The 57671-nt window shown below is 64.9% G+C and carries 43 protein-coding genes, 2 other RNA genes and 1 pseudogene (2 of these 46 running past the window's edge); 26 read left to right on the top strand and 20 right to left on the bottom strand.

Annotated features, from left to right (window positions below; all coding sequences use genetic code 11):
- The 4 genes from ACCQ06_RS13680 to aptA form a co-directional block, all read right to left on the bottom strand.
- Positions 1–2705: the 5' portion of a CHASE domain-containing hybrid sensor histidine kinase/response regulator gene (locus tag ACCQ06_RS13680; protein WP_228323786.1), read on the bottom strand. It extends 1390 nt beyond the left edge of the window; only the first 2705 of its 4095 coding nucleotides appear in the window; it begins with the start codon at positions 2703–2705; its stop codon lies beyond the left edge, outside the window.
- Between the two features lie 151 nt (positions 2706–2856).
- A complete protein-coding gene (locus ACCQ06_RS13675) occupies positions 2857–4161 on the bottom strand; it encodes a DUF445 domain-containing protein (RefSeq protein ID WP_228323787.1) in 1305 nt (434 codons plus the stop codon).
- A gap of 236 nt (positions 4162–4397) precedes the next feature.
- A complete protein-coding gene (locus ACCQ06_RS13670; protein WP_316686405.1) occupies positions 4398–5252 on the bottom strand; it encodes a plasmid replication/partition related protein in 855 nt (284 codons plus the stop codon).
- A gap of 241 nt (positions 5253–5493) precedes the next feature.
- Positions 5494–6846, bottom strand: coding sequence for an omega-aminotransferase AptA (gene aptA / locus ACCQ06_RS13665; protein ID WP_316686403.1), 1353 nt, complete (start codon positions 6844–6846; stop codon positions 5494–5496).
- Positions 6847–7225: 379 nt separating this feature from the next.
- On the opposite strand from aptA, the gene ACCQ06_RS13660 reads away from it, so the two are divergent.
- From ACCQ06_RS13660 to ACCQ06_RS13640, 5 genes are all read left to right on the top strand, one after another.
- Positions 7226–8905, top strand: a complete 1680-nt coding sequence (locus ACCQ06_RS13660) for an OFA family MFS transporter (RefSeq protein WP_316686401.1) — start codon at positions 7226–7228, stop codon at positions 8903–8905.
- A 6-nt stretch (positions 8906–8911) separates the two neighbouring features.
- Positions 8912–9757, top strand: coding sequence for a formate dehydrogenase accessory sulfurtransferase FdhD (gene fdhD, locus ACCQ06_RS13655; protein ID WP_316686399.1), 846 nt, complete (start codon positions 8912–8914; stop codon positions 9755–9757).
- On the top strand, positions 9754–12102 hold the full coding sequence (locus ACCQ06_RS13650) for an FdhF/YdeP family oxidoreductase (protein ID WP_316686397.1): 2349 nt from the start codon (positions 9754–9756) through the stop codon (positions 12100–12102). The genes fdhD and ACCQ06_RS13650 overlap by 4 nt, the downstream gene beginning before the upstream one ends.
- Entirely contained in the window at positions 12092–12370 is a 279-nt protein-coding gene (locus ACCQ06_RS13645; protein ID WP_170068683.1) for a hypothetical protein, read from the top strand. The genes ACCQ06_RS13650 and ACCQ06_RS13645 overlap by 11 nt, the downstream gene beginning before the upstream one ends.
- Before the next feature lie 763 nt (positions 12371–13133).
- Positions 13134–14414, top strand: coding sequence for an MFS transporter (locus ACCQ06_RS13640; RefSeq protein WP_104617628.1), 1281 nt, complete (start codon positions 13134–13136; stop codon positions 14412–14414).
- 161 nt (positions 14415–14575) lie between these two features.
- On the opposite strand, the gene ACCQ06_RS13635 is transcribed toward ACCQ06_RS13640, so the two are convergent.
- The 3 genes from ACCQ06_RS13635 to ACCQ06_RS13625 all read right to left on the bottom strand — a co-directional run bounded on the left by ACCQ06_RS13635 (position 14576) and on the right by ACCQ06_RS13625 (position 18670).
- A complete protein-coding gene (locus ACCQ06_RS13635) occupies positions 14576–15874 on the bottom strand; it encodes a diguanylate cyclase (RefSeq protein WP_170068760.1) in 1299 nt (432 codons plus the stop codon).
- Positions 15875–15974: 100 nt separating this feature from the next.
- Entirely contained in the window at positions 15975–17291 is a 1317-nt protein-coding gene (locus ACCQ06_RS13630; RefSeq protein WP_316686395.1) for an NAD(P)/FAD-dependent oxidoreductase, read from the bottom strand.
- Positions 17291–18670 carry a glutamine synthetase family protein gene (locus ACCQ06_RS13625; RefSeq protein WP_316686393.1) on the bottom strand — a complete coding sequence of 460 codons (1380 nt, stop codon included), beginning with the start codon at positions 18668–18670 and terminating at the stop codon, positions 17291–17293. Before ACCQ06_RS13625 ends, ACCQ06_RS13630 begins: the two co-directional genes overlap by 1 nt.
- A gap of 147 nt (positions 18671–18817) precedes the next feature.
- Here ACCQ06_RS13625 and ACCQ06_RS13620 point away from each other — a divergent pair, with 147 nt between their 5' ends.
- From ACCQ06_RS13620 to ACCQ06_RS13590, 7 genes are all read left to right on the top strand, one after another.
- Positions 18818–19573 carry a gamma-glutamyl-gamma-aminobutyrate hydrolase family protein gene (locus ACCQ06_RS13620; RefSeq protein ID WP_372364372.1) on the top strand — a complete coding sequence of 252 codons (756 nt, stop codon included), beginning with the start codon at positions 18818–18820 and terminating at the stop codon, positions 19571–19573.
- 6 nt (positions 19574–19579) lie between these two features.
- Complete coding sequence (locus ACCQ06_RS13615) at positions 19580–20965, top strand: glutamine synthetase family protein (protein WP_104617624.1); 1386 nt, start codon at positions 19580–19582, stop codon at positions 20963–20965.
- Positions 20966–21770: 805 nt separating this feature from the next.
- Positions 21771–23138, top strand: a complete 1368-nt coding sequence (locus ACCQ06_RS13610; protein ID WP_316686388.1) for an aspartate aminotransferase family protein — start codon at positions 21771–21773, stop codon at positions 23136–23138.
- A gap of 218 nt (positions 23139–23356) precedes the next feature.
- Entirely contained in the window at positions 23357–24472 is a 1116-nt protein-coding gene (locus tag ACCQ06_RS13605) for a polyamine ABC transporter substrate-binding protein (RefSeq protein WP_316686386.1), read from the top strand.
- Positions 24473–24798: 326 nt separating this feature from the next.
- Entirely contained in the window at positions 24799–25986 is a 1188-nt protein-coding gene (locus ACCQ06_RS13600; protein WP_228323800.1) for an HlyD family secretion protein, read from the top strand.
- The gene (locus tag ACCQ06_RS13595; RefSeq protein ID WP_228323801.1) at positions 25983–27569 is read left to right on the top strand and encodes an MDR family MFS transporter; all 1587 of its coding nucleotides are present in this window, start codon (positions 25983–25985) and stop codon (positions 27567–27569) included. The genes ACCQ06_RS13600 and ACCQ06_RS13595 overlap by 4 nt, the downstream gene beginning before the upstream one ends.
- A gap of 4 nt (positions 27570–27573) precedes the next feature.
- Positions 27574–29064, top strand: a complete 1491-nt coding sequence (locus ACCQ06_RS13590; protein WP_228323888.1) for an efflux transporter outer membrane subunit — start codon at positions 27574–27576, stop codon at positions 29062–29064.
- A 291-nt stretch (positions 29065–29355) separates the two neighbouring features.
- Here ACCQ06_RS13590 and ACCQ06_RS13585 read toward each other — a convergent pair.
- Positions 29356–29434: non-coding RNA, sX9 sRNA (locus ACCQ06_RS13585), on the bottom strand.
- Between the two features lie 304 nt (positions 29435–29738).
- Between ACCQ06_RS13585 and ACCQ06_RS13580 the strand changes: the two genes are divergently transcribed.
- The 4 genes from ACCQ06_RS13580 (at position 29739) to ACCQ06_RS13565 (ending at position 34294) form a co-directional block, all read left to right on the top strand.
- Complete coding sequence (locus tag ACCQ06_RS13580; protein ID WP_316686383.1) at positions 29739–30869, top strand: ABC transporter ATP-binding protein; 1131 nt, start codon at positions 29739–29741, stop codon at positions 30867–30869.
- Positions 30866–31780 (top strand): ABC transporter permease subunit, encoded by a 915-nt coding sequence (locus tag ACCQ06_RS13575; protein WP_316686380.1) that lies wholly within the window; start codon positions 30866–30868, stop codon positions 31778–31780. Before ACCQ06_RS13580 ends, ACCQ06_RS13575 begins: the two co-directional genes overlap by 4 nt.
- A complete protein-coding gene (locus tag ACCQ06_RS13570) occupies positions 31777–32625 on the top strand; it encodes an ABC transporter permease subunit (protein ID WP_055851842.1) in 849 nt (282 codons plus the stop codon). Before ACCQ06_RS13575 ends, ACCQ06_RS13570 begins: the two co-directional genes overlap by 4 nt.
- A gap of 304 nt (positions 32626–32929) precedes the next feature.
- The gene (locus ACCQ06_RS13565) at positions 32930–34294 is read left to right on the top strand and encodes an NAD-dependent succinate-semialdehyde dehydrogenase (protein WP_228323806.1); all 1365 of its coding nucleotides are present in this window, start codon (positions 32930–32932) and stop codon (positions 34292–34294) included.
- 276 nt (positions 34295–34570) lie between these two features.
- On the opposite strand, the gene ACCQ06_RS13560 is transcribed toward ACCQ06_RS13565, so the two are convergent.
- From ACCQ06_RS13560 to ACCQ06_RS13515, 10 genes are all read right to left on the bottom strand, one after another.
- On the bottom strand, positions 34571–35572 hold the full coding sequence (locus tag ACCQ06_RS13560) for a magnesium and cobalt transport protein CorA (protein WP_228323807.1): 1002 nt from the start codon (positions 35570–35572) through the stop codon (positions 34571–34573).
- Between the two features lie 14 nt (positions 35573–35586).
- Positions 35587–36852, bottom strand: coding sequence for a lipoprotein N-acyltransferase Lnb domain-containing protein (locus ACCQ06_RS13555; protein ID WP_170068528.1), 1266 nt, complete (start codon positions 36850–36852; stop codon positions 35587–35589).
- Positions 36849–37727 carry a CorC family transporter gene (locus ACCQ06_RS13550; RefSeq protein ID WP_104614742.1) on the bottom strand — a complete coding sequence of 293 codons (879 nt, stop codon included), beginning with the start codon at positions 37725–37727 and terminating at the stop codon, positions 36849–36851. Before ACCQ06_RS13550 ends, ACCQ06_RS13555 begins: the two co-directional genes overlap by 4 nt.
- Positions 37728–37823: 96 nt before the next feature.
- Complete coding sequence (locus ACCQ06_RS13545; protein ID WP_228323808.1) at positions 37824–38342, bottom strand: hypothetical protein; 519 nt, start codon at positions 38340–38342, stop codon at positions 37824–37826.
- A complete protein-coding gene (ybeY, locus tag ACCQ06_RS13540) occupies positions 38342–38827 on the bottom strand; it encodes an rRNA maturation RNase YbeY (RefSeq protein WP_055851860.1) in 486 nt (161 codons plus the stop codon). The genes ACCQ06_RS13545 and ybeY overlap by 1 nt, the downstream gene beginning before the upstream one ends.
- A 94-nt stretch (positions 38828–38921) precedes the next feature.
- On the bottom strand, positions 38922–39479 hold the full coding sequence (locus ACCQ06_RS13535; protein WP_316686371.1) for a hypothetical protein: 558 nt from the start codon (positions 39477–39479) through the stop codon (positions 38922–38924).
- Positions 39476–40462, bottom strand: coding sequence for a PhoH family protein (locus ACCQ06_RS13530; protein ID WP_316686368.1), 987 nt, complete (start codon positions 40460–40462; stop codon positions 39476–39478). Before ACCQ06_RS13530 ends, ACCQ06_RS13535 begins: the two co-directional genes overlap by 4 nt.
- Positions 40463–41103: 641 nt before the next feature.
- A non-coding RNA gene (locus ACCQ06_RS13525) (sX9 sRNA) lies at positions 41104–41170 on the bottom strand.
- 94 nt (positions 41171–41264) lie between these two features.
- Positions 41265–42734: a tRNA (N6-isopentenyl adenosine(37)-C2)-methylthiotransferase MiaB gene (gene miaB, locus ACCQ06_RS13520; protein ID WP_228323811.1), complete on the bottom strand. Its 1470-nt coding sequence runs from the start codon at positions 42732–42734 to the stop codon at positions 41265–41267.
- 66 nt (positions 42735–42800) lie between these two features.
- A complete protein-coding gene (locus ACCQ06_RS13515) occupies positions 42801–43421 on the bottom strand; it encodes a glutathione S-transferase family protein (RefSeq protein ID WP_316686365.1) in 621 nt (206 codons plus the stop codon).
- A gap of 109 nt (positions 43422–43530) precedes the next feature.
- On the opposite strand from ACCQ06_RS13515, the gene ACCQ06_RS13510 reads away from it, so the two are divergent.
- The 8 genes from ACCQ06_RS13510 to ACCQ06_RS13475 all read left to right on the top strand — a co-directional run bounded on the left by ACCQ06_RS13510 (position 43531) and on the right by ACCQ06_RS13475 (position 50531).
- Positions 43531–44496 (top strand): helix-turn-helix transcriptional regulator, encoded by a 966-nt coding sequence (locus tag ACCQ06_RS13510; RefSeq protein ID WP_316686361.1) that lies wholly within the window; start codon positions 43531–43533, stop codon positions 44494–44496.
- A gap of 49 nt (positions 44497–44545) precedes the next feature.
- Complete coding sequence (locus ACCQ06_RS13505; RefSeq protein ID WP_104614710.1) at positions 44546–45529, top strand: lytic transglycosylase domain-containing protein; 984 nt, start codon at positions 44546–44548, stop codon at positions 45527–45529.
- A gap of 364 nt (positions 45530–45893) precedes the next feature.
- Positions 45894–46538 carry a ubiquinol-cytochrome c reductase iron-sulfur subunit gene (gene petA / locus ACCQ06_RS13500; RefSeq protein WP_104614709.1) on the top strand — a complete coding sequence of 215 codons (645 nt, stop codon included), beginning with the start codon at positions 45894–45896 and terminating at the stop codon, positions 46536–46538.
- Positions 46538–47797, top strand: a complete 1260-nt coding sequence (locus ACCQ06_RS13495; RefSeq protein ID WP_104614708.1) for a cytochrome b — start codon at positions 46538–46540, stop codon at positions 47795–47797. Before petA ends, ACCQ06_RS13495 begins: the two co-directional genes overlap by 1 nt.
- Positions 47790–48548 (top strand): cytochrome c1, encoded by a 759-nt coding sequence (locus ACCQ06_RS13490; RefSeq protein ID WP_170068527.1) that lies wholly within the window; start codon positions 47790–47792, stop codon positions 48546–48548. The genes ACCQ06_RS13495 and ACCQ06_RS13490 overlap by 8 nt, the downstream gene beginning before the upstream one ends.
- Before the next feature lie 422 nt (positions 48549–48970).
- Complete coding sequence (locus tag ACCQ06_RS13485; RefSeq protein WP_024939278.1) at positions 48971–49606, top strand: glutathione S-transferase N-terminal domain-containing protein; 636 nt, start codon at positions 48971–48973, stop codon at positions 49604–49606.
- 78 nt (positions 49607–49684) lie between these two features.
- Positions 49685–50125 carry a ClpXP protease specificity-enhancing factor gene (locus ACCQ06_RS13480; RefSeq protein ID WP_104614707.1) on the top strand — a complete coding sequence of 147 codons (441 nt, stop codon included), beginning with the start codon at positions 49685–49687 and terminating at the stop codon, positions 50123–50125.
- 31 nt (positions 50126–50156) lie between these two features.
- A complete protein-coding gene (locus tag ACCQ06_RS13475) occupies positions 50157–50531 on the top strand; it encodes a hypothetical protein (RefSeq protein ID WP_228323889.1) in 375 nt (124 codons plus the stop codon).
- A 227-nt stretch (positions 50532–50758) separates the two neighbouring features.
- Here ACCQ06_RS13475 and ACCQ06_RS13470 read toward each other — a convergent pair whose 3' ends face one another.
- Positions 50759–51139, bottom strand: a complete 381-nt coding sequence (locus ACCQ06_RS13470) for a DUF3301 domain-containing protein (RefSeq protein WP_228323890.1) — start codon at positions 51137–51139, stop codon at positions 50759–50761.
- Between the two features lie 547 nt (positions 51140–51686).
- Between ACCQ06_RS13470 and ACCQ06_RS13465 the strand changes: the two genes are divergently transcribed.
- Entirely contained in the window at positions 51687–56081 is a 4395-nt protein-coding gene (locus tag ACCQ06_RS13465; RefSeq protein ID WP_316686346.1) for a DEAD/DEAH box helicase, read from the top strand.
- Here the strand turns inward: ACCQ06_RS13465 and ACCQ06_RS13460 are convergent.
- Positions 56021–56639: pseudogene (locus ACCQ06_RS13460) on the bottom strand (DNA-3-methyladenine glycosylase). The gene ACCQ06_RS13465 and the pseudogene ACCQ06_RS13460 sit on opposite strands and share 61 nt — an antisense overlap.
- Before the next feature lie 301 nt (positions 56640–56940).
- Between ACCQ06_RS13460 and ACCQ06_RS13455 the strand changes: the two are divergent.
- On the top strand, positions 56941–57671 hold the 5' portion of the coding sequence (locus ACCQ06_RS13455; protein ID WP_228323817.1) for a methyl-accepting chemotaxis protein. 928 nt of this gene lie beyond the right edge of the window; 731 of the gene's 1659 nt are visible here — the first part of the coding sequence; its start codon is at positions 56941–56943; its stop codon lies off the right edge, out of view.

The following is a 57671-nucleotide window of genomic DNA, read 5'->3' as shown; positions in this document are numbered from 1 at the left end:
GCGGCATCGTGGTCGTCGGCGATCAGCACGCGCGGCATCGCTTCCGGCGGCAGCGCCGGCAGATCCTGCTGCGCCTTGGGTGGTGCGGCTTTTTCCAGGGTCACCACGAAATAGAACTCGCTGCCACGGCCGGGCACGCTTTCCACTTCCAGCTCGCCACCCATCAGCTCGATCAGCCGTCGGCTGATGGTCAGCCCCAGTCCGCTGCCGCCATAGCGCCGGCTGGTGGAGGTATCGGCTTGCAGAAACGGCGAGAAGATCAGGCTCTGCTTTTCCTTGGAAATGCCGATGCCGGTGTCGCGCACGGAGAACAGCAGCTTGACCTTGTTCGGATCGCCGCTGGGGAAACGCCGCACCGACAGCACAACTTCGCCCTGCTCGGTGAACTTGATCGCGTTGCCGACCAGATTGACCAGCACCTGGTTGATGCGCAGCGCATCGCCCAGTAGCCAACGGCTGTCGCGCGGCAACGGCTCGACGATCATCTCCACCGGTTTGGCGCTGAGCGAGGAGCGCATCAGGTCGGCGATGTTGTCGAACAATTGATTGAGATCGAACGGTGCGCGTTCCAGATCGATGCGTCCGGCCTCGATCTTGGAAAAGTCCAGAATGTCGTTGATGATTTCCAGCAAGGTGCGTGCGGAGCGGTCGATCTTGGTGACCATGTCCTGCGCCGCGCCGGGGAGCTCGCTGCGCTGAAGCAGATACAACATGCCCAGGATGGCGTTCATCGGGGTGCGGATTTCGTGGCTCATGTTGGCCAGGAAATCGGACTTGGACTGATTGGCGCTCTTGGCCGCATCCATCGCCAGGCGCAGCTGTTTTTCGTGCATCTTCTGCTCGGTGAGATCCACCGCGACGCCGAGGTAACCGATGACCTGATCGTTGTCGTCGCGCAGGGTGCTCAGGGTCAGCAACACCGGCAGGCGGCGACCGTCGTGACCGACATAGGTCCATTCGCTGGTGTCGCTGCGGCCCAGGCTGGTGAGCGCGGCCACCGCTTCCAGCGTGTGCGCCACCGGCACCCCGGTCTGCTCGGACAGCAGGTGCGCGCGCTCCTGCAGTTCTTCCGGTTCGACGAACTGGCTGGCCTTGCGCCGGCCGATCACGTCCTCTGCGTTATAGCCGAGCAGCTTTTCTGCGGCGCGATTGAACAGCGTGACAAAGCCGCTGGAATCGGTGGCGATGATGGCGTACCCGGCATGCGCCAGGATTGCGCGCTGCAAGACCGAGAATTTGACCAGTTCGCTGGTGCGCTCGGCCACCTGATGTTCGAGTGAGGCGTTGAGGTCGAGAATGCGTTGATGCGACCGCACCCGCTCGGAGATATCGCGGAAAAAGTGCGAGTGCCCGCTGAGCGTGCCATCCGGTTCGATGATTGGCGCCTTGCTCGCCAGCACATGCACCTGATGGCCATCGCGGTGCCGCATGCTCTGTGCGGCCGAGGCATTGGTCGGGTACGCTTCATCGGCGTGCTCGATCTGCGGCATCGCATACGGTTGCGGCGACAGCAGCAGCGTCAGGTCCTGATCGATCGCGTCCTCGGCGGTGTAACCGAACATCGCTTCTGCGGCCGGGTTCCAGTGGGTGATGCGGCCATCCGGAGTTTCGGCCACGATGGCTTCGCTGGAATGGCTGACCAGTGCGGCCAGCTCCATCTGTTTGCGCAACACCTCTTCACGGCGTAGCCCGTTGCTGAAGTACAACCCCAGCAAGGCGGCAAACAGGGTGGACGCTGTCATGACCAGGCCGCCCACCAGCCACGGCGAGGTCTGATTGAGCGAGGCCACAAAGCTGGCGGTGGGATGGGCGGTGATGACCCAGGTGCGCCCGTAAATCGGCAACAGCTGCACCACTGGCCGCCAGCGCGCGCTGTCGCCGGCTGGGTTGCCGCTGCGGTAGAAATTATGGGTCGGCTCGTTGCGATCGGACAGATCCAGCGCTACGTCGTCGCGTTCGCCCAATGCGCTTTTCACCATCTGCTCGACGCTGAAAGGCGCGTACACCCAGCCGTTGGTGGCAGCCATGCGCTGTTGCGGCGTTTGCAACGGCATGCCCTCGCGATACACCGGCAGCAACACCAGAAAGCCGCTCTCGGTGGGCACGCGATAGCCCGACAACGAGACCGGCGAGGTCATGATCGGCTCGCCGCTGCGCGCGGCCTGCAAGGCGGCGGCGCGGCGGCGCGGTTCGGATGCGATGTCCAGACCGATAGGTCGGTTGCCCGATGACTCCGGTTCGAAGTACAGCACGATATAGCGTTCGCCATCCCACGGCGCCAGCAAGCGGCGGTGGATATCCGGCGCTCCGTCGGCACGCGCGGTCTGCAAGAACGCGTCCTCGTCGGCAGGCGCGACCCGATGGATATAACCGTAGCCCAGCACGCCGGGAAACTCGCGCGCGTAATCGCGCGAGCGGCTGTACAGGGTGAAGCGTTCTCGACTGATGACTCCGCTGCCGGCACCGATCACCGCGCCGCGCGCGCCGCGCAAGCCGTGCTCGAAGGCGTACATGCGTTCGCTGATACTGCGCGCGAGAGTGCGCACGACATATTGAAAACGTTGCTCGCGCTCGAGCTCGTTATGCCGTTGCAGCCAGACCCCCGTGACGATGGCGGCAATCAAACCTGCGGTGAGGATCAGCAGTGCGCTGATAAAGGCGCGGCGCCCGTATTTCCTGCGCAGATCCCAGCGGCCATTCGGCATTTTCGTTCCTTCGCCTTGCCTGTTGCGTGCCCAGTGTCCTGGCCGACGGCAACGTCGACCGCGTGGTACCGCCTGACGATCATCCGGCTGCGTGCAGTCTCCCCAGTTGCTGCACGCTAGCCTGTTGGGCGATCAACGTCATCTCAGTGCATCAGAACGATAGCCAGATCGATAATGCGTGAAGGGCGAGGCCGATCAATCCACCGACCAAGGTCCCGTTGAAGCGAATGTATTGCAGATCGCGTCCGACACCCAATTCCAATTGTTCGACGAGGTGACGTTCGTCCCAACTTTTTACGGTCGATGCAATGTGCTCGGTGACCGATGCGCGCAGGCGCGTGGTGAGTTTGTCGGCTGCCTGCAGCATATGCTGGTTGAGTGCGTCGCGCAGTGACGGATCTTGCGACAACGCCTGGCCGAGCGATTGCATGGAGCGCTCCATGTGCGCGGCCATCGACGACTGCTCACGCGCCAGATCGTTGCGCAGCGCATCGCGGATCTCGCCCCACAGGCCCTGCACGTATTCCTGCAGCGCGGGATGTTGGATGGCACGTTGCTTGAGTTCTTCTACACGCGTGGCCATTTCCGGCTCGTCACGCAGGCGCGCGATGTAGCCTTGCAGCCACGCTTCATAGTCGAGCCTGATTGGATGCTCGGGCGTCTTGAGGATGTCCTGCAATTCTTCGATGGCCGCACGCGCCATGCGGTCGGCCAGACTGTCGCCGATCTCTTCGATCGGCTTGATCCAGTTCACCGTGCCGACCAGCTTGGGCCATTCGCGGCGCGCATACCGCACGATCAATGCAGACGCGCGCGTCTTGACCTGTTCCTGGTCCAGCCATTCGCCCAACCGCAGCAGCACTTCGTCGAGCAATTTCTGATGGCGCCCGTCGGTGGTGAGCAGCGCCATCACATCGCCGACCGTCGCGGCGGCGTTCCACTTGCGCAGGCGGTCCACCACGAAGCGCTGGATGGCGCTGCGCACGGCGGCTTCGTCCAGCAGCTCCAACGCCTGCAACATCCAGCCGCGCGCCATCTGCGCGAGCATGCGCGCCTGCTCGGGCTTGGTCAGCCATTCGCCGAGGCGGCTGGCGGGGTCGAACACGCGCAGCTTTTCCATCAACGCAGCGGGCGCAAGGAACTGGTCGCGCACGAACACCGCCAGCCCGTCGGCCAGCCGTTCCTTGCCGCGCGGCAGGATGGCGGTGTGCGGGATCGGCAGGCCCATCGGGCGGCGAAACAGCGCCACCACCGCAAACCAGTCGGCCAGTGCGCCCACGGTGGCCGCTTCGCAGAAGGCCGACACCCAGGCCCAGATGCCTTGCTCGCCCATCAGGTGACTGACGATAAACCCGGCGAACATCGCCAGCAGCAAAGCCACCGCCAACAGCTTCATGCGCTGCAGCTGGGCACGACGGGGATCGATGGGGCGGGGAGCGCTGAGACTGGGTTCCATCCGCGAAGTGTACCCAGTCGTTTGACCAGGGCATGTCCACGGCAGGTGGCGCCGTCGTGGACGGTTGTTGGTGGCCGCGTCTTCGGTACCTGTGCTCAAGCTGCGCTTGCAACGAGGCGACCAAGCGTCCATCGCCGTCGTAGGAGCGCACCCGGGCGCGACGGGCTTTATCGGGACTGCCCGTCGCGCCCAGGTGCGCTCCTACGGGATGGTAGTTAGCTAGCGGGTACGCGCGCTCAGCCGCGCAGGCGCTCCAGCTGCGCTTGCAGTGCGGTCACCTTGGACTGCAGTGCGGCGTTTTCGTTTTCCAGTTCGGTGACGCGGCGTTGCAAGGCCTTGAGGTCGCGGCGCTCGGCTTCGCCGCCTTCGACCTCGTCGGGCTTGGGCTTGCGCTTGGCGTCGCGCACACGCTTGGCGGCCTGCTTGAGTTCGGCCTTGCCGGCCTGCGCGGCGGCACGTTGTTCGTCTTCCGACAGCGTGGCCACGGCGGCCGCGGCGCTGATCGAGATCTCGCCGGCCTTCACTGCCTGTACCACTTCCGGCGCGGCCTGTTTGTGGATGCGCTCGATCATCACCACCTGGTTGCTGCTCAGGCGTGCTTCGCGTGCCAGCTCGGCGCGGCTCACCGGGGTGGAGGTTTCCTCCCACGGCGGGCTGTCGGTGTCGTCGCTCGCGGGGGCCGCGCTGTCGTCGAGGCCGGTATCGGCCTGTGCGTCATCAACCACCGGCGCCTCGGCGGCGGCATCGGCCTCGCGCTGGCTACGCTGGCGGGCGGCCAGGATCTCGCGCTTGCGCAGCGCCAGCACGCCACGCTGGAAGTCGGACACGCTGCGCCGGCCAAGGTGCTGCTCGATCATCCATAGATGCACGTCCTGCATCGACTGGAAGCGTGGGTTCTGCACAGTCTGGAACGGCAGCCCGTGCTTCTGGCAGATGCCGTAGCGGTTGTGGCCGTCCACCAGTACATCGCCCCACAACACCAAGGCATCGCGACAGCCTTCGGCCAGCAGGCTGCGCTCCAGCGCCTCGTGCTCGTCGGGTGTCAGCGGGTCGATGTAGGCCTTGAGTTCTTCTTTGACAACGATGTTCATGGGGCAACTGCGGGGGAGTGCGGGGCCGGCATTGTAGAGAGCCTGCTCCGGCTTTGCGCGCTTGACGTGGTACCCGCGCCCGTGACACGCGAGCGCCGTCGTGGAACGGCCACGCGCGCCGTCACCGGCTATCTTCAGGCGAGCGGCGCGTACGGCGGGAGCCGGCGCGGCGAGGCTCCTGTAGCGCGCGGCCAGGGCCCGCGTGCCTCTGCCTGCAACGCACCCATGCCGCCGGCCGCGCTCAGTCCACCAGGCGCAGGATGCCGGCCAGCGTCTCGACCATCTGCCCGATCTGCTCGGGGGTGACGATCAACGGTGGCGACAGCGCGATGACATCGCCGGTGACGCGCACCAGCAGTTCGCCGTCGTGGAAGCAGCGCTCGAACACCTCGTAGCCGCGTGCACCGGGGGCGCCATCGCGCGGCGCCAGTTCGATGGCGCCGATCAGGCCGACGTTGCGGATGTCGATCACGTGCGGCAGGCCGCGCAGGCTGTGCAGCGCGTCTTCCCACTGCGGGCCGAGCGTGATCGCACTGGAAAACAATCCTTCCTCGGCATAAGTGTCCAGGGTCGCAATCGCGGCCGCGCAGGCCAGCGGGTGGCCGGAGTAGGTATAGCCATGGAACAGCTCGATGGCGTTGTGCGGGCCGTGCATGAAGGCGTCATGGATCGCATCGGCCACCAGCACCGCGCCCATCGGCACGGTGCCGCTGGTCAGCCCCTTGGCGGCGGTGATGATGTCGGGCGTGACGCCGAAGCGCTGCGCGGCGAACGCCTCGCCCACGCGGCCGAAGCCGGTGATCACCTCGTCGAACACCAGGAGGATGCCGTGGCGGTCGCAGATGGCGCGCAGCCGTCGCAGGTAGCCTTCCGGCGGCAGGATCACCCCGGCCGAGCCCGACACCGGTTCGACGAATACCGCGGCGATGGTGGAGGCATCGTGCAGGGTGATCAGCCGTTCCAGGTCATCGGCCAGTTCCGCGCCGTGCGTCGGCAGCCCGCGCGAATAGGCATTGCGCTGCAGATCCAGCGTGTGGCGCAGATGGTCGGTGCCGGCCAGCAGTGGGCCGAACCACTTGCGGTTGTTGGGCAGCCCGCCGATCGACATGCCGCCGAAGCCGACCCCGTGGTACGCCTTCTCGCGGCCGATAAAGCGGGTGCGATGGCCCTCGCCGCGCAGGCGGTGGTAGGCCAGGACGATCTTCATCGCGCTATCCACCGCCTCCGAGCCGGAGTTGGTGAAGAACACATGGCCCAGGCCGGGCGGTGCGATGGCGGCCAGGCGCTGCGCCAGCACGAACGGCAGCGGTGAGCCCATCTGGAAGGTCGGGGCGAAATCCAGCGTGCCGGCTTGCGTGCGGATCGCCGCCACGATGCGTTCGCGCGCGTGTCCTGCATTGCAGCACCACAAGCCTGCGGTGCCATCCAGGATCTGCCGGCCGTCGACATCGCGGTAGTGCATGCCGGCGGCCGAGGCGAGCAGGCGAGGGCGCGCCTTGAACTGCCGGTTGGCGGTGAACGGCATCCAGAACGCGTCCAGCTGCGCCGGTGTCTGCGATGCAGGCGCTTCGTCGCGCGGAAGTGGGTCGTGCATGGCCGGCTCCGTCACGGGGGTCGCCCGACTGTACGCAGCCATCGCCTTGGTCGTCACCTTGGTCTCGGGTGGGAATGGGCGATATGCCCGAACAGGCTTGGCGGATGCCCGTCGATCTAATACATAAGAACTAGTTAATTAGTCGCAGCGCCGGCCGCTAAGCTCAGGGAACGCTTGCGTGGCGTGTGTGTGGCAATGCAATGGAACGCTGCGAGGCGTCGCCAAGCATTGCAAAGCTGCAAGGATTGCCGATGATGCGCCAGACAACCGCCGGTTGGGCCTGGTCGCCGCCGCTGCTTATATCGCAACACGCCAATCGATCGCAGCCGTCAATCTTTTTTATCGCAGTTCATCGCACTATTTTTTTGGGGAATGAGTAATGACGCAAGGGTCCACCGTGGCGACAGCCAGTGGCGCAGACGCCGGTCTGCTATCCAAGGAGCGCATCATTGCGCGTCCGGGGTTCAATCGTTGGCTGGTGCCGCCGGCTGCGCTGGCGATCCATCTGTGCATCGGCATGGCTTACGGCTTCAGCGTGTTCTGGCTGCCGCTGTCCAAGGCGCTGGGCATCACCGAAGCGATCGCCTGCCCGGCCGACATGGGCCTGTTCGCGCGCATGGTGGCGACCACTTGCGACTGGAAGATCAGCGAGCTGCAGTGGATGTACACCCTGTTCTTCGTGCTGCTGGGCTGCTCGGCGGCTATTTGGGGCGGTTGGCTGGAACGTGCCGGCCCGCGCAAGGCCGGCGTGGTCTCGGCGCTGTGCTGGTGCGGCGGCCTTGTGATCTCGGCGGCAGGTATCCACTTCCATCAGATCTGGATGCTCTGGCTGGGCTCGGGCGTGATCGGCGGTATCGGTCTGGGGTTGGGCTACATTTCGCCGGTGTCGACCCTGATCAAATGGTTCCCGGACCGTCGCGGCATGGCGACCGGCATGGCGATCATGGGCTTTGGCGGCGGCGCGATGATCGGCAGCCCGCTGGCCGATGCACTGATGCGCCACTTCGCTACCCCCACCTCGGTGGGCGTAATGGAAACCTTCCTGGTGATGGCTGCGCTGTATTTCGTCTTCATGATGGCCGGCGCCTTCGGATATCGCGTGCCGCCGAGCGGCTGGACTCCGGCCGGCTGGACCGCGCCGGTGGCCAGCACCAACGCCATGATCACCGCCAACCACGTGCACGTCAGCAAGGTCTGGGGCATTCCGCAGTTCTGGCTGCTGTGGGGCGTGTTGTGCCTGAACGTTTCGGCCGGCATCGGCGTGATCGGCATGTCCTCGCCGATGCTGCAGGAAGTGTTCGGCGGCCGGTTGATCGGCGTGGACATCGGCTTCGGCAGCCTGGATACGGCTCAGCTGGCCAGCATCGCGGCCATCGCGGCCGGCTTCACCGGTCTGCTCAGCCTGTTCAATATCGGTGGCCGCTTCTTCTGGGCCAGCATGTCCGACAAGCTCGGCCGCAAGAACACCTACACGCTGTTCTTCGTGCTGGGCATCTGCCTGTACGCGGCGGCGCCGTCGGCCGGTGGCGTGGGCGGTATCGCGCTGTTCGTGGGCATCTTCTGCATCATCCTGTCGATGTATGGCGGCGGCTTCGCCACCATTCCGGCCTATCTGGCCGACCTGTTCGGTACCCAGATGGTCGGCGCCATCCATGGCCGTCTGCTGACCGCCTGGGCCACCGCCGGCATCCTCGGCCCGGTGGTGGTGGGGTATATGCGCGAGTACCAGCTGGCGCACGGCAGCCCGCCGTCACAGGTCTACAACACCACCATGTACATCCTCGCCGGGATGCTCGTGCTCGGCCTGATCTGCAATTTGTTGGTGCGCCCGGTGGCCGCGCGTCATTTCATGACGCCGGACGAACTGGCACGCGAAAAGCAGCTGGCGCACGAGAAGGTCGACCGTAGCGGGCATGCGGTGTTGCCGCCGGAACAGATGGCGCGCATCGGGCATGGTGGCAACCCCGCACTGGTCGCGTTCGCTTGGCTGGCGGTTGGCATCCCGATGGCGTTCGGTATCTGGGTGACGCTGCAGAAAGCCTTTGTGCTGTTCCATTGAGGTGAGATGACCAGTCCGTCTTCCCGCACAGTGCGCCCCGGTAGTGTGGTGCGCACGGTTGTCCGCCATCGCGGCGGTCGCGGTGCCACGGTGCAGGACATGGTGGCGGCCGAAATGCCGGTTGCCCTGATCTACAACCAGGTGCCGTTCGCGGTGATGATGGCCACGCCGGAGGACCTGGAGGATTTCGCGCTTGGGTTCTCGTTGAGCGAAGGCATCGTCGACCACGCGCAGGACCTGCGCGTGGTCGCGGTGGAGACCTTTCTGGAAGGCGCTTCGCTGCAGATCGAGATCCCGCCCGAGCGCGCGGCCGCGTTGGACCAGCGGCGGCGCAATCTGGATGGACGCAGCGGTTGCGGCGTGTGCGGGAATGAATCGATCGAGGCGGTGCTGCGCGTGCCGCCGCGCGTGCAGTCGACGCTGCAGATCGACGCCGATGCGTTGGCGCGTGCGCTGGATGAGTTGCATATGCAGCAGCCGATCGCCGCGCAGACCGGCGCGGTGCACGCTGCCGGCTGGGCCGATGCGAACGGCGTGGTGCAGCTGGTTCGCGAAGACGTCGGGCGCCACAACGCGCTGGACAAATTGATCGGTGCATTGGCGCGCGTGCGCATCGATGCATCGCAAGGGTTTGCGGTGGTCACCAGCCGCGCCAGTTATGAAATGGCCATGAAAGCCGCGCAGGCCCGAATTCCGCTGCTGGCAGCGATTTCGGCACCTACTGCGCTGGCGATCAGCCTGGCCGACAGCGCGGGACTGACCCTGATCGGGTTTGCCCGCAATCACGATTGTGTTGTTTACAGCCATCCACAACGCCTGGATCTGGGCGTTGCCGTGGGAGAGCCCGCATGAGCAAGAAAACCATCAAGCAGTACGACAATCCCGCGGGCGGCTGGGGCGCATTGCGCTCGGTGGCCAAGCACCTGATGGAACAGGACATCGCAGTGCAGGGCGCCAAGACGCTGCTGCACGCCAATCAGCCGGACGGCTTCGATTGCCCGGGCTGCGCCTGGCCGGATCGCGACCATACCTCCACCTTCGAGTTCTGCGAAAACGGCGCCAAGGCCGTGGCCGCCGAATCCACCGCGCGCCGCGCCGGGCTGGAATTGTTCGCCTCGCACAGCGTCAGCCTGCTGTCGCAATACAGCGACTATTGGCTGGAAGGGCAGGGCCGGTTGACCCACCCGATGCGCTACGACGCCGCCACCGACCACTATGTGCCGGTGAGCTGGGACGATGCGTTTGCGCAGATCGCCGGCCATCTCAATGGCCTGGCGACCCCGGATGAGGCGATCTTCTACACCTCCGGGCGCACCAGCAACGAGGCGGCGTTTTTGTATCAGTTGTTCGTGCGCGAGTTCGGCACCAACAACTTCCCGGATTGCTCCAACATGTGTCACGAGCCATCCGGCACCGCGCTGCGTTCGCAGATCGGCGTGGGCAAGGGCACGGTGTCGTTGCACGATTTCGAGCTGGCCGATGCGATCTTCATCTTCGGCCAGAATCCGGGCACCAATCACCCGCGCATGTTGGGCGAGTTGCGTCAGGCCTCCAAGCGCGGCGCGGCGATTGCGGCGTTCAATCCGCTGCGCGAGCGCGGTCTGGAGAAGTTCGCCGACCCGCAAGACAAGCTGGAGATGCTGCACAACGGTTCCACCCGCATTGCCTCGGATTATTTCCAGCTCAAGATCGGCGGCGACCTGGCGGCGTTGAAGGGCATCATCAAGCATGTGCTGGAGCGCGATGCGCAGGCCCAGCGCGATGGTGCGCCGCGCTTGCTGGATCTGGAGTTCATCGCCGAGCACACCGCCAATTTCGACGCCTTCGCTGCCGATGTGCATGCGGAAGCCTGGGACACCATCGTCGAAGAGTCCGGCCTGGACGAAGCGCAGTTGCGCAAGGCTGGCGAGATCTATCTGAAGGCCGAGCGTGTGATCGCGTGCTGGGGGATGGGCATCACCCAGCACAAGCACTCGGTGGCCACCATCCACATGATCACCAACCTGCTGTTGCTGCGCGGCCATCTGGGCCGGCCCGGCGCAGGCGTTTGCCCGGTGCGCGGGCACAGCAACGTGCAGGGCGACCGCACGATGATGATCTATGAAAAACCACCCGCCGCGTTTCTGGACAAGCTGCAGTCGGTGTTCGGTTTTGCGCCGCCGCGCGAAGACGGCTTCGACACCGTCGGTGCGATAGAAGCGATGCTGGACGGGCGCGGCAAGGTGTTCTTCGCAATGGGCGGCAATTTTGCCGCCGCCACGCCGGATACCGATGCCACGCACCGCGCGCTGCGCAACTGCGAGCTCACCGTGCACGTCACCACCAAGCTCAATCGCAGCCACCTGGTGCATGGGCGCGATGCATTGATCCTGCCGTGCCTGGGGCGTACCGAAATCGATATCCAGGACGCCGGCTCGCAAGGCGTGACGGTGGAGGATTCGATGAGCATGGTGCACCTGTCGGCCGGCATCAATCCGCCGGCCTCGCCGGACCTGTTGTCCGAGCCGGCGATCGTGGCGCGCATGGCCGAAGCCACGTTGGGCGCGCGCAGCGCGATCCGCTGGCGCTGGCTGGTGGGCGACTACGACCGCATCCGCGACCTGATCGCGCAGGTCTTCCCGGACTTTGCCGACTTCAATCAGCGCGTGCGTACGCCGGGCGGTTTCCGTCTGTCCAACACCGCGCGCGACCGTAACTGGGTCACGCCCGAGCAGCGTGCGGTGTTCAAAGCGCACGCGGTGCCTACCGACAACCCGATCCATCGCGCGCGGCGTTCGCGGGGCGATCAGATGGTGTTTACGCTCGCCACCACGCGCTCGCACGATCAGTACAACACCACCATTTACGGGCTGGACGATCGCTATCGTGGCGTGTTCGGCGAGCGCCGCGTGCTGTTCATCAATGGCGCCGATATCGCCGCGTTGAACATGAAGGCCGGCGATTGGGTGGACCTGGAAAGCCTGTGCGAAGACGGCGTGCATCGCGAGGCGCGGCGCTTCTTGCTGGTGGACTACAACATTCCGCGCGGCTGTCTGGCGGCGTATTACCCGGAAACCAATGCGCTGGTGCCGCTGTCGAGTTTTGCCGACGAAGCACGTACGCCGACCTCCAAGTCGATTCCGGTGATCGTGCTGCCGCATCGCGCCGAAACCGCCGACGCGGCGCCGCGCGATATCGGAGCGGTGCTTGTCCGCTGATCCGCAGCTCACCGCGCAGTTGCTGCAGGCGCTGGCCGACACGCCCGAGGGCGTGTCGCTGTCGAGGCTGTGCAAGCAGCTGGGCGTGCGCATGAGCGTGTTGTTGCGCACGCTCGCGTGGCTTGGCAGCGCCAATTTGGATGGCCAGCCCGGTCCGGGTTGGATTCACGTGGAAGAGCGCGGCGATCGGCAATTCGCGGTGTTGACGCCGGCCGGGTTGGCAGAGCACGCACAGCGCAAAACTGCGCAAGCGCCGCAAGGCGGCTGAATAACTTGCTGGTTGTTTGTTGAAGACCATGTACGCCGATATTTCTGCCTGCTCCTTGCCCAGCCACCATCGCGGGACTTTTGGCTGCTAAGTTGAAAGCTTAGGCAATCGAGTGCGCGGTGCCCTCACCGCTCGCGGGACACGCCGTGAACCCGTCCCTGGGGGCTCGATGGCGGCATCCATGCCGCCAACGGTCCCGCAATCGGCGAGGGCACCGCACCAGATAGTTGGCTGGTGACGTTATCGAAGAACGAAGACACTGCAGCAGACAGTTAACGGTTGCTCTGTTGAAACATCCGCACACCGGCGTTCTCGACTGGTCCTTGCCCGCTCACCGTCGCGGGACCTTACGCGGCATGGATGCCGCGTAAGAGCCTACAGGGACGTACTTGCGGCGTGTCCCGTGATGGTGGGCGGGCAAGGACCCTGCAGCCAAGCTGAAGATCATCAGCTCTACAGGTGATCTATCTTCATTGTTCGACCAGTCCGTACTTGCGGCGTTTCCCGCGATCGTTGACGAGTGAGGGCCCGGCAGCCAAGTCGCAGATCATCCGCCTTTCAATCAACGCATTCTTAGCACGCCATCCTTCCTCATCTGACGACTGCTCACTACGTTTTGTCGGCCACCCTTTATGGATGAGGATGGCATGGCCTACGCGCCAGGCGGTCACGCCTGTAACTTTTTGCAGGCCGGTTTGGCTGCGCAAACCACTGCCGCGATCTGCCAGAATCGGCCGTCTTGTCTGATGGATGCCGACCCACGATGATTGCTGCCGCGCCGCTCGCCACGCCCGTCAATTCGCCTGCGCGCGTGCTGTTTGCCAGCCTGATCGGCACCACCATCGAATTCTTCGATTTCTACATCTATGCCACCGCTGCGGTGCTGGTGTTCCCGACCTTGTTCTTTCCGGCCGGCGATGGCAGTGCGGCGATGTTGCAGTCGTTGGCGACCTTTGCGGTGGCCTTCATCGCGCGGCCGGTGGGCTCGGCGGTCTTCGGCCACTTCGGCGATCGGGTCGGCCGCAAGGCCACGCTGGTGGCGGCATTGCTGACGATGGGTCTGTCCACGGTTGCCATTGGTCTGCTGCCCGGCTATGCGCAGATCGGGGTGTGGGCTCCCCTGCTGCTGGCGCTGTGCCGGTTCGGTCAGGGGCTGGGCCTGGGCGGGGAGTGGGGCGGCGCCGTGTTGCTCGCCACCGAGAACGCACCGCCTGGCAAGCGCGTGTGGTACGGCATGTTTCCGCAGCTGGGTGCGCCGCTGGGCTTCTTGCTGTCCACCGGCACCTTCCTTGGCATGGGCGCATTGCTGGACGATGCGGCCTTCATGCAGTGGGGCTGGCGGGTGCCGTTTCTGGCCAGCGCCTTGTTGGTGATCACTGGCCTGTGGGTACGCCTGAGCATCACCGAAACGCCGGATTTTCAAAAGACCCTGGATCGTCAGACGCGCGTGCGGCTGCCGCTGGGCACCGTGATATCGCAGCATTGGCCGGCGTTGATCATCGGCACGCTGGGTGCGTTTGCCACCTTCGTGTTGTTCTATCTGATGACCGTGTTCGCATTGGGCTATGGCACCAAGACGCTGGGCTACGACAAGGAGCAATTCCTGCTGCTGCAGATGGCCGGTATCGTGTTCTTTGCGCTGGGCATTCCATTCTCGGCCAAGTTCGGCGATCGGCATGGCGCACCGTTGGCAATGATGCTGGCCAGCGTCGCCATCGTTGCGTTCGGGCTGGCGTTTGCGCCGTTGTTCCAGGCCCATCACCCGTTGCAGGTGTTGGCCTTTCTTGGGCTGGGCTTCTTCTTTATGGGGCTGACCTATGGCCCTTGCGGCACCTTGCTGGCGGAGTTGTATCCCACCGAGGTGCGCTATACCGGCGCGTCGCTGTCGTTCAATCTGGCCAGCATCCTGGGCGCGGCACCGGCGCCGTATGTGGCCACGCAACTGGCGCAACGCTACGGAGTACAAGCCGTGGGTTACTACCTCGGCGCAGCCGCTGTGTTGAGCCTGCTCGCGCTGACGGTGGCGCGTCGATCGCGTCGATAGATGCGCTTGCGTAGGCAACTGCCGTAGGCGCGGGCTGGTGCGCGCACAGGTGCTATCGGTAAGGCGCCTTCGCGCCCGGGTGCGCTCCTACGGTGGCTAGAGAAAGACGCGCTTTGAGGTGCGTCCTGGCCGGCTGCCGTGTTGGTGCAAGTGTGCTGCGCTCAGACCGCCAAGCGTACCTGGTTGCGGCCGCCGGCCTTGGCCAGGTAGAGATATTTGTCGGCTTCGTTCAACAGGTGATGCAGCGATTGATCGCTTTCGGTCGCAATGCACACGCCGATGCTTACCGTCATGCTCAGCGTGTCGTCGCCGACACGGACGCGTAGTGCACTGATGCGTTCGCGCAGGGTTTCGAAGTAGCTGGTGGCGTTGGCTGCATCCAGCCCCGGCACCAGCAGGCAGAATTCTTCGCCACCGAAACGCGCCACCAGGTCCTGCGGACGTGCATGCCCGGAGACCGATGCGGCTACCGCGCGCAACGCCTGGTCGCCGGCTTCGTGGCCCCAGGTGTCGTTGATGTGTTTGAAGTGATCGATATCCAGCATGGCCGCGGTTACCGTCTGGTCCTGCGACAGCAACTGCGGGATCACGCGCTGGCTTTGTTCCAGGAAGTAACGCCGATTGGGCAGGCCGGTGAGGAAATCGCGTGTGGCCAGATCCTGCAGCGTGCCGATCAATTCCAGCTGGTCCACGTTCTGCGAGACGCGGCAGAAGAATTCTTCGCGCGAGAAGGGCTTGCGCAGGAAATCGTTGGCGCCGTTCTTCAAGAAGCGCGGGATCAGCGACGAGTCGCTGTTGCCGGAGATGCCGATCACTGCGACCTTGTCGCGCGAGCGCAACGCACGCAGCCGGCGGGTGAATTCCACGCCTTCCATGCCGGGCATTTCCTGATCGACGATGGTTAGACGGATGTCGGGGTCGCGTTCGATTGCGTCCAGTCCGGCGGCGCCGTCAGCGGCCAGCACCACGCGGTAGCCGTACATCGACAGCAGTGCGGCGGCGTAGGTACGAGCAGACAACGAATCGTCCACCACCAACGCGCCGATGCGACGATTGCGCTCCAGGCGCTGCACCAACCAGGCCAGATATTCGATGCTGCCCGGTGCGTTCTTGAGTACGTAATCGATGATCTGCTGCTGCAGCACGCGCTGGCGCAGATCCTCGTCGTACACGCCGCTGACCACCACGGTCGGCAGGTTGCGCGAGAGGAAGAACTCCACGACCTTGTCGCGGTCGCCGTCGACCAGCACCAGGCCGGTCAGGACCAGGAACCAGCCATCTTCTTCGTCGAGCACGCGTGCCGCTTCGGCCAGGGTCGAAACGACCGTGACCGGCAGTTCCACGCGTTGTTCGATGGCTGCGCGCAGCATGCTGGTGAACGTGCGCGAGTTCTCCACCAGCAACACGCGTTGCGGCAGAACTGCGCTTTCACTATTGCGATGTAGGGTACCTGGGGACATCGGTTGGCCGTGTGGATCGAACCGTCAGATCAGCTAACGGCTCTGCTCGCCAAAACTTGAGCGCTGCGTTGTAGCTTGCGCGATGGACCTGGGGGCGCGGTCACCACAGCGCGTCGCGCAGCCGGTACCAGCTCATGGCCGCCACCAGCAATGGGGTGCGCAGCCGCTGCCCGCCGGGAAACGGGCGGTGCGGGATACGCGCAAACACGTCCAACCGCTGGCTCTGGCCCGCGATGGCCTCGGCGATCACCTGGCCGGCCAGACCGGTGGCTGCCACACCGTGGCCGGAGAAGCCCTGCGCGAAATACACAGTCGGCGCGAGCCGGCCCCAGTGCGGCGCGCGGTTGCGCGAGATGTCCACGTAGCCGCCCCAGACGGTCTCCAGCGGCACCTGGCGCAACTGCGGAAACACCGTGTGCATGCGCTGGGTCATCAGGCGCTTCAAACCCGGCGGCGGGCGCGAGGAATAACTAGCGCGCCCGCCGAACAGCAGCCGGTGATCGGCGCTGAGCCGGTAGTAATCCAGCGCCCAGTTGGTGTCGGCCACCGCCATGTCGTTGGCGATCAGCGCGCGCGCGCGCGCCTGGCCCAGCGGCGGGGTGGCACCGACATAGGTGCCGACCGGCATGATGCGTTGCTCCAGCGGCGCGGCGATGCCGTGCAGCAAGGCGTTGCCGGCAATCACGCCGAAGTCCGCGGTGACGCTGCCATCGGCCGTGTGCATCGTCACCTGCGCGCCAGGGTCCAGGCGGGTCACCGCCGAGTCCTCGAAGATGCGCACGCCTGCCGCGAGCGCCGCCCGCGCCAGGCCGAACGCGTAGGCCAGCGGATGCAGATGGCCGCTGGCGGGGTCGAACATCGCACCCAGATACAGCGGGCTGTCCAGCACCTGGCGGGTGCGGGCGCGGTCCCACCACTCCAGCGGGTAGTCGTAGCGCTGCGCCATGCGCACGATGCCATGCTGCAGCGCCCGCACCTGGCGCGGCTTGAGCGGCACGTGGGCGTGACCATCGCGCCAATCGCAGGCGATGGCATGACGTTCGATCCGCTGGCGCAGCAGGCGCATGCCGTCGCGCGAGAAGTCGAACAACAGCCGCGCATCTGCATCGCCGACCAGCGCTTCCAGCGTTTCCTGTTCGCAGCCGTAGCCCACGATGGCCTGACCGCCGTTGCGACCGGATGCGCCCCAGCCGATGCGCCGGGCCTCCAGCACGACGACCCGGTAGCCGGCTTCGGCCAGCGCGAGCGCCGCAGTCAGTCCGGTGTAACCGGCGCCGAGAATGCAGACATCGGCGCGTTCGGCGCCGCGCAGGCGCGGTTGCGCGGGCAGGGCAGGCGCGCTGCGCGTGTACCAGCTGTCCGGATAGCCGCCCTCCGCGGTGTCGGCGTGCGGCAGCGCGGTGGCCGGGCTGCCCATCACACGGTCCGCAGGTACCGGGCGTAATCGATGTCCGGCACCAGCGCCTGGTAATCGAGCAGCTCGCGTTGTTTCTGTTGCCCGAATACATGCTGAAACTGCGTGCCTAGCTGGACGCCGATAAAGTCGCTGGACACAAACGCATCGATCGCGCCCTGCCAGGTGCGTGGTTGAAAGATTCCTTGCGCATAGGCGTTGCCGGTGATCGGCGGCGTGGGTTCGGCAGGCTGCTGCAGGCCGTCGAGCATAGCCGCCAGCACCGCGGCCGCGGCCAGATATGGGTTGGCATCGGCGCCGGCAATGCGATGTTCAATGCGCGTGTTGCGGGCATCGCTATGCGGGATGCGCAGCGCCACGGTGCGGTTGTTGAAACCCCAGCTGGCATCCAACGGCACGAAGGCATTGCTGACGAAGCGTCGGTAACTGTTGGCGTGCGGCGCGAACAACAGCAGCGATGCGTCCGCATGCCGCTGCAGCCCGGCGATGGCGTGGCGCAGGCGGTCGGTGGGCATCTCGGCCTCGCCGGCAAGCACGTTGTGCCCGTCGGCATCGAGCAGGCTCACATGCAGATGCAAGCCGCTGCCGGCCTGGCTTGGGAACGGCTTGGCCATGAAGCTGGCCAGCATGCGCTGCTGCTGCGCGATGGCCTTGATGGTGCGTTTGAGCAGGATCGCCTCGTCGCAGGCGGCCACCGCGTCGGCGCGATGTTGCAGGTTGATCTCGAACTGGCCCGGCGCGTACTCGGCCACGGCGGTGTCGGCGGGAATGCCTTGCTGCTGGCAGGCAGCAGTGACCGCATCGGTAAAACCACGGTGATCGTCCAGATCCTGCAATGCGTACACCTGGGTGCTGTCGCTGCGGATGCCGGTGACCGGGTCGCGCGGGGTCTGCGGGCGCCCCTGCGCATCGGGCACCGCATCGAACAGGTAGAACTCCAGCTCCACCGCCACCACCGGGGTCAGCCCGAGTGCGGCAAAGCCGTGCAACACCCGCTGCAACACCGCGCGTGGCGCGACCTCGAACAGGCTACCGTCCGGGGTGTGCATCGCCAGCAGTAGCTGCGCCATCGGTTGCGGCGCCCACGGGACCGGGCGCAGCGAGCCTTCGATCGGCCGGCAGATGCGGTCGGCATCGCCGATGGCATAGCCAAGCCCGGTTTCTTCCACGGTGTTGCCGGTAATGTCGGTGGCGATCAGCGACATCGGCAGACACACGCCATCGCGGTAGACCTTGTGCAGTGCATCGGCAGTGACGCGCTTGCCGCGCAACACGCCGTTGGTGTCGGGCAATAACAGGTCGACGGAGTGGCAGCCGGCGATGCGCGCCAGGGTGGCGGCATCGGCAGCGGGCAGCGATGCGACGGAGTTCTCGAAAGCCATGGGCACCACCTGCGAAGTCGCCGCCCAGCCTAGCAAAGCACGCGTGATCGTTTGCGACCAGGCAACGGTGCGGCGGTGGCAATGGCAGCGGTGGCGCGGTAAGTTCGAGCGCATCTGCCGTTCAACGCACCGCATCGGGATGTCTGCATGGCTGTTGTACCGTTGGTCGGATTGCCGACCGATCGCATCGCGCAAGGGCCGCATCCGTTTCTGGCGGCCGGCGAAAAATACATCCGTGCGGTCGTGGACGCGGCCGGTGCCATGCCGGTGCTGCTGCCGAGTCTGCAGCCAAGCCTGGAGGCCGGCGCGTGGCTGGATCGGCTGGACGGCGTGTTGCTTACCGGGGCGTTCAGCAATATCGAGCCGCATCATTACAGCGACGACTCCAGCTGGGAGGGCAACCCGCACGATGCCGCGCGCGATGCCACCAGCCTGGGATTGATCCCACAGGCGCTTGCGCGCGGCCTGCCGGTGCTGGCGATCTGTCGTGGCCTGCAGGAGGTCAATGTCGCGCTCGGTGGACGCCTGCATCAACGCGTGCATGCGGTGCCCGGCCTGGCCGATCATCGCGAAGACCGCAACGCGCCGCTGGACGTGCAGTACGGCCCGGCGCATCCGCTGCGGTTGCAGCTCGGCGGCTGGCTGGCTGGCATGAGCGACTCGGCCGAGGTGTGGGTCAATTCCCTGCATGGGCAGGGCATCGCCACGCTGGCCGACGGCCTGCTGGTCGAAGCGACTGCGCCAGATGGCCTGATCGAAGCCTTTCGCGGCCCGGGACCTGGCTTTTTGCTTGCGGTGCAATGGCATCCGGAATGGCGTGTCACACAGCATCCGTTCTACCGTGCCATCTTTCAGTCCTTCGGCGAGGCCTGTCGCCGTTACGCCGCTCAGCGCGGTCAGTGAGGTTGTATGTCGATCCGCACACGTTCGCGCAAATCCACGCCCAAGCAGCCGGAGAGCGCATTGCGCCGCTGGCTCAAGGACCGCCGCATCACCGAGGTCGAATGCCTGGTGCCGGACATCACCGGCAATGCGCGCGGCAAGATCATTCCGGCCGACAAGTTTTCGCACGATTACGGCACGCGGTTGCCCGAAGGCATCTTCGCCACCACGGTCACCGGCGACTTTCCGGACGACTATTACGCGCTGACCTCGCCGTCTGACTCGGACATGCATCTGCGCCCGGATGCGTCCACCGTGCGCATGGTGCCGTGGGCCGCCGACCCCACCGCGCAGGTCATCCACGATTGCTACACCAAAGACGGCCAGCCGCACGAACTGGCGCCGCGCAACGTGCTGCGTCGCGTGCTGGAGGCCTACGCCGAGGTCAAATTGCAGCCGGTGGTGGCGCCGGAGCTGGAGTTCTTTCTGGTGCAGAAGAACACCGATCCCGACTTCCCGTTGCTGCCGCCGGCCGGGCGCTCCGGTCGCCCGGAAACCGCGCGGCAGTCGTATTCGATCGATGCGGTGAACGAGTTCGACCCGATCCTGGATCTGATGTACGACTATTGCGATGCGATGGAGCTGGACGTGGATACCTTGATCCACGAATCCGGCGCCGCGCAGCTGGAAGTCAACTTTACCCACGCCGATGCCTTGTCGCGCGCCGACCAGGTGTTTCTGTTCAAGCGCACCATGCGCGAAGCGGCGCTACGGCACGGGGTGTATGCCACGTTTCTGGCCAAGCCGATGGAAACCGAGCCCGGCAGTGCGATGCATATCCACCAAAGCCTATTGCATGCCGGCACCGGCAAGAATGTATTCAGTGGCAAACGCGAGGGTGGGTTCAGCGACACCTTTGCGCATTATCTGGGCGGGCTGCAAAAATACATTCCGATGGCGATGGGGCTGCTGGCGCCTAACGTCAATTCGTACCGGCGGCTGATGTTCGGTGAGGTGTCGCCAAGCAATGTGCTGTGGGGCTTCGACAACCGCACCTGCGGGTTACGGGTGCCGATCGATGCGCCGCAGAACATGCGGGTGGAAAGCCGGTTTGCCGGCTCCGATGCCAATCCATATCTGGCGATGGCGGCGACATTGGCGTGCGGGCTGTTGGGCATCCGCGAAAAGCTTGAACCAACCGCGCCGATCAGCAGCAATGGCAAGGAGCAGGGCTACGATTTGCCGCGCTCGTTGGGTGAGGCGCTGGATGGGTTGGAGAAGTGCGAGGCGCTGCAGGAGATGTTGGGGCGGCGGTTTGTGCGAGCCTATATCTCGGTGAAGCGCAAAGAGTATGAGACGTTCTTTCGGGTGATCAGTTCGTGGGAGCGGGAGTTTTTGTTGTTGAACGTGTGATGGGGTCGGATGAGTGTTGCCGCGCGCTCCCTTCTCCCGCCGGGAGAAGGTGCCCGCAGGGCGGATGAGGGTGCGGTGTCGGGTGGTGTTGGAGCTTGGCAGTGGTTAGTGTGCTTCCGGGTTTCTGGAGAATTCAATTTCAGAGCAGGGCTTTCACGCCCTTCGGGCGCGAGTCACTTTTTCTTTGCTTGTGCAAAGAAAAAGTAACCAAAAAGAAAGCACACCCCGTCCTCGCGCCCTCCGCGCCCTCCGCGCCATAGGCGCTGCGGGTGCGCAAGTCCGGCAGAAATTTTTGTAAGGGACATCCATGTCCCTTACAAAAACGTCGCGCATCCATGCGCGCCGCCCTGCGGGTTGTATCTACCGGCCTTGCCGCTGCGGTATGGGGCCCCGGAAAGCGCAAGCGAAGCAAGGCAATCAAAGCTGAAGCAAAGCAAGGCGAAACAAAGCAAGGCGGAGCTAGGCGAAACAAAGCGAAGCTACGCAAATCAAAGCAAATCAAAGCGCTGCACAGATCAGCGCATCAAGGTGTAGCGATGTCATGCGGAAGCCAGCCGGTGCTTGGCAGGAGGCAGGCGCCGCGAAGGAAATGCGCAGACCGCGGACGCAGCAAGGCGTTCCCTTCTCCCATCGGGAGAAGGTGCCCGAAGGGCGGATGAGGGTGCGGTGTTGGTGGCAGCGCTAGTTCTCGCGGCCAAGCCGTCTGGCGGATGTGCCAGCGATTCGCAGGGCAATCTGCAATGCCGTCCACGGTGCGGCAACAGGGCGTGTGTATGCTCGTGGTTCCTCATGCGTGGAGCAGGTCGTGGATCCTTCTGTGCTCAGGTCGTTGCAGCAGCTCGATGCGGCGCATCATCTGCATCCGTTCAACGACAACGCGGTGCTGGCGGGCAAGGGCACGCGCATCCTGGCGCGCGGTGAGGGCGTGTATGTGTGGGATGCCGACGGCAACAAGCTGCTGGATGCGTTCGGTGGCTTGTGGTGCGTCAATGTGGGCTATGGACGTACCGAGCTGGCGCAGGCGGCGGCGCGACAGATGGAGCAGCTGGCGTACTACAACAGCTTTTTCCAGTGCACCACCGAGCCCACCATCCACCTGGCCGCCAAGCTCGCGGAACTGACGCCCGGCGATTTGAATCATGCGTTCTTCGCCAATTCCGGGTCGGAGGCCAACGACACCATCCTGCGCCTGGTGCGGCATTTTTGGGCGGTGCAGGGGCAGCCGCAAAAACACGTCTTCATCGGTCGCCACAATGGCTATCACGGCACCACCATGGCCGGTGCCAGCCTGGGTGGCATGCAGGGCATGCACAAGCAGGGTGGGTTGCCGATACCGGGCATCGTGCATATCGAGCCGCCCAATCATTTCGGCGATGGCGGGGACATGGCGCCGGACGAATACGGGCTGCTTGCCGCGCGCCGTCTGGAAGCCAGGATTCTCGAACTCGGGCCGGAAAACGTAGCGGCCTTCATCGGCGAACCCATCATGGGGGCGATCGGTGTCTATATCCCACCGCGTAGTTATTGGCCAGAAATCCAGCGCATCTGCCGGCACTACGACGTACTGCTGGTGGCTGACGAGGTGATTTGCGGATTCGGGCGTACCGGGGAATGGTTCGGGGCGGATTACTTCGGCTTTCAGCCCGATGTGATGACGCTGGCCAAGGGCATCACCTCCGGTTACATTCCGCTGGCGGCGGCAATGTTCAACGATCGCGTGGCCGGGGTGCTCAAGCAACAAGGCGGCGAGCTGGCGCATGGCGGTACCTATGCCGGGCATCCGGTATGCGCGGCGGTGGCGCTGGAGAATCTGCGCCTGCTGCAGGACGAGGGCATCGTGGACACCGCACGCACGCAGATTGCGCCATATCTGGCGCAGCGCTGGACCGAGTTGGGCGCGCATCGGCTGGTCGGCGAGGCGCGGATCGCGGGCCTGGTCGGGGCGCTGGAGCTGGTGCCGGACAAGCGCCAACGCGGCCGATATTTTCCCGGGCGCGGTCGGGTCGGCGCGATGTGCCGCGACTTCGCGCTACGGCGCGGGCTGATCCTGCGCGCCACCTACGATGCAATGCTGCTGTCGCCGCCGTTGATCATCACTTGCGAACAAGTCGACGAGCTGTTCGACAAGGCCTGGGCGGCGTTGGACGACACCGCGCAGGCGTTGGGCAAGTAAGCGCGGCGGCAGGTCTGCGGCCGCAGAGCCGCGCAACCACAGCGCAGCAAGCGCCACCGCCGCGGCCGACCTTCGCCAACCCCGACGTTTCAGCGCGTCAAACCGCGAACCTCCGGTCCACGCACCTCCCGCTGTGCAAACCCGGACGCGGTGGGTAGGCTGGGCGCAGACCGGCCGCGATGCCGGGCCGCTCCCACCGCGCTGCCCTGGAGACCCACATGACGCTGCGACTGCTCGCCCTGACCCTGTCCATCACCCTGTTGTCCGGCTGTGGCGGCGGTGGCGCGCCGGGCAAGGCCGATGCGCAGGCCAAGGTGCTCAACGTCTACAACTACTCGGACTACATCGCCGAAGACACGATTCCCGCGTTCGAAAAGAACACCGGCATCAAGGTCACCTACGATGTGTTCGACAGCGACGAGATGGTGGAAACCAAGTTGCTGGCCGGCGGCAGCGATTACGACGTGGTGGTGCCCACGCTCAACTTCTTCGGCCGGCAGATTCAGGCCGGTGTGTTCCTGCCGTTGGACAAGAGCAAGATCCCGAATCTGGTCAATCTGGATCCGGCCGTCATGCGCCGCATCGCCGCGCAGGACCCGAACAATGCGTATGGGGTGCCGTACATGATCGGCACCACCGGCATCGGCTACAACGTCGACAAGCTCAAGGCGATCTTCGGCAGTACCGATGTCGCCAACAGTTGGGATCTGGTATTCAAACCGGAGAATCTGTCCAAGCTCAAGGACTGCGGCGTCACCATTCTGGACACCCCCTCGGACATGATCCCGATCGCGCTGAATTATCTGGGCCTGGATCCGCACAGCAGCGTGCCGGCCGAGATCGAGAAGGCTGCCGCGCTGATCAAGACCATCCGCCCGTACGTGCAGAACTTCCACTCCAGCCAGTACGTCACCTCGCTGGCCAACGGCAATACCTGTCTGGCGGTGGGGTGGTCGGGCGACATCATCCAGGCGCGCGACCGTGCCAAGGAGGCCGGCAACAACGTCAACGTGGCCTACGCCATTCCGAAAGAAGGCGCGCCGCAATGGTTCGACATGCTGGCCATCCCCAAGGACGCCAAGCATGCTGACAATGCCTACGCCTTCATCAATTACCTGTTGAAGCCGGAGGTGGCCGCGGCCAACAGCAACTTCATTCACTACGCCAACCCGGTGCGCACCGCCACGCCGCTGGTGGATGCGGCGATCCGCAACGACCCCACCATCTACCCGCCGCCGGAAGTGACCGCCAAGATGTTCACCTACGCGATCAATTCGCCAGAGGTCGATCGCCTGTACACGCGGCTGTGGACCGAGATCAAGACCGGCCGTTGAGCCAGGGCGTCAGGCGCTGATACGGCGCAGGCCGCCGCATCCTTATCAAACGCCAATCAGTTGCCTGAGAAATCGCCGCGCTGGTCGCGGCCGCGTGCTGCTGGTGCACCGGCATCGCTTGCATCGCCGAGTGCTGCACGCGGCTGGCTGACACGCAGCAACTGACCGATCCGGCCTGTTCGGCCAGCCTCAGCCCCGGCTGACTGGTCTCGTCACGCAACCTGTACCGACGGGTTCAAATAATTACATGGTTCCGCCGCTTTCGCCGTGCCGCCGATGCGGCATGCCGTTGGCGCGCCTCGCCCACGACCTACAGGACGCTTCCTTTGAGCAACCAAGCAGACCACCCGTCCAACGATGGCCGCAGCCAGGCCGCGGACGCGCACGACGACCAGGAGCAGAAGCCTTCGCCGTTGAAGAACCCCAAGGTCAAGTGGACGCTGATCCTGGTGGGCGTGCTGGTGCTGGTCTTGCTGGTGGTCTGGCTGGCCTATTACCTGATCAAGGGCCGCTACATGCAGGACACCAATAACGCCTATCTGCAGGCCGATTCGGTGGCGGTGGCGCCGCGCGTCAGCGGCTATGTGACCAAGGTGATGGTGGGCGACAACCAGATCGTGGACGCCGGTCAGCCGCTGCTGCAGATCGACGACCGCACCTATCAGGCCACGCTGCAGCAGGCCGAGGCCGCGATTGCCGCGCGCCAGGCCGATATCGCGGCCGCCACCGCCAATGTGTCCGCACAGGAGTCGGCGCTGGTGCAGGCACGTACCCAGGTCGCTGTCGCCGCTGCCAGCCTCACCTTCGCCCAGGCCGAAGTGAAGCGCTTTGCGCCGCTGGCGGCCTCCGGCGCCGACACCCACGAGCATCAGGAAAGCCTGCAGCACGATCTGGCCCGCGCCCGCGCCCAGTACGACGCCGCCCAGGCGCAGGCCAAGGCTGCGCAGAGCCAGATCCAGGCCAGCACGGCGCAACTGGAGCAGGCCCAGGCCGGGGTGAAGCAGGCTACTGCCGACGCCGACCAGGCCCGCATTGCGGTGGAAGACACCCGCCTGACCAGCCGGATCCACGGCCGCGTTGGCGACAAGACCGTGCAGGTCGGCCAGTTCCTGGCCGCCGGCACCCGCACCATGACCATCGTGCCGCAGGAATCGCTGTACCTGATCGCCAACTTCAAGGAAACCCAGGTCGGCCTGATACGTCCCGGCCAGCCGGCCGAGATCGAGGTCGATGCGCTGTCCGGGGTGAAGCTGCACGGCAAGGTCGAAAGCCTGTCGCCCGGGACCGGCTCGCAGTTCGCGCTGTTGCCACCGGAAAACGCCACCGGCAACTTCACGAAGGTGGTACAGCGCGTGCCGGTGCGTATCCGTGTGTTGGCCGGCGACGAGGCACGCAAGGTGTTGGTGCCAGGCATGTCGGTGGAAGTGACGGTGGACACGCGCTCGGCCAAGGACGCCAAACAGCGTGCCGAAGCAGAATCCGACCGCGTGCAGGAGCAGGAGCGCGCGCAGTGAGTGCAGCGGCAGCCACTGGCCCGAGTGCCGGCGGCAGCGCTGCCAGCGAGAAGGCCGAGCCGGGCGCCTGGCTGGCGGTGCTGGCCGGCACCATCGGCTCGTTCATGGCGACGCTGGATATCTCCATCGTCAACGCCGCGCTGCCCACCATCCAGGGCGAGGTCGGCGCCAGCGGCACCGAAGGCACCTGGATTTCCACCGCCTACCTGGTCGCCGAGATCATCATGATCCCGCTGACCGGCTGGTTCGTGCGCACCTTGGGGCTGCGCAACTTCCTGCTGATCTGCGCGGTGATGTTCACCGCGTTTTCGGTGGTGTGCGGGTTGTCGACCTCGTTGAGCATGATGATCATCGGCCGGGTCGGGCAGGGCCTGGCCGGCGGTGCGCTGATTCCCACCGCGCTGACCATCGTTGCGACACGGCTGCCGCCCAGCCAGCAGACCATGGGCACCGCGTTGTTCGGCATGACCGTGATCATGGGCCCGGTGATCGGCCCGCTGCTCGGTGGCTGGCTCACCGAGAACGTCAGCTGGCATTACGCGTTTTTCATCAACGTGCCGATCTGCGTCGGCCTGGTGGCGTTGCTGCTGCTGGGGCTCAAGCATGAAAAGGCCGATTGGGCGGGCCTGCTCAATGCCGATTGGCTGGGCATCTACGGCCTGACTGCGGGCTTGGGCGGGCTCACCGTCGTGCTTGAAGAAGGCCAGCGCGAACGCTGGTTCGAATCCAGCGAAATCAATACGCTGAGCCTGATCGCCTTGAGCGGATTCATTGCCCTGGTGGTCGGCCAGTTCCGCAAGCGCGCGCCGGTGATCCGTCTGTCGCTGCTGCTGCATCGCAGTTTCGGTGCGGTGTTCATCATGATCATGGCGGTGGGCATGATCCTGTTCGGCGTGATGTACATGATTCCGCAGTTTCTGGCGGTGATCTCCGGCTACAACACCGAGCAGGCCGGTTACGTGCTGCTGCTGTCCGGCCTGCCCACCGTGCTGCTGATGCCGATGATGCCCAAGCTGCTGGACATGGTGGACGTGCGCATCCTGGTGATCGCCGGGCTGATCTGTTTTGCCGCGGCGTGTTTCGTCAACCTGTCGCTGACCGCCGACACCGTCGGCACGCATTTCGTCGCCGGGCAGTTGCTGCAGGGCTGCGGGTTGGCGTTGGCGATGATGTCGCTCAATCAGGCGGCCATTTCGTCGGTACCGCCGGAGCTGGCCGGCGATGCATCGGGCCTGTTCAATGCCGGCCGCAACCTGGGCGGCTCGGTCGGGCTGGCGCTGATCTCCACCTTCCAGGAGCGCCGCATGACCTTCCACACCGAAACCATCGGCAGCGCGATCACCGCCAATGCGACGCGCGCGCAGGACTTTCTGGCTGGCCTGAGCGCGCAGATGCAGGGCAGCGCCGGTGGCGAGGCGGCCATCCGCTCGATCGCGCAGTTGGCGCGACTGGTGCAACAGCAGGCGCTGGTGATGACCTACAGCGATCTGTTCTGGATCTTCGGCGTGATCGTGGTCTGCACGATTCCGCTGGCTTTTTTGCTCAAGCCGTTACCCAAGGGGGCGCACCTTGCAATGCACTGATTCCCTGCGCCTGATGCGCATGCCACTGGCCGCGGCGTTGAGCGCCGTGTTGCTGGGCGGCTGCATGCTCGGCCCCAACTACACCAAGGCACCGCCGGTGGCCGATGCGGCCATGCAGGCGCCCGCACTGCATCGCGCCAGCGGCGCGCAGGTGGTTGCCGCCGCGCCGTTGAACCACTGGTGGGAGCAATTGAACGACCCGCAGCTCACCCAGCTGGTGACCCAGGCGCTGGCCGACAGCCCCAACCTGCGCGCGGCGCAAGCGCGTCTGCGCGCCAACCGCGCACTGGCCCGGCAACGCCGCGCCGAGCGCTTGCCCAAGCTCAATGCCAGTGCGATCTACGCCTATGCCGAGCCGCCGCAGACCATCGTGGACACGCTGGGCGGGTTGCAGGAGGGCCAGCCCGGTCAACAGCCAGCCGCAGGCGACCAGGCACTGGATCTGGACAAGACCCAGATCTACAGCGCCGGTTTCGATGCCAGTTGGGAGCTGGATTTTTTCGGCCGCCGCCGTCGCGCCGCCGAGGGCGCGCTGGCGCAAGCGCAGGCCTCCGAAGCGGAGCTGGCCGATGCGCAGGTGCAGCTCGCCGCCGAAGTGGGGCAGGTATATCTCAACTATCGCGGGCTGCAAGCACGGCTGGCCATTGCCGATGCCAACCTGGACAAGATCGGCCAATCGCTGGCACTGACCAAGCAGCGCCGCGAGCGCGGTGCGTCCTCGGACCTGCAGGTGGAGCAGATCGCCACCCAGGTGCAGCAGCAGCAAGCGCAGCGCCTGCCGCTGGAAATGCAATTGCAGGAAGCGCTGGACCAGCTCGCGCTGATGGTCGGGCGCGAGCCCGGCGCGTTGGACGGGCAACTGGCGGCGGTGCAGCCACTGCCGATGTTGCCCACCGAGGTGCGTGTGGACGATGCCGGCGCGTTGATCCGCCGCCGCCCGGACGTGCGCAAGGCCGAGCGCGAGCTGGCCGCGTCCAGCGCGCAGATCGGCGAGGCATTGAATGGCTATTTCCCGCAGGTGACCCTGCTGGGCGGGTTGAGCTGGGTGGCCGGTTCGCCCAGCGACTTCAACTCCGACGCGCTGACCACCCTGGCAGTGCCGATGCTGCGCTGGTCGATCTTCGATTTCGGCAAGACCCGCGCGCAGGTGGAACAGGCGCGTGCCGGCAATGCCGGGCGCGAGGCGGCTTATGAGGGCGCGGTGCTGGCGGCATTGCAGGATGCCAACGCCGCGTTGTCGCGCTTCGGTTCGGCACGCAAGCAGCTGGTGGTCGCGCGCCAGGCCGAATCCTCGGCCACGCGCTCGGCCGGACTGATGCAGCAACGCCGCGATGCCGGCGCCACCTCGTCGATCGATCTGCTCGATGTGCAACGTCAGCAGTTGTCCGCACAGGACGCCGCCGCGCAGGCGCAGGTGCAGCTATTGGTCAACTATGTCGCGCTACAGAAGAGCCTGGGCCTGGGCTGGAGCGAGGCGCCGCAGGAGACGCGTTGACTGTTGTCGATGGTCGATGGGCTTCAAGCAGGCATGCCTGCGCTGCCAACGTCATTGCCGCGCCGGTGATGGTGGCGCATGCGGTCGGCATCAGGAGTATTGGTGGCCAGGACTTCATCGGATTAATGGGGTTTGCACAAGCCCCATCAGTGAGTGTGGAGACTAGGACTTTGCTGGACTGAAACACGCACCGACGAGGACGGCTTGCATACCGATCTACGCATCGTCTTACACGTTTGGACGGCGTGCGTTTTGCACCCGGACATCCGGTTGATCAGACCAACTTGGAGCGGCTAACAAAAAAACGGAGCCAGCAATCGTCAGGTGGGTGCGGACGGCCCGGAGGAACCGGAATGTACGAGTGGTAGATGCCGCAACGAGCACCGCCCGCATGGCGGTGAGCGCAGTCGTTTTTGTTAGCTGCTCTTCTAGCGTTGGCCCCGCTTGATTGGCTGGTATTGCCCGGCGATGTCTTCTCCAATCGAAACAAGTCGCCACTGATGCAGTCGCGGACACTTGCCGCGATGCCCGTTGATCGTCACTCTCAGCCGCAGACGCGCAGACGCGCAGACGCGCAGACGCGCAGACGCGCACGACAGCCGATACATGCTTTTGCCATCATGGTGCGCAGGCTCTGCCCCCGGCGCCTGCGTTTGCCGTCATCGAGAGGAACCATGTCACTGACCGACGCCTTGCCGCCCCTGTCCACCCCTGCGGATGCCGGCTACCTGTCCATCAGCGAGGTCCGTAAGGAATTCGATGGCTTTGTCGCGGTAGACGATGTCAGCCTGCAGATCCGCAAGGGCGAAATCTTTGCGCTGCTGGGCGGGTCGGGCAGCGGCAAATCCACCTTGCTGCGTTGTCTGGCCGGCTTCGAGCGACCCACCAAGGGGCGCATCACACTCGATGGCCAGCCGATCGATGCGCTGCCGCCGTACGAGCGCCCGATCAACATGATGTTCCAGTCCTACGCACTGTTTCCGCATATGAGCGTGGAGCAGAACATCGCCTTCGGGCTGAAGCAGGAGGGCTTGTCGAAGGCCGCTATCGCCAGCCGCGTCGGCGAGATGCTGGAGCTGGTGCAGCTGGGCGCGTTGGCCAGGCGCAAGCCGCATCAGCTCTCCGGCGGCCAGCAGCAGCGTGTCGCGCTAGCGCGCTCGCTGGCCAAGCGGCCCAAGCTGCTGCTGCTGGACGAACCGATGGGCGCGCTGGACAAGAAGCTGCGCTCGCAGATGCAGCTGGAACTGGTCAACATCATCGAAACCTCCGGCGTCACCTGCGTGATGGTCACCCACGACCAGGAGGAGGCGATGACCATGGCCACGCGCATCGCGCTGATGGATCAGGGCTGGATCCAGCAGGTCGGCACGCCCGATGAAATCTACGAACAACCGGCCAACCGTTTCGCCGCCGAATTCATCGGCTCGGTCAATCTGATCGATGCCGTCATCGCCGAAGACGCGCCCGATTACGTCACGCTGAAGACGCCGGCCTTCGACGCCCCTATCCGCATCGGCCACGGCATCACCGGCTTCGAAGGCCAAGCGGTGGCGTTTGCGCTGCGTCCGGAAAAACTGTCCATCGGCAAGGACGAGCCGGCGCAGGCCTGCAACAAGGCGCATGGCGTGATCGAAGACATCGCCTATTTCGGCAGCCATTCGGTCTACCACGTGCGCCTGCCCAGCGGGGTCAAGCTGATGGCCAACTTCGCCAATCGCCAGCGCTGGGCCAGCGAAGCGCTGACCTGGGGCGATGCGGTGTGGGTGGGTTGGGGCGAGGACGACGGCGTGGTGCTTACCGCATGAGGCCGCGTCTTTTCCGTCGCGGCTTGCCGGGTGCACGTTGGGGCGTGATCGCCGCACCGTACCTGTGGTTGCTGGTGTTCTTCGCGATCCCGTTCCTGATCGTGCTGAAGATTTCGTTTGCCGAGCGCGCCATCGCGATGCCGCCATACACGCCGCTGTTCGCATCTGCGGCCGATGGCGCCGTCAGCGTCAAGCTGCATCTGGGCAATTATCTGGCGCTGCTGCGCGACAGCCAGTACGTGGCCGCGTACCTCAACTCGATCAAGATCGCGGCGATCTCCACCGTACTGGCGTTGTTGATCGGCTACCCGATGGCGTCTGTGATCGCACGCTTGCCGTTGGCTACCCGCAACGTGGCGATGATGCTGGTGGTGCTGCCATCGTGGACCTCGTTTTTGATTCGTGTCTACGCATGGATCGGCATTCTCGACGGCAACGGTCTGCTCAATCAGGCGCTGATGGCGCTAGGCGTGATCAAGCAGCCCTTGCAGTTGCTGTACACGCCCATCGCCGCCTATATCGGCATCGTCTACTGCTATCTGCCCTTCATGGTGTTGCCGCTGTACGCCAATCTGGTCAAGCACGACAACCGCTTGCTGGAAGCAGCCTACGATCTGGGCGCGCGTCCGTGGCAAGCGTTTGTGCGCATCACCTTGCCGCTGTCGCGCAACGGCATCGTGGCCGGCTGCATGCTGGTGATGATCCCGGCGGTGGGCGAGTTCGTGATTCCGGAAATGCTGGGCGGCCCCAACACCTTGATGATCGGCCGCGTGCTGTGGGGCGAGTTCTTCAATAATCGCGATTGGCCGGTGGCCGCTGCCGTGGCCACGGTCATGCTGGTGTTGTTGCTGGTGCCGATCGTGATCTTCCATCGTTACCAGCAGCGCGAGCTGGAAGGGCGGCTGACATGATGCGCGCCTCGCGCGGTGGGCGCGTGCTGGGCGGCAGTGTGCTCGCGCTGGGGTTCGGCTTTTTGTATCTGCCGATCCTGTTGCTGATGGTGTATTCGTTCAACGCCTCGCGTCTGGCCACGGTGTGGGGCGGGTTTTCGACGCGCTGGTATGGCGAGTTGCTGCGCGACCGGCAATTGCTGGAGGCGGCCTGGGTCAGCCTGGAAGTCGCGTTCTGGACCGCCTGTGCGTCGATGGTGCTGGGCACGATGGCCGCGATGGCGATGGTGCGCATGCGGCGGTTTCCCGGTAAAACGCTGTTCGGTGCGCTGATCACCGCACCGCTGGTGATGCCGGAGGTGATCATCGGCTTGTCGATCCTGCTGTTGCTGGTCTCGATGGGTGGCGTGCTCGGCATCGCACCGCGCGGCGCAGTGGCGATCTGGGTCGCGCATGTCACCTTCACCGTGTCGTTTGTCACCGTGGTGATTTCCTCGCGCCTGCAGGAGCTGGACCGTTCGCTGGAAGAAGCCGCGATGGATCTGGGGGCCACGCCGCTGAAGGTGTTCTTCCTGATCACCTTGCCGATCATCGCCCCGGCACTCGCATCGGGGTGGCTGCTCGCCTTTACGCTGTCGCTGGACGATGTAGTGATTGCCAGCTTCCTGGCCGGGCCCAGTTCCACCACGCTGCCGATCAAGGTGTTCGCATCGGTGCGGCTGGGCATCAGCCCCAAGATCAACGCACTGGCCACAGTAATGGTGCTGGCGGTGTCGGTCGCCGCGGTGATCGGTTGGTGGCTGCTGGCCCGCAGCGAAAAACGCCGTCTGCGCGATCAGCAACTGGCGCTGCAAGCGGCTCCCTGAGCACGTGCCCGCGGTGGTGTGGCCAATGAACTGCAGCAGGCGGCCATCAAAATGGATGGATGAATCTGCCGCCGCGCAATGCTAGAGCAATGCGCGGTTGGACCGCCTGAACAGGGCAAGGCTGCTTTCGTTACCTCGTCTGGGGGCGTTATCCCAGCGGTCATTGATCAGAGAGCTGTGCGATGAAGGTGCGGCATTGCGTCGCGGTGCGGGTAAACACAGCGTTGCAGCAATTTGCAGTGGTTGTGACGCGGCTGCAACTTCCCGGCGACTAGCATTGGGCGTCTTGCAACTGGAGACCGTCATGTCCTACGACACCGTCAACCCGGCCAATGGCCAGGTCGAACATACCCAGCCGACGCTGGACGCTGCCGCCATCGAGGCGCGTCTGGCTGCTTCCGCCAAGGCGTTTGCGCAGTGGGCAGCACTGCCCTTGGCCGAACGCGGCGCCTTGCTGCGTCGGGTCGGCGAAGAGTTGACCAAACGGCGCGATGATCTGCAGCGCATCATGACCGCCGAGATGGGCAAGCTGCGCCGCGAAGCGCTGGCCGAGGTCGACAAGTGCGCGCAGGCCTGCGCGTATTACGCCGACCATGCTGCCGAGTACCTGGCGCCGCGCGAGATTCCCACCGAGGCGCGGTCCAGCTATGTGCGCTATGAACCGCTGGGCTGCGTGTTTGCGGTGATGCCGTGGAATTTCCCGCTGTGGCAGGCGTTTCGCTTTCTCGCGCCAGGCCTGATGGCCGGTAATGTGGCCTTGCTCAAGCATGCCAGCAACGTGCCGCGTTGCGCCGATGCGATGAAAGACGTGCTCGATGCCGCCGGCATTCCGCCGGGCGTTTTCGACGTGCTGCATATCGACAACGACCAGGCCGCCGATGTGCTGCGCGATGACCGCATTGTTGCAGTCACGCTGACCGGCAGCGAACGTGCCGGCCGCTCGCTGGCCGCCAACGCCGGCGATCAGCTGAAGAAATGCGTGATGGAACTGGGCGGCAGCGACGCCTTCGTGGTGCTGGAAGACGCCGACCTTGAACACACCGTGCAATCGGCAGTGCAGTCGCGCTTCGACAATAGCGGGCAGACCTGTATCGCCGCCAAGCGCTTCATCGTGGTCGATGCCATCGCCGACCAATTCATCGAACGCTTTGTCGCCGCCGCCGCCGAGCGCGTGGTTGGCGACCCGCAACAGGAAAGCACCACGCTCGCACCGATGGCACGTGCCGATTTGCGCGACGAATTGCACAAGCAGGTGCAGGCCAGCGTAGGGAAGGGCGCCAAGGTATTGCTGGGCGGCGCACCGGTGCCGGGTTCGCATGCCGGCTACCCGGCCACGATCCTCGACCAGGTCGCACCCGGCATGCCGGCGTACGACGAAGAATTCTTCGGCCCGGTGGCCTCGATCATTCGTGTGGCCGACGAGGCCGAAGCGGTACGTGTGGCCAACGACACCACCTTCGGCCTGGGCGGCAGTGTCTGGACTGCCGATGCCAAACGCGGCGAGCGCGTCGCGCAGCAACTGCAGTGCGGTGCCGCCTTCGTCAATTCGGTGGTCAAGAGCGATGTGCGGCTGCCATTCGGTGGCATCAAGCGCTCAGGATTTGGCCGCGAACTCGCCGATCACGGCATCCACGAGTTCATGAATATCAAGACGATCTATGTGGCTTGAGTGCCGGAATTGGGGATTCGGGAGTAGGGATTCGTCAAGCAACGGCGCTTCCTTCTCCCACCGGGAGAAGGTGCCCGAAAGGTGGATGAGGGTACGCATCAGCTGGTCGTTGGCTAGCGCGCGCCAACAGAAACCACCAGCCATCAAACAGTATTGATCGAACGATCAAAAGCAACAGCGCTCAAACTCAACCATCACTCAAGCTCGATCAGCAACCAGCCCACCCGCTCCAACCAATCCCGAATCGCCACTCCCCAATCCCGGCCGCAAAGCGGCCTACAGCCACCGGGCGCGCTTGAACAGGCGATACAGCACCAGGCACGAGGCCACCACGCCGCCCACCAGCAAGGGGTAGGCGTATGGCTTGTCGAGTTCGGGCATGTGGGTGAAGTTCATGCCGTACCAGCTGGTGATCAGGGTCGGTGCGGCGAGCAGGGCGGCCCAGGCACCCAGGCGCTTGACGGTCTCGCCCTGCGCCAGCGTCACCATCGACAGGTTGACGCTCAAGGCGGTGCCCAGCATCTCGCGCAAGGTGTCGATGGCGTCGTTGATGCGCACGGCGTGATCGAGTACGTCGCGCAGGTAGATGCCGACCTCGTCATGAATCAACGCGCCGGGATTGCGCTTGAGGTGCGACAGCACGTCCTGCAACGGGGCGACCACCAGGCGCATCTTGTTGAGTTCGCGCTTGAGTTCATACAGGCGCACCACGGTTTCGCGCTTGTAATTGTCGGCAAAGATGTCTTTTTCCAGGCCTTCCAGCGTGTCGCGGAACTCGTCCATGATCGGCAGATAGTTGTCGACCACAAAGTCCAGCACGCCGTACAGACAGAACGAAGCGCCCTTGCGCAGCATCGCCGGGTCACGTTCGACGCGATGACGCACCGGCGCATACGACAACGAGGCGCCATGGCGTACCGTCAACAGAAAGCGCCTGCCCAGGAACGCGTGGGTTTCGCCGTAGCGGATGCGCTCGTTGACCAGTTGCGCTGTGTTGACCACCACAAACAACGAATTGCCGTAGCTCTCGGCCTTGGGGCGTTGATGCGCCTTGAGCGCGTCTTCGATGGCCAGATCGTGCAGGCCGAACTCGTCCCGCAACTTGTGCAGCACCGATTCCTGCGGCTCGTACAGGCCAACCCAGACGAAGCCGTCCGGGCGCTGCAGCACATCGCTGATCTGCTCCAGGCTGATATCGTGCCGCGTGCCTTCGTCGTCGTAGTAGGCGCAGGTGATGACGCAGGACGGGTTGTCTGGATGGCGACCGTGATTGTTCATGCGCGCATCCTGGATCAGCGCGTGCGCAGCGACAAGTCGCGCGGTTGCAGCGCGATCGCGAGCGCGACATGGATCGGCAACAGCAGCATCACCCACTGCAGGTTGTCCTGCGCCTGGAACGAAAGCCAGTGAATGACCAGGGCCAGCAACGCTCCCGCGGCCACCACCCAGCGCAGCCCAGCGAACCAGCGTCCGGGCCGGCGACCACGCAGCACCTGCAGGCCGCCGATCAACAGCACCACGCACAGCGGATTGACCAGCAACAGATTGCGATTGGCCCACGCGGATTGATGGGCGGTAAAGCCCCACAGATACACCAGCAGGCCGCCGCCAATGGCGCATAGCAACCACAATGGCAGCGCAAGGCCGGCCAGTAAGCGCGGTTTGCGGCGCAGTGCCAGCACGCCGGCGGCAAGCGCCAGGCCGACCAGCAACCACGGCCACCAATGGCGTTGCTGTTCGGCAGGTTCCGGGGCGATGCGATGCGGCAGCAGCACCTGCGTGGCTTGCACCAACGGGCGGCCGGCGCTGTTGTGCACCTGGGTCAGGCTGTCGGCCAGCCGCATCGGCACGAACGCTTCTTCCCAGCGCGACAACGGGCGATCTGCATACGGCCCCAGCCCAAGGTCGAAGCCCAGCCACATCCACGGGGCAGGGGAGGCCAGGCGCACCGCTTCGCTGCGGAAGGTATTGCCGCGCGAGCGGCCGGCCAATTGCGACTTGAGCGCGCCGCCCATCGCACGGTCCAGGGTGTCGCGCACCATGGTGGCGCAGTTGGCTTCGAAATAATCGTAGTGATAGCGGGCGTTTTCCGGCCGGCTGCGGACCGCCAGGCCATCGGCAAGCGCGCGCGCCTGCTCCGGCGGCAGATCCAGCCACTGCACGCTGACGCCGCGGCCAACGTTGCGGTATTGCGACAGATCTTCTGCCAGCGGCAACGCCACCAGGTAATACATCATTTCGCCGCGGGTGAAACGCGGCACGAAGTCCGGCTCGCTCGGGTCGAAGAAGCCGAAGTTGTACGAGGTCGCCTGCTGGGTCAGCGGGTCGACCACCACGATGGCGTCATGCCCGAAGCGTTCGAAGAACACTTCGCCCGGTTGCATGGTGACTACGCCTATGCGCGGTGGCGGTGTGCTGCTCGGAGCAGCAGCCTGCGTCATCTGGGCCGACGCAAGCGGCGCCACCAGCAGCGTCAGCAGGAGCAGCGCCCAGGACGCAACCCATTGCCAACCACCACGGCCGCATCGCACCGTGGCGTGACGGCGTGCGAGGTTCAAGCGTCGTCCTGCGGGTCGGGTGGCAGGATGGTGACGTGGAAGGCGTGCACACGGCGCGCGTCGGCCTTGGCCACGCGGAACGCAAACCGGCCCAAGGTCAGCTCTTCGCCGGTTTCCGGCAGGTGCCCGATCGCATCGGTCACCAAGCCACCCACGGTGTCGTACTCGTCGTCCGGAAATTCGGCGCCGAAGCGTTCGTTGAAGTCCTCGATCGGCGTCAGCGCATCGACCACGTAGCGGCCATCGGCCTGGATCGCGATCAGCGAATTTTCTTCTTCGGCGTCGTCGTGCTCGTCGTCGATCTGGCCGACGATCTGCTCCAGCACGTCCTCGATGGTGACCAGCCCGGCGACGCCGCCGTACTCGTCCACCACGATCGCCATGTGGTTACGCGACAGGCGGAATTCCTTGAGCAGCACGTTGAGCTTCTTGGACTCGGGGATCAGCACGGCCGGGCGCAACAGCTCGCGCACGTTGCCGGGCCCGTTGTCGGCGACTACGCCGCGCAACAGGTCCTTGGCCAGCAGGATGCCGAGCACTTCGTCCTTGTTTTCGCCATGCACCGGGAAGCGCGAATGGCCGGATTCGACCACTTGCTTCATCAGGTCGATGAAGCGCGCTTCCACCGGCAGCGAGACCATTTGCGAGCGCGAAATCATCACGTCGCCCACGGTGAGCTCGGACACGGAGATCGCGCCTTCCATCATGCGCAAGGTGTCTGCGGCGATGAGACCGTCTTGTTCGGCGGTCCGCAGCAACGCGACCAGTTCGTCGCGGGTATGGGGTTCGCCAGAGAAGGCCGCGCTCAGGCGTTCGAGCCAGCTGCGGCGTTTTTCGGGGGTTTCTGAGGTGTGGCTACTGTCGTCTTCGGACATCATGACGGGGAAGGGCACCCGGCAAACCAGGCGATAGGTTGCAGTCTAGCAGGAAGCCGGCAGGGCGCTGTGGATCCGCTGCCCGGCGCCGGGGTGTCAGGGCAGGTCCAGGCTGTAGCCGCAGCCGACCACGGTCTTGCCGGGGTGCGATTTGACGTTGGTCACACTGAGCACCACCGACTCGATCATCGCCTCGCCGGTCTTCGGGTTGGTGGTGTCCTCGCTGACCAGCTCGCGGCCGTACATGACCTTTTCGGCGTTATCCACGCCCAGTTCCAGGTCCAGTTGCTTGGCCAGCGGGCGCGGATCGGGCAGGTCCAGGATCGCCATGATGCTGGCGCCGGAAAATGCGATATGCGTGGTGCTGTGGCCGAACACGCTGATTGGCGTATTGAGCGTGTATTCGGTCATGAACAGGTTGGACTGATCCAGCGGCGTCCAGCCCAACGCCACTGCCTTGAGCGGGTCGGCCAGCACCGGCGCCAGCGCGGTGAAATCGCCGATACGCTGCCGGCACTCGATCAATGCCGGCAGGTCCGGGCGCACCGGTGCGCTCTGTGCCAGCACCGTCGAGGGGCTCAGCAGCAGGCAGCTCAGGGCGAACGACGCGCGCATCAGCGCTCCCCCGCATACGGATCGTCGATGCCCAGATCGGCCAGGATTTCGCGCTCCAGTTGCTCCATCGCATCGGCTTCCTTGTCGTCTTCGTGATCCCAGCCCAGCAGATGCAAGGTGCCATGCACGGTCAGATGCGCGTAATGCGACGCCAGCGATTTGCCTTGCTCGGCCGCTTCGCGCGCCACCACCGGCGCGCAGATCACCAGATCGCCCAGCAGCGGCATCTTGATGCCCTTGGGCAGGCCTTCGGGCAGCTCGGCCGGAAAGCTCAGCACGTTGGTGGCGTAGTCCTTGCCGCGGTAATGATGATTGAGCGAGCAGCCTTCCTTCTCGTCGACCACGCGCACCGCCAGGTCGGCCTCGCGGATGCGGCCTTTCAGCGCCGCGGCCACCCACTTGCGAAAACTCACCGCCGACGGCAGGCCGGCGCGCGGTAGCGCGTAACTGACGGCAACGTCGAGGCGGACGGGGCCTTTGGTCATGGGGACACGTCTGATGTGGGCAGCTGAAAGGAGTCGACAGTATCGCGCGTGTGACGCTTCACCGCGACCTCTGGCAACGAGGCCGGCGTAGGCCTCATCGGACACATTCGGTCACCTCCATCAGTAACGGTCCACCATCGGCGATGCGATACAAGATCCAGCCATGCGGACCCTCCTGGCATTGCGGGTCGGTATGTTGGACTGTGATCGCAGGTGCGAAGCCGCTCGGCGCGCGTGTCCACACCGCAGCCTGCCCGCGTTCGAGCAGTTGCCCCACCAGGTACATGCCATCGCTGGTTGCCTGCGCAGCGCTCACGGCGGTGCAGCCGAAGCGGTCGTGGGTGTCGCTTGCTGCCGCCAGGAGCACTCGCGCCCGGTCCCCGGCGATCCATGCCAGCCGCTGGCGCTCACTGCCTCTGGGGACGCTGGCAAAGCTGCGCCGGAACGCGGCAGCGCGCTGGAGTTCCGATTCGGGGAGAACGATGGTGCCTTCTTCGAGCGCGATCGACAGGCATGGCAGGGTGACGGTCTGATTGAGGGCGATGCGCTGTTGCGTGTTCGCCTCAGCCTCTGGTGGCTGTGCCGAACCGCTAGGGCTACATGCAATGCCGAGCAGGGCGGCCAGCGCCACCCTGATGAGACGCCGGCTCATGCAGCCGGACCTGTCTCTTTGTCGATGCTGTCGCGCTTTTCGTAGGCATTGACGATACGTGCCACCAACGGATGCCTCACCACGTCGCGCGCCTCGAAGAAGGTGAAGCTGACCCCGTCGACCTCGTGCAGCACCTCGATCGCATCGCGCAGGCCGGATTTGACGTGCTTGGGCAGGTCGATCTGGGTCAGGTCGCCGGTGACCACCGCGGTGGAGCCGAAGCCCAGGCGGGTCAGGAACATCTTCATCTGTTCGATGGTGGTGTTCTGCGCCTCGTCCAGGATCACATACGCATCGTTGAGCGTGCGGCCGCGCATATAGGCCAGCGGTGCGATTTCGATCACGTTGCGTTCCAGCAGCTTGATCACCTTTTCCACGCCCAGCATTTCGTACAACGCGTCGTACAGTGGGCGCAGGTACGGGTCTACCTTCTGGCTGAGGTCGCCTGGCAGGAACCCCAGCTTTTCGCCGGCTTCCACTGCCGGGCGCACCAGGATCAACCGTTGCACGCGCGATTCGTTCAGCGCCTCCACCGCGCTGGCCACTGCCAGGAAGGTCTTGCCGGTGCCGGCCGGGCCGATGCCGAAATTGATGTCGTGGGTGGTGATCGCGTGCAGGTACTTGGCCTGGTTGGCACCACGGCCGCGCACGGTGCCGCGCTTGACCTTGATCGCCACGTCCTTTGCCTGGTAAGCACGTTCGGCCACATGCTCGACGTTGGCATCGTTCAAGCGCAGGTGGATCGCATGGTTATCGAAGGTGGTGGAGGCGGCTTCGTCGTACAGCGCGGTCAACAACGTCTGCGTGGCGGTGATCGCCGGTTCCGGGCCGGTGATACGGAAGATATTGCCGCGGTTGGCGATCTCCACGCCAAGCTTGAGCTCGATCTGGCGCAGGTGCGCGTCGAACGGGCCGGCCAGATTGGCCAGGCGCTCGGTGTCGTCGGGTTCCAGGGTGAAATCGCGGTAGGCAGGTGAGTTCATGGTCGGATCGGACAGCGCGCGCGGGGCGTCGGTAGGGCGGCAGACAAGGGTAGCGCGCAGGATGTGATCCCACCAACACGCCGGGCGTCGTGGCATGGCCAATACGCGCGCGGGCGGCTTTTCCACAAGCGCTGTGGAGTCACGCATCACTAACCTGTGGATAGATTGCGTCAGCCTTACTGGTATAAGGCTTGAACGGCATGTGGTGAAAAAATCGCCAGTGCGCGCAGGGTTGTCCACACGCGGTGTGGATCGAATTCGGCAAAGCCTGTGGGTAAGTGGCACCATCCCTTGTGCTGCAAGGTGTTGCGGCGGTGTGGTGAATTTTTGATCACTGCCGCAGACGCTGCACACTGCTGCTTGCCGTGATATAGCCGCTGCGTCGCCCAGCATCGGATGCGTGGGCGGCGGCGCGGCCGTGCATCGCGCGCGGCCAACACAAGCAGCTAAGCGGTGAGTACGCCGCGCTGCCGTAAAGATAGGAGTAACCCACACCAGCATGCGCGCAACACAGCACAGCGCACGCGCTGGTACGCAATGCTCCGAGCAGCGTGCGTAGAACGTTCAATCGTTGATCGCCCACACGGCATGACGCGTGCAACGTACGCGCGACGTGCATCTGCCGCGGTCATCCTCAGAGCGGCTGACAAGATGTAGCGAGCAGTCGTCAGGTAAGTGCGCAAGAACCGGAATGTACGAGTGGCACATGCCGCATCGAGCGCCGGCCATGCACGCCTGGCGGCGAGCACAATCGTTTTGTTAGCTGCTTTCAACGCAACGCCGCACAGATGCGGCGCGCGTGTCAGCTGGTGCTGTCGTCCAGGTGGATGCGACCACGCAGCGAATTGCTCATCGCCTCGGTGATCAACACATCCACAAACTGCCCGATCAGACGCGGATTGCCGGGGAAATTCACCGGGCGCATGTTCTCGCTCTTGCCGGTCAGCTCGTTCGGATCGCGACGCGACGGGCCTTCCACCAGCACCCGTTGCACGCTGCCGACCATGGACTGCGAGATGGTCGCCGCATGCGCGCTGATGTGCGCCTGCAAGCGGGCCAGGCGCGCCTGCTTGACCGCATCGGGCGTGTCGTCTTCCAGGTCTGCGGCCGGCGTGCCGGGGCGACGCGAATACACGAACGAAAAGCTCTGATCGAAGCCGACGTCTTCGATCAACTTCATGGTCTTTTCGAAATCCGCTTCGGTCTCGCCGGGAAAGCCGACGATGAAGTCCGAGCTGATCGAAATATCCGGGCGCACCGCGCGCAACTTGCGGATCTTGGATTTGAATTCCAGCGCGGTGTAGCCGCGCTTCATCGCCGACAGAATGCGGTCGCTGCCTGCCTGCACCGGCAGATGCAGATAGTTGGCCAGCTGCGGCACGTCGCGATACGCATCCACCAGCGAATCGGAAAATTCCAGCGGATGCGAGGTGGTGAAGCGGATGCGGCCAATGCCCTCGATCTGCGCGATGGTGCGGATCAACAGACCCAGATCGGCGTACTGCGCCGCCTCGCCGGCATCGGCACCATACGCACCGCGATACGCGTTGACGTTCTGGCCGAGCAGATTGATCTCGCGCACGCCTTGCGCCGCCAGTTGCGCCACTTCCACCAGCACGTCCTCGAACGGGCGGCTGACTTCTTCGCCGCGCGTGTAAGGCACCACGCAGAACGAGCAGTACTTGGAGCAACCTTCCATGATCGATACGAATGCCGACGGACCATCGGCGCGCGGTTCGGGCAGGCGATCGAACTTCTCGATTTCCGGGAAGCTGATGTCCACTTGCGACTTGCCGGACTGGCGCCGTGCACGGATCAGTTCCGGCAGGCGATGCAGGGTCTGCGGCCCGAACACCAGATCCACATACGGCGCGCGCTTGACGATGGCTTCGCCTTCCTGCGAGGCCACGCAACCGCCCACGCCGATGATCACCGGCGTGCCGCCGGCCTTGGCGCGGCTTTCCTTGAGCAAGCGCCAGCGGCCCAATTGGCTGAACACCTTTTCCTGCGCCTTTTCGCGGATGGAACAGGTGTTGACCAGCACCACGTCGGCGTCTTCGGGGTTGTCGGTCAGCTCCAGCCCTTCGGAGGCCGCGAGAACGTCGGCCATCTTGGCCGAGTCGTACTCGTTCATCTGGCAACCGTGGGTCTTGATGTACAGCTTGCCGCGTACCACGGCAGGCGCCGCCGGGTGGGCGACCGGCAACGGCAGCAGGGCGGGGGCGTCCACGGCGGTGGCCGCGGACAGATCGGAATCGGGTGTCCCGGGCATGGCGCTTATTCCAGGCGGGTAAGAGATAGCCGCGCAGTTTACCCGCTCACGGCAGCGCTTGCGCTCCTAGCTTGCTGCCTGCGCGTCGACGCCGGTTGCGCGCGCGACTGCCGGGCGCTCGGCCATGCGTGCGATGTAGGCGCGAGTCGGGGCCGGCGGGTCGATCAGGCCGAATTGCACCATCCATGCCAATGCGCCGCCCCACAGCACGTCGGCTGCGCTGCAGCGCGTGCCCAGCAGGTAGTCGCCTTGCGCCAGCTGTGCGTAGACCACGTTCAGGACGGTGTCGGAGTCGGCATAGGGCGAGAGCGAGCGCGGTGGGGGCGAGCGCTTGAGCGCAAGGTCGACGATTGCCGGTTCGAATGCCGCGCCATAGAACGCCAACCAGCGCAGGTAGGCACCGCGGTCGGCATCGCCCGGCGCAGGCGACAGGCCGGCTTCCGGATAGAGCTCGGCCAGGTACTGATAGATGGCGCCTTGTTCGGTGACCACGCTGTGGCCGTGCACGATCGTCGGGATCTTGCCCATCGGGTTGATCGCGAGGAACTCCGGCGCAAGCTGCTGCTCCTTTTCCAGATCGATGATCTGCAGGCTGTAGCTGGCGCCCAGCTCTTCCAGCAGCACCAGGACACCGCGTGAGCGTGAGCGGGGATTGTGGAACAGGGTGATATGGCGGTCGGCGAACATGGCGGGCTCCTTGAGATCGGTTGTTGAGTGGTTGAGTGCGAGGTCATTGCTGGTATGACGATCCTGAGGGTCCCTTGCGGACAGTTTCTGTCCGCAATACCGTCTCGCCATGGCTTCGACCGCTGCCCGTCTGTTGCGACTGCTTTCCTTGCTGCAAGGTGGCCGCAGCTGGCCGGGCGCTGCACTGGCCGAGCGCCTGGAGGTGCACCCGCGCAGCCTGCGGCGCGATATCGAGCGACTGCGCGCGCTTGGCTATCCGGTGCATGCGGCGCCGGGATCGGGCGGCGGTTACCGGCTGGGGCAGGGCGCGGCCGCCCTGCCGCTGCTGTTCGAAGAAGAAGAGGCCCTGACCGTGGCGATCGCCCTACGCGCGGCCGCCCCGGCCATCGCCGGCATGGATGCGGCGGCGGCTCGCGTGCTGGCGAAGCTGGACCCGCTGTTGCCGCGCCGGAGCGGTCAACGCGCCAGCGCCGCACACGCCGCCATGGCGAGCATGCCGAGTGCCGAGGCGGGCACTCTGGTGGACGCCGCCTTGCTGGCGCAGCTTGCCGGCGCCTGCCGCGACCGCACCACGCTGCGGCTGGACTATCGACGTCACTCCGGCGTGGCCATCACCCGCTGCGTCGAGCCAGCGCTGCTGGTCAACTACGGCCGGCGTTGGTACCTGCTGGCCTGGGATTGCGAACGCCAGGATTGGCGCACGCTGCGCGCAGATCGCATCGATCTGGCGGTCATGACCGGGGCCCGGTTCGCCGCGCGTGCGCTGCCGGAGGAGCCGCTGCAGTTGCTGCGCACAGCCATCGGCGAAGCGCCGTTTCCGTGTCGGGCGCGGGTGCGCCTGCCCGGCACGCTGGAGGTGTTGGCCGCGCAGGTTCCACCCTGGCTGGGCGCGCTGGAGGCAGACGGGGCAGGCCATTGCTGGCTTGGGCTGGGCGCGCCGAGCATGCCGGCGCTTGCGGCCAATCTGCTGTTGCTGGAGCTGCCGTTCGAGGCGATTACGCCGGACACCCTGCGGCAACCGCTGCTCGATGCGCTGGACGCCTTGCGGACGCGGCTGCACCGGCCGTCGGCCTGAGACTTGCAGCCTCTTGGCAAGCCCGAGGCAAGCTGTGACACTCCGCCGCATGAAGGGGATGTCAAGATTGCTGGGGCTGTTGCTTGTCACGTTGTCGGCTGCGCCGGTCAGCGCCGGCACGCTGTACAAATGCGTCAGCGGCGATGGCATCACCAGCTACCTGAGCAAGCGCCAGAGCGGCGCCACCTGTAGCGTCATCAGCAGCTATACCCCGGATCGTTCGGCACGCCGCCTGCCATCTTCACCTGTGTATCCGGCGTCGGCAGTGTCCAATGCGTCGGCCCGTTCCGCCGCCAATCTCGACAGCGGTGCACCCGCCACCATCATCAGCCCGCCACCACGCCGCACTGCCGAGGCCGCTGTGGCCGCGCCGCGTGCATTGCCGATGGCAGAGCGTGCGACATCGATCATGCCCGCCGCCGTGCCGGCCGCTGCGGTCAACCCGCGTCGGGTGGTCAGCGGACAGGTCTATTCGTATATGAAGGACGGCGTGCGCCATTACACCAGCGCACGTCCGCGCCAGGTGGCCAGCGTCGAAGGGCTGCGCACCATCCACTACAGCTTCATCGAGACCTGTTACGCTTGCGGCGCCAAGCCGGGCGTCAACTTCGGCGCAATCCGGCTCAACACTGCGGCCTATCAGCAGGAGATCGCGTCGGCGGCGCGCGAGTTCGGGGTCGAAGAAGCGATCGTGCGGGCCATCATCCATGCCGAGTCGGCCTATAACCCGTTGGCGCTCAGTCGCGCCGGCGCGCAGGGATTGATGCAGTTGATGCCGGGCACCGCCCGCCGCTTCGGCGTCAACGATGCGTATGACGCATCGCAAAATATTCGCGGTGGCGTGCAATATCTTTCGTGGTTGCTGAAGCGCTTCAATGGCGACCTCACGCTAGCGGCCGCTGGCTACAACGCCGGCGAAGGTGCCGTGGATCGCTACGGTGGCGTGCCGCCCTACAGCGAGACCCAGCGCTACGTGCAGCGTGTCGGCCTGCTGGCCGGCCGTTATCGCGGTCAGAGCGCAACTGCCAACTGAGCAACGTGCTGCGCCCCAGCGCTTGCAGATGCAGGCAGCGCCGAGGCGGTCACGCCATGAGTCCTTGTCGTTCGCATGGCCGCCAATGCTGCACCTGCGTAGCGATGCCATCGCTGCGGCATCGCGCCCGCGCACCGATACGCTGTCTGCGCGCAGCGTCACAGCCATTGCATGGGGCATCGCGCTTGGCCCGCATCACCTGAGGCGACCGCGCACATCGGCCATTGCATCGCACATGCCCGACTGCGTACATTGCATTGTCTGTGCATTAAGCGTTCCGCTACACTGCGGTCGATTCATCGCGGCTGGACCCCCCGCCAGCCGTTGGCAGCCTCACGCTACCTAATCAAGATCGGAGAGCCGGATGGCCAACGATGGGGTTAACGCACCTGCTGATATCGGGCGTCGCCGGTTTTTGACCGCGACGACGACCGTGGTCGGTGCGGTCGGAGCAGGATTTGTTGCAGTTCCGTTCGTGAAGTCGTGGAATCCCAGTGCACGCGCCAAATTGGCCGGTGCACCGGTGACCGCCGACATCAGCGCCTTGCAGGAAGGGCAACGGCTGGTCCTGGAATGGCGCGGTCAGCCGATCTGGATCGTCAAGCGCTCCAAGGCGATGCTCGATGCATTGCCGTCGTTGGACGACCGGCTTAAGGATCCCAAGTCCGAGAACAAGGACCAACAGCCCGAGTACGTGCTGAAGAATCCCGAGTACCGCTCGATCAAGTCCGATATCTCGGTGCTGGTCGGGCTGTGCACGCATCTGGGGTGCTCACCGGAAATGGTGGCCGAGATCCGGCCCGAGCCCTACGACCCGCAGTGGAAGGGCGGCTATTTCTGCCCGTGCCACAAATCGCGCTTCGACATGTCCGGCCGCGTCTTCGATGGCGTGCCCGCACCGATCAATCTGCTGGTGCCCCCGCATCACTATGTGGACGACAACACCCTGGTGATCGGCGTCGATCCGGATGGTGCCGGTACGTCGGCCAAAAGCACGGGGGCTGCCTGATGAGCAATATTCTGGTTCGTACCGCCAACGGCGTGTTCGAGTGGGTCAACGAACGCGCGCCCGGGCTGATGCCCACGTACCGCAAGCACATCAGCGAGTACTACGCGCCGAAGAACTTCAACCTCTGGTACTACTTCGGGTCGCTGGCCATCGTGGTGCTGGTGAATCAGATCGTCACCGGCATCTTCCTGACGATGCACTACAAGACCAGCGCCGCCGATGCGTTCGCGTCGGTCGAATACATCATGCGCGACGTGGAGTGGGGCTGGCTGATCCGCTACATGCACAGCACCGGCGCCTCGCTGTTCTTCATCGTGGTGTATCTGCACATGTTCCGCGGGTTGATGTACGGCAGCTACCAGAAGCCGCGCGAGCTGGTGTGGATTCTGGGCATGCTGATCTACCTGGTGCTGATGGCCGAAGCCTTCATGGGCTACGTATTGCCGTGGGGCCAGATGTCGTTCTGGGGGGCGAAGGTCATCATCTCGTTGTTCGGCGCCATCCCGGTGATCGGCAACGGGCTGACGGAGTGGATCATGGGCGATTACCTGCCTGGCGATGCCACCCTCAACCGCTTCTTCGCGCTGCACGTGATCGCACTGCCGCTGGTGCTGTTGCTGCTGATCGTGCTGCACATCGGCGCGCTGCACGAAGTGGGCTCCAACAACCCCGACGGCGTGGATATCAAGAAGGGGCCGAAGGGCAACCGCTGGGATGCGCACAAGCCCGCCGACGGCATCCCGTTCCACCCGTATTACACGGTGAAAGACCTAGTTGGCGTCGGCTTTTTGCTGCTCATTGCTGCCTTCATCATCTTCTTCGCCCCTGCGTTCGGCGGCCTGTTTCTGGAGCACGATAACTTCACCGAGGCCAATCGGCTGGTAACGCCGGAGCACATCAAGCCGGTCTGGTACTACACGCCGTACTACGCGATGTTGCGCGTGGTGCCCAACAAGCTCGGCGGCGTGCTGGTGATGTTCTCGGCGATCGCCATCCTGTTTCTGGTGCCGTGGCTGGATCGCGCCAAGGTGCGCTCGGTGCGCTATCGCGGCTGGATCTCAAAGGCGGCGCTGGGCGTGCTGGTGGTGTGCTTCGTGTGGCTGGGCGTGATCGGCTCCGGCCCCGGCACCGATGCGCACGAAACCTATGTGGGACGCGTGCTGACCTTCCTGTACTTCGCCTTTTTCATCACCATGCCGGTGTGGACGCGGCTGGACAGGACCAAGCCGGTACCAGAGCGGGTGACGACCCATGACTAAGCGCATCGTGATGTCATGGAAGTCGCGCGTGGCGGCAGTGCTTTGCGGGCTGACGCTGGCTGCAGGCGCGATGGCGGCCGAAGGCGGGAAAGTACAGCAGGCCGGCAACGATCTGGGCGACCGCGCATCGCTGCAACGCGGCGCGCAATTGTTCATGAACTACTGCTCCGGCTGCCATTCGTTGAAGTACCTGCGCTATTCGCGCATGGCCAGCGACCTGGGATTGAGCGAAGCCGAGGTCATGGCCAACCTCAACTTCACCGGGGCCAAGGTCGGTGAGCACATCGAAGGCACCATGCCACACGATGCGGCGACCAAGTGGTTCGGCAAGGCGCCGCCGGATCTGACCTTGATCGCGCGCGTGCGCGGCACCGACTGGGTGTACACCTACCTCAAGTCGTTCTATCTGGATCAGACCCGCCCGTTGGGCTGGAACAACCAGTTGTTCCCGAACGCGTCCATGCCCAATCCGCTATGGGAACTGCAAGGCCTGCAGCAGGCGCAATTCGGCCCGCCCGACAAGGCCACCGGCGACAAACCGGTGGAGGCGCTGAAACTCGGGCAGCCGGGACGTCAGACGCCGGTGGAGTTCGACCAGACCGTGCGCGATATCGCCAACTTCCTCGAGTATGCAGGCGAACCGGCCGTATTGAAGCGGCAGAGCATGGGCGTGTGGGTGATCCTGTTTCTGGCGTTTCTCACCTTCATCGCGTATCTGCTGAAGAAGGAATACTGGAAGGATGTGCATTGAGACTTGAAGGACGTGCATTGATCGGGGCGTGATCTCCGATCAATGTCTGCACCAACGGCACGCCTCAAATACGTACCAAGCCAGGCACCAAGCAGCGGATGCCAGGCGCAGACACTGGCCTGCATGCTCAAGCCCCTCTCCCCGTGGGGAGGGGTTGGGGTGAGGGGGCGGCGGGCACGCCATGCATGGCCGGCCAGTCGTCCTGATCGTACTGCCGCAGCGCGATATCCAGTCAAAACGGCGCAAAGCGTCGGCCATACCTGACAACTCCGCAACGTCATCCGTTACCTGTGCATTAATAAGGCCTATCACTCTTGGCTTTTGCGTGACGTGATTGCACACTCGAAGGACCGTGGTGACGGTCGGCGTTGGGCCGGCCGCGCCGATGCGGCCGGCGGATTCCGGTCGTCGGAGAGCCTTGAATGGCGACGAGTGTGCGTATGCGGAATACCTTGACTTTGTTTTCGTCCAACGACGACGTGTTGTGCCACCGGGTCCGTCTGGTCCTGGCGGCGAAAGGGGTGACCTACGACCTGGTGCCGGTCGACCCGCAAAATCCTCCCGAAGATCTGATCGATCTCAATCCCTATCATTCGGTGCCGACGCTGGTCGAGCGCGATCTGGTGCTCTACGCCGCATCGGTGGTCAGCGAATACCTGGACGAGCGCTATCCGCATCCGCCGCTGATGCCGGTCGATCCGCTATCGCGTGCGCGCCTGCGCCTTGCGATGCTGCGTATCGAACACGACTGGGTGCCGCAGGTGCAGGCGATCCAGCTCGGCAACAAGACCCAAGCCGAAGCCGGCCGCAAGCGGCTGAAAGAACTGCTCACCGCATCGGTGCCGTTGTTCAAGGCCAGCAAGTTCTTCCTCAATCCGGAAATGAGTCTGGCCGATTGCGCGATGGCGCCGATCATCTGGCGACTGGATGCATTGGAGATCGGCCTGCCCAAGGATGGCAAGGCGATCGAGGACTACGGCAACCGGATCTTCCGCAATCCTGGTTTCATTCGCAGCCTCACCGATCAGGAAAAAAAGCTGCGTGATTTGCCGGGCTGATGCGACGGCTGTATGCCAACAGACCGACTTGCGCGCGCGTCGCCGCCGTTGCGGGCCATGTCCGGGTAAAATGACGTCATGAGCGAAGATTTCCCCCGCATGACCAGCCATCGCCCGTACCTGTTGCGGGCCTTGGTCGAATGGATCAACGACAACGGCATGACGCCGCACGTTTTGGTGGATGCAGGACTGCCCGGCGTGCAAGTGCCGGCCAGTGCTGTCAAAGATGGCCGCGTTGTGTTGAACATCGCCGAGCGCGCCGTGGTCGGGCTGCAGGTCGACAACGAGAGCGTGAGTTTTACCGCACGCTTCGGTGGCGTCAGCTATCCGGTGATGGTGCCGATGGCGGCCGTGTTGGCGGTCTATGCGCGCGAAACCGGGCAGGGCATGGCATTGCCGGACGACATCCCCGGTACCAGCAGCGAGCCGCCGGATCCCGGTGCACCGCCGCCGAGCGCGCCGACGCCGGATGAGCCGCCCAGCGGTGGTAAGCGCCCGCACCTGCGCGTGGTCAAGTAACGCGCGCAAGGTGACCGGCGGCGACGTTCCCGTGCAGGTGGAGCGCGCGCGTCATGTCGATTGCAGTGAGCCGGATGCGTCCGGCGCAGTCGATTACCACTACGAGTACGACCTCTATCGCTTCACGCAAGGCGCGCGCTGTCTTGTGGCGCGCAGCTATGTCGATACGCCCGATGAAGCGCACTTTCTCGGCATCGAGGTGGATGGAAAGTCGCGGCTGTTGAAGCGGGCCGACATGCAGCATCCGCTGTGCCTGTTCGCACAGGCACAGCTGCGTCGCGAGGGTAAGCAGCAGCTGCGCTGGTTGAGCGGCAGGGGGAACGGATACGAGCCGGTGCCGGGTGGCGCGGTAGCTCCGGTCGCCGGATCTGGCTGGAGGGCTGCCATTCGTCGACTGATGGAGTGAGCCAAGGGCAACGCACGACGACAGTTGCGACTAAGAGCGTGCGCTTACCTCCAAGCGGGTGGCGGCCGGCGCTCGGTGTGGCATCTGCCACGCAAACGCTGCAGTTCTGAGCGCAATCCACGCCGAGCTGACGGTTGCTCGCTGCGTCTTTCAGCCGCTCCAGGCCGGCATCCGGCACAGACAGACATCGGTAACAGTTGCCAGACGCGGATGCCAACGCGGCCCGCTCATTCCAGCCGCTCTTGCTCCGGGTGCAGCGCACGCACCGTCGCGACCTGCGGCCCGGTGAACGCAATCAATTGATCGCCGCGCAGCACTAGCTTGCCGCTGTGGCGATCTGCGCCATCGTAGGAATATTCGAAACGGAACGTGCGCTCGAAACCCGGCCATCCATTGGGCATCCTGCAGATGCGCAGATTGGTGGAGTGCACGCTCTGATCCAGCCACTGCACATCGGCAGCACGGCAGGCATTGCGGCCGAGGATATCGGCGCGTTCGGCCGCGGCCCGCGACGAGTTCCAGAACGCGAACAGCGCGGCACCGGCAATCATGAAGAGGATGAGGCTGGGCATGCCGCCAATGTGCCACGGCTTGCGGCCGATCGACAATCGTCCGCTCGGCCCGCAACGTTGCGTCAGCGACGCGATCATCGCCAAGCAACCGGCGGTGCTCCCACTCCCGCACCCCGCACCCCGCAGTCCGGCCCCAGCCATACCGCACCAGGAGCTGCTATCAGAACGTAGCGACCCGCTGAGAAGCGGACGCGGACGGGTACACGGGCACCAGAGTGCAAGCGCGATAAATAAAAGCCCGAGCACCGGCCGCGCCCGTGGGGTGCTCGCGCTTTAGCCTTACTTGCTCGCACCAAGAGCGGCCAACACAACGTAGCGACCCGCTGCGAAACGGACGTGGACGGTACACGGGCACCATAGTGCAAGCGTGGTAAACAGGATTTCGGGCACCGAGCGTGTCCGCCTGGCGGCTGTATCCGTCCAATGGTCGCGGCGTAGTCTTGTCTAGTTCGCTCTAAATCGTTCACTGCCAACGCCGCATCCGGCTTGTGTGGGCTGCTGCCGACCCCCATCCATTGCACTCTCGTCGAGTTGAATCCGATTGCCGGGCGGCCGGTTGGCGTCGTGGTGTCGGGCATCGCCCATGCATCCTGTTCTGCAGCACTTCCATCCTGTGGTCGCCGCGTGGTTCGCGCAGGCCTTTGCTGCGCCCACGCCGGCGCAGATCGCTGCGTGGCCGGCGATCCAGGCAGGGCGGCATACGCTGGTGGCGGCGCCGACCGGGTCGGGCAAGACGCTGACCGCGTTCTTTGCAGCGATCGATGCGCTGATCCGCGACGGGCTGGACAACGGCGGTGCGCTGCCTGACCAAACGCGGGTGGTGTACGTGTCGCCCCTCAAGGCACTGTCCAACGACATCCATCTCAATCTGGAAGCGCCGTTGCAGGGCATCCGCGCGGCCCTGGCCGCCGAAGGCCTGCCGGACGTGGCAGTGCGCACGGCGGTCCGCACTGGCGACACGCCACAACGCGAGCGGGCTCAGGCACGGCGCGTGCCGCCGCATATTCTGGTGACCACGCCGGAGTCGCTGTACGTGCTGCTGGGCTCGGCATCCGGGCGCAGTGCCTTACGGCATGTGCGCACGGTGATCGTCGATGAAATCCATGCGGTGGCGGCGGACAAACGTGGCAGCCATCTGAGCCTGACCTTGGAGCGGCTGCAGCGACTGGCCGATCAACCGATCACGCGAGTCGGTTTGTCGGCAACGCAGAAACCCATCGACACCGTCGCGCAGTTTCTGGTCGGCGTGGGCGAAGACGGCGTGCCACAGCCCTGCGAGATTGTCGATATCGGCTACACGCGTGAGCGCGATCTGGCGTTGGCGCTGCCGCCCACACCGTTGAGCGTGGTGATGTCCAACGACCAATGGCTGCAGGTCTATACCGACGTGGCCACGCTTGCGCAGCAGCATCGCACCACGCTGGTGTTCGTCAACACGCGGCGCATGGCCGAGCGTGCGGCGCGGCATCTGGGCGATCTGTTGGGCAAGCAACGCGTTGCCGCGCATCACGGCAGTCTGTCGCGCGAGACGCGTCTACTGGCCGAACAACGGCTCAAGGCGGGTGAGCTCACCGTGCTGGTGGCCACCGCCTCGCTGGAGCTGGGCCTGGATATCGGCGATGTGGATCTGGTGTGCCAGCTCGGCTCGCCGCGCTCGATCGCCACCTTCCTGCAGCGTGCCGGCCGCTCCGGTCACAAGGTCGGCGGCACGCCGAAGGCGCGGCTGTTTCCGCAGACCCGCGACGAGCTGGTGGAGTGCGCGGCGTTGCTGGACAGCATCCGGCGCGGCGAACTGGATGCGCTGCGCATTCCCTTGGCGCCGGTGGATGTGCTTGCGCAGCAGATCGTGGCCGAAGCAGCCTGCGAGGACTGGGACGAAGATGCGCTGTTTGCGCTGATGCGGCGCGCGTGGCCGTTCGCCCAGCTGAGCCGTGCCACCTTCGATAGCGTTGTGCGCATGCTGTGCGAGGGCTTCAGTACCCGGCTTGGCCCGCGTGCCGGGTATCTGCATCGCGATGCGGTGCATCGGCGGCTGCATGCGCGCCGCGGTGCGCGCATGACCGCGCTGACTTCCGGCGGCACCATTCCCGAAACCGGCGATTACAGCGTGGTGCTGGAGCCGCAGGCCGAAAAGATCGGCACGGTGAACGAAGATTTTGCGGTCGAAAGCCTCACCGGCGACGTGTTCCAGCTCGGCAATGCCAGCTACCGCATCCTGCGCGTGGATGCCGGGCGCGTGCGCGTGGAAGATGCCAAGGGCGCGCCGCCGAATATCCCGTTCTGGCTAGGCGAAGCGCCTGGCCGCAGCGACGAGCTGTCAGCAGCGGTGTCGCGCCTGCGCGGCGAGATTGCGGCCCGACTCGACAACGCACCGCATCAGGCAGCACGTGATTGGCTATGCAGCACGCTGGGCTGCTGCGCAGAAGCGGCGCAGCAACTGGTGGACTATCTGGCGCATGCTTGCGCGGCGCTGGGCGCCATGCCTACGCAGCAGTGTTTGGTGATGGAACGGTTTTTCGATGCCAGCGGCGGCACGCAATTGGTGATCCACTCGCCTTACGGCAGTCGCATCAACCGCGCATGGGGGCTGGCATTGCGCAAGCGCTTCTGCCGCACCTTCAATTTTGAATTGCAGGCGGCAGCGACAGAAGATGCGATCGTATTGTCGCTGTCGACCAGTCACAGTTTTGCGCTGGAAGAAGTTGGCCGTTATCTGCATTCGTCGTCGGCCGAGCATGTGCTGATCCAGGCGCTGCTGGATGCGCCGCTGTTCGGCGTGCGTTGGCGCTGGAACGCCACCAACGCGATGGCGCTGCCGCGTTTCACCGGTGGCAACAAGGTGGCGCCGCAGCTGCAGCGGATGAAGTCCGAAGACCTGTTGGCGGCCGTGTTCCCGGATCAGGTGGCCTGTGCGGAGAATCTGGTTGGCGAGCGCGAGGTGCCGGATCATCCGCTGGTGACGCAAACGCTGGACGATTGCCTGCATCAGGCGATGGACAGCGAAGGCTGGTTGCAGGTGCTGCGCGGGCTGGAATCGGGTGCCATCACGCTGGTGGCGCGTGATCTGGCGGCGCCTTCACCGCTGGCGGCCGAAGCCTTGAATGCGCGTCCGTACGCATTTCTGGACGACGCGCCGCTGGAAGAACGCCGCACCCAGGCCGTGCAGAGCCGCCGTTACGCTCCGCAGAACAGCGACGACCTGGGGCGCTTGGACCCACAGGCCATCGCGTCGGTGCGTGAGGAGGCCTGGCCGCAGCCACGCGATGCCGAAGAGATGCACGAGGCCCTGGTCGGGCTGGGCGTGCTGCCGGTCGATGAAACGGCCGGTGCGCAGTGGCAGCCGTGGTTGACGGCACTCGCCGCCGACGGCCGCGCCAGTTGCCTGGTGATGGACGGCGCGCCTGCACTGTGGATCAGCGCCGAGCGGATCGATTGGTTCATGCGCCTGTATCCGCACGCATCGGCGCAGCCGCCGTTGCAGGCACCGGACGACTGCCGCGTGGCCGACTGGGAGCGCGACAGGGCGGTGCGCGAGCTGTTGCGTGGGCGCTTGTCGGCGGTTGGCCCGGCGCAGGTGCCGGCCTTGGCCAGTGCATTGCGCTTGCCCGACGACGAGATCGCGCTGGCATTGCTGGCATTGCAGCGCGAGGGCTATGTCATGGCCGGCCAATTCAGTGCGCACGCGCAGTCGGAAGAGTGGTGCGAACGCCATCTGCTGGCGCGCATCCATCGCTACACGCTGGGGCGCTTGCGGCGCGAGATCGAGCCGGTATCGCAGCGCGATTACGCGCGCTTTCTGTTTGAGTGGCAGCATGTGGACAGCGAGAGCCGGGTTGCCGGACCGGACGCGTTGGCTGGCGTGGTCGGGCAATTGGAAGGCTTCGAAGCGCCGGCCGTGCTGTGGGAAAGCGAAGTGCTGCCGGCGCGTGTACGCGACTATCAACCCGCCTGGCTGGATGATTTATGCACCGCCGGACGCACCGTGTGGGCGCGCTTGCGGCCGGGCGGTGGACGCAGCGGCGCCGCGTTGCGGGCGACCCCAATCGTGCTGCTGCCGCGACGCGACGCGCAGCGCTGGAGTGGCCTGGCACGTGCGGTCGACGATGCACCGCTGGGGTCCCGCGCGCAGCGTGTGGTGGAGGTCTTGCAGCAGCAGGGTGCGTTGTTCTTCGACGAAATTGCCGATGCCTCACACCTGATGAGCACCGAGCTGGAAGACGCCCTGAGCGAACTGGTAATGCGTGGCCGTGCGCATTGCGACAGCTATGCCGGGCTGCGCGCGCTGCTGGTGCCGGCCTCCAAGCGGCCGTCGGCGCTCTCGCGGCAGCGGCGTCGTGCCACTGCCCTGGGCATACGCGATGCCGGGCGATGGGCGCCGGTGCGTGCGCTTGCCGAGCTGCCGCTGGCCGAAGCCGGCGAACGGCATCAGGAAATGCTCGAACACGTTGCGCGCACGTTGCTGCGCCGCTACGGCGTGGTGTGCTGGCGCTTGCTCGAGCGCGAGGCGGCGTGGTTGCCGCCCTGGCGCGAACTGCTGCGCATGTATCAACGCCTGGAAGCGCGCGGCGAAATCCGCGGCGGCCGTTTCATCGCCGGTCTGTCTGGTGAGCAGTTCGCCTTGCCGGATGCGATCGCGGCCCTGCGCCGTGCGCGCGCCCAGGTTCCGCAACAACGCTGGGTGTGCGTGAGCGCAAGCGACCCCAGCAATCTGTTGGGCAGCATCCTGCCTGGCGAGCGCGTGGCACGGGTGCCGGGCAATCGCGTCGCATCGCTGGACGGCCTGCCGATGGCGGTGTGGGCCGCCGATCGCTTCCAACCGCTGCAGGACCTCTCCGCCGAACACACCGAGCAGGCTTTGCGCCTCCTGCAACGCGGGCCAGGTGCGGCTGAGCAGACGCCGATGCAGCAATGGCTGGCTCAGTCGCCTAGCAGCGCCGCACACGTGCCGGTCGCGCGCGGGAGCGGGCGCGACAAATAGGCGCTGTCGGGCACCACCCAGCGCCATGGCTGGTCGACGGCCTTGCGGATGCCGATGCGCGGTGTCGCAAGCGGAACTGCCGGCGGCGGGGTGCCATCGTCTTCGATCCACAGACGTGCGCCAGCATCGGTCAGGTCCAGTCCGTTGTCGGCCGCAGTGACGCCGAATGCCTGCGCCAGACGGCCGGGGCCGGTGGTCAGTGCCTTGGCCGTCGCCGCGCCGCGTGCCGCCTGCATGGCCGGCACGCCGGCGAGCGGCTGCAGCGCGCGGATCAGCACCGCATGCCCGGGGGCGCCGCCACACACCGCATTGATCGCCCAGTGCATGCCATAGATGAGACACATACAGATGCCCGGGCGCGCCGAACATCACTTGCGTGCGCGGGGTGATGCCACGAAACGAGTGCGCGGCAGGATCGTCGCTGCCGCAATAGGCCTCGACCTCGGTGATGCGGCCGCGGCGGCCATCGGCACTGACCAGCACCTTGTTGAGCAGGCGCGGCGCAACCTCGCGCGAATCGTGTGCGTAAAACCTGCGGGGCAGTGGCGTGGGCGACATGGCCTCAGCCTAGCTGCACGGACGTGATGTCTCTGCGGACTGTCCCGGACAGCCTGCAGAGCAGGGGTAGGGTTTTTCCGAATGCCGCAGGTCAGGAGCGCTGGACCTGTCACAAAACAGCAAATCCAGTTGCATGAATGCGCGCTGTACCGACGGTTGCATATCAAGCGTGTTTTGCCACCGCCGATAGCTATTAACGATTGGTTAGACAAGTCCGCATCGTGCGATCGGCACGCGCAGCGCCGTCGATTGCCCATGCACTGCATGCATGCAGCCCACGCATCACTTAAGAGAACTCCCAATGTTAGGCAACTTCAAAATCGGAACCAGGCTGATCGTGGCGTTTCTGATCGTCTCTGCGATCGGCGCGTGCATCGGGTGGGTGGGCTATTCGAACTCCGGACGCATCAGCGACCTGTCGACCTCGCTGTACGAGCGCGAGTTGCTGGGTTTATCGAACGTGAAAGAGGCCAATATCAACCTCATTTACGCCGGCCGCGCACGCGCCAACCTGATGTTGGCCAGTAGCGCGGAAGAGCGCCAGTCGCACGTGCAGAACATCGACAAATACACCGCCAAGGTGGTCGAGCACATGACCCGTGCACGCGGCAGCTTTCAGACCGACGAAGGCAAGACCAAGCTCGCGCAGTTCGACCGTGCGTGGCAGAAATATCTGGACGAGCGCGGGCGCTTTATCGAAGCCGCCAACCGCGAGGCCTTGCGCGACGCCAATCCCGAACTTGCCGCATTGTCGCGTGCGGTCCGCGTAAGTTCGGATGAGGTCGATAATCTGATGACCGACTTGAGCGGCCTGCGTGAGCGCAGCGCGGCATCGGCCAACGCCGAAACCAGCGCGATCCATGCGCGCAGTTCCAGATTGCTGATGGCCATCATCTGCGGCGGCGTGTTGCTCGGGGGGGGGCTTGGCGTGGTGATCAGCCGCAGCGTCACCGGCCCGATCCGTCGTGCGGTTGCAGTCGCCAATGGCCTGTCGGAAGGCGATCTGACCATGCGCATCGACGTGCACGGTCG

It is taken from the genome of Xanthomonas sp. NCPPB 4467 (genome assembly GCF_041475665.2).
GTDB classification, from domain to species: domain Bacteria; phylum Pseudomonadota; class Gammaproteobacteria; order Xanthomonadales; family Xanthomonadaceae; genus Xanthomonas; species Xanthomonas dyei.
Note: the sequence above shows the minus strand (reverse complement) of the source record. Positions and strands in the feature narration are given on the sequence as shown.

Coding starts and splice junctions, on each gene's coding strand:
- ACCQ06_RS13675 (WP_228323787.1), bottom strand. CDS start 4,161: ATGGAACCCAGTCTCAGCGCTCCCCGCCCCATCGATCCCCGTCGTGCC.
- ACCQ06_RS13670 (WP_316686405.1), bottom strand. CDS start 5,252: ATGAACATCGTTGTCAAAGAAGAACTCAAGGCCTACATCGACCCGCTG.
- aptA (WP_316686403.1), bottom strand. CDS start 6,846: ATGCACGACCCACTTCCGCGCGACGAAGCGCCTGCATCGCAGACACCG.
- ACCQ06_RS13660 (WP_316686401.1), top strand. CDS start 7,226: ATGACGCAAGGGTCCACCGTGGCGACAGCCAGTGGCGCAGACGCCGGT.
- fdhD (WP_316686399.1), top strand. CDS start 8,912: ATGACCAGTCCGTCTTCCCGCACAGTGCGCCCCGGTAGTGTGGTGCGC.
- ACCQ06_RS13650 (WP_316686397.1), top strand. CDS start 9,754: ATGAGCAAGAAAACCATCAAGCAGTACGACAATCCCGCGGGCGGCTGG.
- ACCQ06_RS13640 (WP_104617628.1), top strand. CDS start 13,134: ATGATTGCTGCCGCGCCGCTCGCCACGCCCGTCAATTCGCCTGCGCGC.
- ACCQ06_RS13635 (WP_170068760.1), bottom strand. CDS start 15,874: ATGTCCCCAGGTACCCTACATCGCAATAGTGAAAGCGCAGTTCTGCCG.
- ACCQ06_RS13630 (WP_316686395.1), bottom strand. CDS start 17,291: ATGGGCAGCCCGGCCACCGCGCTGCCGCACGCCGACACCGCGGAGGGC.
- ACCQ06_RS13625 (WP_316686393.1), bottom strand. CDS start 18,670: ATGGCTTTCGAGAACTCCGTCGCATCGCTGCCCGCTGCCGATGCCGCC.
- ACCQ06_RS13620 (WP_372364372.1), top strand. CDS start 18,818: ATGGCTGTTGTACCGTTGGTCGGATTGCCGACCGATCGCATCGCGCAA.
- ACCQ06_RS13615 (WP_104617624.1), top strand. CDS start 19,580: ATGTCGATCCGCACACGTTCGCGCAAATCCACGCCCAAGCAGCCGGAG.
- ACCQ06_RS13605 (WP_316686386.1), top strand. CDS start 23,357: ATGACGCTGCGACTGCTCGCCCTGACCCTGTCCATCACCCTGTTGTCC.
- ACCQ06_RS13580 (WP_316686383.1), top strand. CDS start 29,739: ATGTCACTGACCGACGCCTTGCCGCCCCTGTCCACCCCTGCGGATGCC.
- ACCQ06_RS13575 (WP_316686380.1), top strand. CDS start 30,866: ATGAGGCCGCGTCTTTTCCGTCGCGGCTTGCCGGGTGCACGTTGGGGC.
- ACCQ06_RS13570 (WP_055851842.1), top strand. CDS start 31,777: ATGATGCGCGCCTCGCGCGGTGGGCGCGTGCTGGGCGGCAGTGTGCTC.
- ACCQ06_RS13565 (WP_228323806.1), top strand. CDS start 32,930: ATGTCCTACGACACCGTCAACCCGGCCAATGGCCAGGTCGAACATACC.
- ACCQ06_RS13560 (WP_228323807.1), bottom strand. CDS start 35,572: ATGAACAATCACGGTCGCCATCCAGACAACCCGTCCTGCGTCATCACC.
- ACCQ06_RS13550 (WP_104614742.1), bottom strand. CDS start 37,727: ATGTCCGAAGACGACAGTAGCCACACCTCAGAAACCCCCGAAAAACGC.
- ACCQ06_RS13545 (WP_228323808.1), bottom strand. CDS start 38,342: ATGCGCGCGTCGTTCGCCCTGAGCTGCCTGCTGCTGAGCCCCTCGACG.
- ybeY (WP_055851860.1), bottom strand. CDS start 38,827: ATGACCAAAGGCCCCGTCCGCCTCGACGTTGCCGTCAGTTACGCGCTA.
- ACCQ06_RS13535 (WP_316686371.1), bottom strand. CDS start 39,479: ATGAGCCGGCGTCTCATCAGGGTGGCGCTGGCCGCCCTGCTCGGCATT.
- ACCQ06_RS13530 (WP_316686368.1), bottom strand. CDS start 40,462: ATGAACTCACCTGCCTACCGCGATTTCACCCTGGAACCCGACGACACC.
- miaB (WP_228323811.1), bottom strand. CDS start 42,734: ATGCCCGGGACACCCGATTCCGATCTGTCCGCGGCCACCGCCGTGGAC.
- ACCQ06_RS13515 (WP_316686365.1), bottom strand. CDS start 43,421: ATGTTCGCCGACCGCCATATCACCCTGTTCCACAATCCCCGCTCACGC.
- ACCQ06_RS13510 (WP_316686361.1), top strand. CDS start 43,531: ATGGCTTCGACCGCTGCCCGTCTGTTGCGACTGCTTTCCTTGCTGCAA.
- ACCQ06_RS13505 (WP_104614710.1), top strand. CDS start 44,546: ATGAAGGGGATGTCAAGATTGCTGGGGCTGTTGCTTGTCACGTTGTCG.
- petA (WP_104614709.1), top strand. CDS start 45,894: ATGGCCAACGATGGGGTTAACGCACCTGCTGATATCGGGCGTCGCCGG.
- ACCQ06_RS13495 (WP_104614708.1), top strand. CDS start 46,538: ATGAGCAATATTCTGGTTCGTACCGCCAACGGCGTGTTCGAGTGGGTC.
- ACCQ06_RS13490 (WP_170068527.1), top strand. CDS start 47,790: ATGACTAAGCGCATCGTGATGTCATGGAAGTCGCGCGTGGCGGCAGTG.
- ACCQ06_RS13485 (WP_024939278.1), top strand. CDS start 48,971: ATGGCGACGAGTGTGCGTATGCGGAATACCTTGACTTTGTTTTCGTCC.
- ACCQ06_RS13480 (WP_104614707.1), top strand. CDS start 49,685: ATGAGCGAAGATTTCCCCCGCATGACCAGCCATCGCCCGTACCTGTTG.
- ACCQ06_RS13465 (WP_316686346.1), top strand. CDS start 51,687: ATGCATCCTGTTCTGCAGCACTTCCATCCTGTGGTCGCCGCGTGGTTC.